Genomic DNA, 57,409 nt, shown 5'->3' on the forward strand with positions numbered 1-57,409 from the left:
ACAAGTCGCGCAGTCGATAGGCTTCACGCTGGAAGAGATAACCGAAGAGTTATCGACACTGCCGATGAACCATACCGCGACTAAGCGAGATTGGGAGCGCGTTGCTAAGAAGTGGCAGGGGCAACTCGACAGTAAAATGGCGCAGATTAAATCGCTACAAGAGAACTTAACCGGCTGTATCGGTTGCGGGTGTTTGAGTATGCAGAAATGCCACTTGTTGAACCCTGAAGATATTTTGCATGATCAAGGGCAGGGCGCACAACGGATCGTTGAGTAGCCCTGACTTAAGGTTCCCTATTTGAGATCTTCGAATCCAATGCACTCAATCTGATGCTCAGCCAACCACTGTTTTAGCTCTGGGCTAGTGAGAAGTTGATGCTCTTCGACGCGTTTATCACTATAGCTTGATAGGGACTTAAGCTGTTCACTTGCCACTGATGAAGGGTGGCACATTAACTCAAGCACACCGTCAGGCATCATAGCTTGGTAGCTCAGTAATAAATCTTGCAGGCCATTAAGCGATACGCCTTCGTCAAAGAAACGCATATCAAAAGCGTCCGGTGTAGGCACCAACAGTGAACCTTGCCCACTCACAATGTTGTCGATGCGTCTTACTGGCAAGCCAATAGTATTTGCTGTTTTAGTAAACGCCGTTTTGAGAGGTTTGAATACGCCACCAAAATGATGGCTGTCGATATGATTGATCTTTAAACCGGCATTGATGGCAGCTTGATACTGCGCGTTAAGCTCCAGCACAACCTCATCTTCGACTACACCAGCTTTGTTAAATAAAACCGCTTTATCTAAGAAGTTACCTTGGTCATCGACCAAACTTGGTACTAACTCTGGTGCACTAAGAGGTTTCCCTGAAGTAACCGTAAAGTGCAAGCCAACTTCTGGAACCAAACCTTGATGGTAAAGATCGATGGCGTGTTGTGTGCCCGGTTGGTTCATCATGATGGTGGTCGACTTCACCACGCCTGCTTTGAAGCACTCAACAATGCCATGGTTTACCGTTTCAGTGAGACCGAAATCGTCGGCGTTTAGTATTAGTTTCATCGTGACCTCTGGTGACTAAAATGGAATGTGAACGACTTGGATTAACCTAATTTCGATTGGGCTAATGTACATAAAGTTACTGTTCATTTTGTGCCAATCGATGAGCAAACGCAGGCATGAAGTCTAGGTTCTCTCGAATCGTTTCTTGTAATGCTTCATCGATATGAGAACCACTATCGACTATAGGGTTCAGAATCAAAGCACGCTTTGCTAACACAATATCGCCGGTCATGGCCGCTTTAACGGTTAAGGTTTCAAACTCTTTCATTTGTTGTATGAGACGAAGTGTATCGCTATCAAAGGGTTCGACGTTCAGTGGCAGGATTGCACTACTGGTGATAACAGAGCTTACTTCTACCGCACAGTCATCGGGTAATCCTTGAATCGCACCATTGTTGCGGGTATTGACATGCATGATAGAACGCTTGTTGTTGTGAATACTGCTCATCAGTTCACAAGCTGCTTCAGAATAATGGGCACCACCTCGTTCTTCTAATAATTTCGGTTTGGTATCCAGCATCGGATCTCTGTAGATTTCGAGCAATTGTTGTTCAACTTTTGCAACCAAGTCAGCACGATTTTCGCTCTTTTCAGACGCCGAAAACTCTTTGTCTAGAATATCTCGTGACTGATAGTAGTAACGTAGGTAAGCACACGGCACCAGATTCAATGATCGAATTAACTCGGAATCCCATTCAAATAGTGGGATGTTCTTGGGCATCATTTGATCATTGCCTCCGAGGAGTTGCTCAATCACTTCTTGAAGTTTGTCTTCGCCGTTATGAAGCACTTTTCGAGCCCACACTAGGTGATTTAATCCGGCAATTTGCATCGTGATATCTTTACGTTCTGCGTCGAGCATTTTCGCCGCGCCTAGCTCCATGTTGACGGGAACGTTACATAGACCAACGGTTTTAATGGTTGAGTGCTTAATCAGTGCTTCCGTTACCATGCCTGATGGGTTGGTGAAGTTGAGTAACCACGCATTCGGACACAGTTGTTCCATCTCTTTCGCTATATCGAGTGCAATCGGAATGGTTCGGCACGCATTAGAGAAGCCACCCAAGCCATTGGTCTCTTGGCCGATCATGCGATACTTCAGAGCAATCCTTTCGTCACGTAATCTGGCTTCCATTCTTCCGGCGCGAAATTGTGAGCAGACAAAATTAGCGTCTTTCAGGGCTGATTTTCGATCTGTGGTGAGGTGAACATTAATCTCACAGCCTGCTTTGTTTATCATTCGCTTGGTGAGCGCCGCGATTATCTCTGCTTTTTCCATGCCTTGTTCGATATCGACCAACCACAGATCAGAGATAGGTAATTCGTGATGGCGCTTGAGCAGTCCTTCAATGAGCTCTGGGGTGTAGCTTGAGCCACCACCAATCACGGTTACTTTGATTTTTTGTTTCTGTTGCATGCTGTTCACCATTTTATGTTGTAGATTACTTGGTTTAATTTATATGATGGTTACATACACCGACAAACCAGTTATGACGACTTATGAATTAGTGGGGTTAATGCATGGGGCTATTCGAAAATCGCCAACAAACATTGTCACTGCTGCACACCTTTAGTGTTGCGGCTAAACATTTAAGTTTTACATTTGCCGCCGATGAGCTCTTCTTAACTCAGGGAGGGGTCAGCCATCGGATCAAAAAACTCGAACAACAATTGAAGTTCAACCTGTTTGTGCGCAAGACAAGAAAGCTCGAACTGACGCCAGAAGGTCAGCGTGTATTATCCATGTTGAACGTCTCGTTTGAGTCTATCTTTTCCGAACTCATGGATATTCAAACGGGTGAGCTAAGCGGGGAGTTATATATCGCGACATCGCCTTATTTCGCTTCCTCGTGGTTAATGCCGCGTTTGCCAGAATTCAGACGCTTGTATCCGAATCTAAGCATCAAACTGCAAACCAAACAGAGCCAGGCAGACTTCCAGTTTGAACCTTATGACGTGGCAATTTTCTATAGCGAAGGTTACTATCCGAATCATTACAGTGAGCGGCTATTTACAGGCGCGAGAACGCCGGTTTGTAGCCCTGAATATGCTGAAAAATTCAATCTAGAAAAGGGAATGCAGCATTTAGAGTGCATTCAATTCATCCACAGTGGGGATGTTACGGCATGGCAACGTTGGTTACATGACGCCCAAAGTGATGTGGATTGTACTTTGCAATGTGATTATTACAGCGATAACCGCTTGGCGATGGATGCTGCAATACTATCAATGGGAGTGGCACTAGGGCGTCTAGAATTTATGAAGCCGCAGATTGACCAAGGTTTGTTAATTACCCCATTTATGAGTATGGAATCTGGCAAAGGGTATGACCTAGTGTGTCCTAAAGGAATGGATCAACGTACTAAGTTTCAAGTGTTTGCTCAATGGGTTAAGCAACAGTTGTGACCGAATAGCATGCCTAGACAAACGCGACTTATAAGTCTAGTTTAAATGGTTCTTTCAATAGCAGAAGAGGTTAGTTATGTTCAGCCATGTTTTTCTCGGTACTGAAAATATTGAACGCGCAAAGTCTTTCTATGATTCGATTATGACGGTACTGGGCTACGGTGAAGGTTCTGTGGATCCTAAAGGACGTTGTATCTATGTGAGTAAAACGGGTGTTTTGGGTTTGACCAAGCCAATTGATGGTCAGCCAGCAACACACGGTAATGGAATGACGGTGGGTTTTCTCGCGTCTTCACCTGAAGCCGTCGATGAATGGCATCGCATCGGTGTTGAGAACGGTGGTACTAGCATTGAAGGTGGGCCGGGTATGAGAGGGACAGACGAACGTCGACTCTACATGGCTTATTTACGAGACCCTGATGGAAACAAGATCTGCGCCACTCACTTTATGCAATAGTTTACGTTATGCCACCGTTCATCTTATGCCATGGTGGCGTATAATTAAGTCATATTGATAGTTCAGGGTTAGTTTATAGCTACTCTGAACTAACCTGTTATTTAAAGGCTGACTATTGCAAAGGACTTGCTAGATGAAACCGAATGAACTGTTTTATGAAAGCTTTGAGCGTTGCAGGATTGACCAAGAGTTCTTGGAGACTTTTCTGGCGGATTTTTGTGAGCACAATCCAAGGTTTTCAGAACGTTTTGAAAACATAGGGTTAGAGCAACAAACGAAAATGCTTAAAGCCTCAATCATCCTGATTTATAACTCTTCTGGCCTGCCAAGTGTGCGAAACTCGGTGAAAAGGCTGGGTAAGCAACACAAAGACTTAGGGATGGATATCTCTGAACAAGAGCTCAATGAGTGGTTCAATTCATTGCTTAATACAGTTAAAAAGTACGACCCGCATTATAACGAGCAAGTTGAGCAAGCGTGGACAGAAACGCTTGATACTGGCCTTAAGATCATGAAGCAAGAGTGTGTTGTACCACATCCTGTGAATCAATAGGTAGGTCATCAACCGCTCTTTAGAAAGTGGACTTCGTAAAAAGGTAAGCCATGAACCAGGCTTACCTCAATTTTAAATCTATTGATTCCTAATCAAAAGTGAGCCGCCCAACCGATCAGTAAACCTTGTGAGGCTGTATCGTATTCGAAAGTACCTTTGTTTTCGTAATCAACCCAAGTGGATTTGTACGCGAGGTTCAGATCTGACCAACTGTTTATTTGATAACGTGCCCCAGTTAACAAGGACGAAGTAAAGTCAGTGTCGCTACCCATCCCTATGTCGATACTCGTATGCACTGTCCAATCTTTGTTAAGTTTTTTTGTCCAACGAACACCGATAAGGTAATCAATCCAGTCTTCCTCTAAAGATCTAGAACTCAGGGGTGTCCCATTGCTTGTATAGAGTTTTGAATCAATGTCGTTATCCCACCAACGTATCCCAACCATGTAGTCAATATTACCAATATCGTATTGATAGCGCTTGAACCCTTTAGCCTCCAGAACGCCTTGTCTGATCTCTAATTTGCCATTAAGAATTCCGGCATTGCCGATGACCGAATCGGACTTACCACTAAGCTTCATGTAGCTGTAATCGATGTAGTAACCCCATTGATTGTCATAAATCCCTTCTAAACGAACCATCGCCGTCATATCGATATGATCCATGATGAACGAGGGATCGATATCAACGTCTGTAGAAAGGTTACCTATGGTGCTGTCACCGCGGATGTTGAGCGCGAGAGCGTAAATTTCAAAGCTGTGTTGCCACTGCTCCGTGCTTGCTGGTTGAGTTGCTTGTTGAGCATTTACTGTCGAGCTAACCACCAACGCTGATGCAATTAGGTAATGCCATTTAGCCATATTGATATCCCTATCCCAAGTTTGTAAAACACACCATAAATGTATGTATTAATTATCCATTTTCTTTATATGCAACTTGTACATTTTTGATTGTAGACTATGTTTTTTATTAAAGAGGCAAATTTAAAGAGTGAGGGCATGAAACAACAGAGTGCTTTCTTATTAGTCGCCGTTTTGGGCTTAACGCCGATTGCTTTGTCTTATGGTTATGCTCCGGTTATTTCACTGGATTACCTATTTGGTATCGATGCTAGTCCTATCAACGTGACTCATATATTTCGTGCAGTAATGGGGCTGTACTTGGCACTGGCTTTATTTTGGATTAGTGGTGCATTGATCAAGAAATATCGGCTGCCAGCGCTTTATAGCTTGGTGGTTTTTATGTTGGGTTTAGCTGCAGGTCGAGTCACCAGTTTAGTGTTGGATGGTATGCCTCACTGGTTACTTTTCGTCTATTTACTATTGGAGCTTGGCTTTGGCTTGGTAGGAATAAAAATGATTCACAATGAACAATCTGAAACAGTATAAGGACATTATATGAAAAGGATTTCCCATCTTCTTACTCTGAGTTTGTTGAGTGGCTTTTCACTATCAGCATGGTCAGCCCAAGAGCAACCCAATATTTTTGTTATCTTTACCGATGATATTGGTATCTCAAATCTGAGCGCTTATCACAATGGTGTGATGAGCAGTGAAACACCAAACATTGACAGTATTGCTGAGAAGGGAATGCTACTCACTGATTACTATGCTCAACCATCTTGTACGGCGGGTCGCTCCGCATTCCTAACTGGTCAGCTTCCTGTTCGAACCGGAATGCACTCGGTTGGTTTACCTGGTGGTCCAGTTGGTTTAAGTGCGGATACGCCAACACTTCCTGAAATGCTTAAAACGATGGGTTACATGACTGGGCAGTTTGGTAAGAACCACCTCGGTGATAGAGATGAATTTCTTCCAACAATGCACGGTTTTGATGAATACTGGGGTTGGTTGTATCACTTGAATGCGATGGAATACACCGAAGATCCAGATTGGCCAAAAGATGGATCTTTGGATGCCTTTGCACCTCGTAATGTCATATACGCAAGATCAGATGGCAAAGGCGGTCAAACGATCGAAGATGATGGTGCATTGTCGATTGAGCGTATGCGTACACTGGACGACGAAGTTAATAAACACGCGATCAACTTCATCGAAAGGGCGGTTGAAGCGGATAAGCCATTCTTTACTTGGTACTGTCCATCACGTGGTCACGTTTGGACGCACCTGTCACCTGAATACGAAGCCATGCTTGGCCAAAACGGTTGGGGACTTCAAGAAGTTGTCATGAAAGATCTTGATGACCATGTTGGTGAAATGATGGCCAAAATGGAAGAACTCGGTATTGCCGATAACACCATCATCATTTTCACTGCCGATAACGGCCCTGAGATCATGACGTGGCCAGATGGTGGTATGACACCATTTCGCGGTGAGAAGGGTACAACTTGGGAAGGCGGTGTAAGAGCGCCTGCGTTGGTAAGTTGGCCGGGTAAAATTCCTGCGGGTAGTGTAGGAAATGGTACCTTTGATGGTATGGATTGGCTACCAACCTTGATTGCAGCTGCAGGTGGGCCTACAGATCTAAAAGAGAAAATGCTGAAAGGTCATGATGGCTTTAAAGCGCACCTTGATGGTTACAACCAAGTCGATATGCTGACCGAAAAAGGTGAGTCGAATCGTAAAGAGATTTACTACTACGAACGAGACAAGCTACAAGCAGTCCGAGTAGGTGATTGGAAAGCACACTTCGTGGTTCAGAATCATGGTTGGAGTGGTCCGAAAGAAGAACTTAATGCACCGTTACTGTTCAATTTACGTCGTGACCCATACGAGCGAGCAGCTGAAGAGTCAGGTATGTACTTGAAGTGGATGGGACAGAAAATGTGGGCGTTTGGTCCTGCTCAAGCAGCGATTCAACAACATTTAGCCACATTTAAAGAGTGGCCTCCTGTTACGCCTGAGAGCTCCGCTCAAAACAGTGGTGGTGTCGGAAACTAAGTAGCTTTTGATTTAAAGTAATATAGGAAATACAGCCTCTTATAAAAACAAGTTGCTTAGAAAATAAAAAATCCCGTTACGCTGTCGCTAGAGTAACGGGATTTTTATATCTGGTTGTTTGCTAGTTAACTTTCAGCGTGGTGTTGCGCTCTACAAATTGAACAGGAACCATTAGCTTTACTAAGCTAGTGTCTTGCTCTTGAATTTGGCTAACCACAATTTTTACTGATTCGCGAGCTAGGCGACGGAAATCCTGCTTAAACGTCGTCAGTTGGTAGTTGAGCCATTGAGTTTGTGGAATGTCATCAAACCCAATCACTTGTAGATCTTCTGGGATACGGAGCCCGAACTCTAAACGAGCCACGTCCATCACTGCCATAGCGAGATTGTCCGTCGCACAAAATATGGCTTCAGGATGAGAAGCTTCTTTGAACATGGCTCTGATGATCTCGAGTGAATCAAGGTAATCGTAGTCAGCTTCAATCACGCGAGCTTGTTTGCCCGTTAGGTCTTCAAATTCTGTGCAGAAACCCACTTGGCGCTCGCCATTGGTAAATGTCGGGACGTTACCTGTGAGGTAAGTGGCTGACTTGATAGCAAGTTTATGAAAGTGTTGAGCAGCAAATTGACCTGCAGCGTAGTTGTCGCTTACCACATGGCTACTCTTAGTCCCCTCAACAACCCGCGCAAACTGAACGATAGGGATGTCGAACTCTTCACACTCTTCATAAAGCGACTTATTAAAGGTCGCAGAAGCGGCAATCACGCCATCAACACGGTATTGGAAGATATTAGGGATAGAGTGGTTATCGTTTCCATCAACTTGCCAAGGAATCAATACCGCAGAGTACCCCTGTTTTTGTAGCTCAGTAGAGATAAGCTGCAGTGTTTTCATGTGAATAGGGTAGTCGGCATCTGGGAAAACTAAGCCAATCAATTTGGATTCATTTGTCGTTAGACTGCGGGCAAAGGCATTGGGACGATAATTCAACGATTTTGCTGCATCGAACACTTTTTGTTTAGTCTTTTCAGACACCGAACTGCCCGGCACAAATACGCGAGATACAGTTGATTGAGAAACGCCAGCAAGCTTAGCGACATCTTTTGAAGTGATGGTTTGTTTTGATGAAGTGGAGTGTTTTGGAGAGTTCATAGACCATACTTTGGAACCAAATTGACTGCGCACAGAATACCATAATTAGGTACGTATTCATAAAGCCTTAGTAAGGAATGATATGAAAAATAAGGAATATTGATTATTCTTAATCAAGCATTGGGTATAACCCATTACCTGTGTTGGCTAAAAAGTATAGTTATAGAAAATGATTATTAAAAAGCTCTGCACAAGAGCAGAGCTTTAGATTACGAATTTACTTATAAAATGAGTGACATACCGCTAAGTCATTAGACTGTTAAGCCAAAAGCCAAAAGCCAAAAGCCAAAAGCTATTAACTATTAGAAGTAGTAACGGATGCCCGCAGCGAATTGGTCGTCACTGTTTTCGTAATGGTTACCGACTGACTTGTCGTTACCGTTATCGAATTGGTATTCCGTCCACACTAAGAATTTGTTTTTCTTAAAGTGGTACTCAAGGCCAGGGATAATAAGCTGACGATCGTAACCGTTAGCGTTGTCGTCTGTGTCTGTTAAGTAGTTAACGTTAAAGGTTGGACGCAGACCGTTTTCAAAGTGGTAGTAAGTGAAGAATTCAGCACCACGGTGGTCGTAGAATTCTGCTTTGCTGGTGGTTTCCCAGTTTGAACCTTGGCTATAGGTGAAGCCAACAAATAGACCGTTGTTGGTGTAGTTCACACCTAACAAACCGATGCGCTGCGTATCACCATCTTTGATGTTTTTAACGCCAGCATCAACATCATCGAATTCATTCTGATGGTAAGCCAAACCAATTGTTAGGCCATCCATGACAGTGTAAAGCGTTGATGCACCCATACCGTTTTTCAGGGTTGCTGTTAAACCATCCGCAAGGCCAACATCTTCACGAGTTGTCTGATAAGTGAAGCCGTATTTCCAGTTATCGCTAATGTTGTTACGGTAAGTGATTGAGTTTTCTGCACGACCTGTACCTGAAGCAATACCCCAGTCAGACAGGTTGTAGTAGCCTGAGCCACGTGAACCAAATACACGGCCCATATCGGTAAACCAAGCTACGTCGTAGAAGGTTGACCATTGCTTAGTACCCGCCGCAATCTTGCCGTATTTCTCGTGCTCTACACCAGCGTATAGAAGTCGGTCGTAAATATTGTCGCCGTTAGCACCCGAGTTATAACCCCATTCGGCATGGCCAAAGCCAGTCCAATCGTTGTCTAAGCCCATTTGACCTTTAAGGCCGAAACGAGAACTGCCGCTGTTCCATTCGCCGTTATGGTCGCCACCTTTGTCTTGGTAACGAACATCGAAACGGCCATCTAAAGTAAGGCTATCGCCCGCGTCATTGGTAAAAGTGTGTGCAGCAAAAGCTGAACCTGACGTAAGTGCCGTTAGGATCACTGCAGAAAGTATCGACTTGTTCATTATTATTCTCTTTATTCAGGCCGTAGAAAGCCGCCGTGCTTTCAAGCCCGTTATGTAGGTAATGGTTTGGCAGGGTGTGCCCATCCGTGAGGCACAAGTTGGTTATCTTGGGTGGAGCAAGTTGCCGAGGGCGAGAAGGAGCCCTCGGCTGTCATGTCTGCCTAGCGTAGGTAAGGACTAGGTAAACAATAGGACATGGTTACAGAGTTGGGTTCAAGATAGATGCAGTGCGTTCGAATACATCGACACCTTGCTGTTGTAGCCAGTAAGGAAGGTCGATAAGAACCCAGTTCTCAGACAGTTTGTCACCGTCGCGGTAGTAAACGTCAACCACTTGCATGTTGGCACGAACTTCACCGCCAGTCATACCTAGGAAACCGCCCGTAGGTGTGTTTGATAGGTTTGGCCAACCGAAGAAACAAGAGAAGTTACCTTCAGCGAAACGACAAACGTGGCCGTTGAACTTCTTGTCTTTTAGGTTGTTACGGAAAGGAAGTTGGTGCTGTTGTTGGTAGCGAGGAATCGTGTAAGACGCGCCAATACCACATGGGCCGTACCAAATCATATCTTTTGACCAGCTCTTCGCTAGTACTTCTGGTGGGCAACCCATTGCGCCGCTGTCGTTAAGAGCAGACAGGTCATCAACCATTTTGTTGACTAGAGCCAGCGTTGCAACGCCTTCTTCGGGAGCCGCGTCTTCGAATAGCAGACCATCGTGGTTACGTGGGCCAGGGTATACGAAGTGCTTACCAGTTGATGGTGGAAGTGGGTAGCAACCCGCTTGATCCATCATGCCTAGAAGGTCTAGGAACAGGCCGGTCTTAGTGATTTTGCCATCAACAACACAGTTAAACTCTGCGTAGCGAACGTTCATGATCTTGCCAGTAGGGCGCATGCCTAGGTATTCAGCGTCGAACAGACCCATGAAGTGACCCATGCTCATTACCCAAATTTCATCTGGGTTAACTTCGTTGTTACCACCGATGAAGATATCTTGACGACGCTGCATGCGTGTCATTGATTTCATCATTGGAGCCCAGAACACGTCAGCCGCTGCTTGTGCGCCTTCTTGCTCGCGGAATGGGTAAACACCGCGCCACAAGTAATCTTCAGACGTGTGCGCTTTTAAAACTTCAGCCACGTTCTCGTGAGTTGCGTTTTCGATAGCGTCAAAGTAATCGCGAACAATGCGTTTAGCTTCTTGATATTTAGACATAGTAAATTCTCTTTTTTGTTGTCGAGCCAACATTCGGAACAGGACTCGATTTGGATTTTGTTACCGGCTGACTTCTCAGCCGGATTGATGTTTATTTCGTGTCTTTAGAGGTCTTCAACTTCTAGAGGTTTTCAACTTTTAGAAGTCTTCAACTAAAGGGGATTAAGCTTTTGCTGTTTCCGCTTTTTTGCTCTTGTCGAAAATGCCGCCTTTCAATGTTTCTGGTAGAGATAGCCACAGTAGACCAGCTAGAATCCATACGATTGGCGAGCCCCACATTGCCGTTGCAAGGTCGCTGCGCTCTTGGATGAATACCAACACCATTGGTGCCCACATGCCGATGATACGACCACCGTGGAACAGAGCTGCACCGAAGCTACGTAGGTGAGCAGGGAACAACTCAGAGAAGTAACCACCCCATACCGCAGAAGCAGACAGACCGAAGTTGTAGATAAGGCCTAGGATAGCCAGCATGTTTAGGCTGCCGATCATCACGTCGCTTGGTGCTACGAAGAATACTGAAGCCATGACACCCGCAAGGATGAAACCAAACGCGTTCACTTTACGGCCGTATTTGTCGGCGATTGCACCCCATACCCAAGCACCGAATAGAGAACCGAATGCTGAGATAGAGAAGATGATACCGATAGTTGAACCGTCAAATTGGCGAACTTCTTTCAGGTACGTTGTCACGAAGCCTGAGAAGAATTGGTAGCCATAGAAGTTAAGGCCAGCCAGTAGTAGACAAGTGATGGTTAACTTGCGGTAAGGCGCGCTTAGCATTTCACCCCAAGAACCTTTCTTCGCTGGTTTATTCGATGCTTCAGCTGCGGCTTGATCTTCTTCACCGTAAGCGATCACTTTCTTGTCGCTAGGTAGGATGAAGATCATCAGTGCTGCAGCAACTAGAGGAGGAATACCACCCACCCACATTAGGCTCTGCCAAGGTGCATCAACGCTAGAAATGAATGCTGCGTACGCGCCCATTGCCATTAGAGCAACCGAGAACATAGAAGAAGCGAATGCCGTTAATTTACCGCGAACTGATGGCGTGAATAGACCGATCATCAAGCTCACAGCGACTGTGAAGTAACCACCTAAAGAAATACCGATGATGAAACGCATTGCTGCCCACATCGCGTAGTCAGTAAACATCATGTTGATGATGGTTGCGCCACCGTTCAGTGCAGTGATGACAATAAGAGTCGATTTCTTACCAAAGTTTGATGCCACCCATGCACAGCTTAAGGCACCAATAAGTGCGCCAACCGACTGCCATGTATAGAACTGAGCGGTATCCGCTAAGTTAATACCATCATACGCATCAACGATGTATGGGCGTACGTAGTCAATAATTACAAAGTTATAACAATAGAAAAAGTAGCCAACTAGAATTGCAAGATAAGCGGCTACCCTTTGAATCATAGGAACTTCGCTCATGTGTTTTTTAGTAGTCATGACCGATAAACCTTTATTTTTTATAGGGTGTTTATAGTTTTGATTATTGTGCAGTGGTTATTTATGTTCACCACACCATCTTCATTTCGGGAGAGATAATAGAATTTTTGTGGTTATTAGATCCGTGATCAAAGTCAATTTTAAAATGAGTGCGTACCCACTTTGTCTGTTTTAGTGATCTTGATCTCATTAGATCGTGGTTTTCGGCGTTTTCACGTGTTTAGAGCGTTTAATCATCTATCTTAGTGACAATACTCACACTTATTGTGGGTTTTTGAGGGAAAATATCTATTTTTGAGTACTATTGGCGGCGAATGAATTGCGAAATATAATAAACGGAATCTAAAAATGGTTACGTACTCAAGTTTTGTGGTTATTGCTTTATATGTACTAACTACTTTATTTATCAGTTACTTAGTAAATAAGCGTTATAGCGTTGGTGGCGATTTTTCGACTGGTGGAAAACAGTTTGGTTGGTTTACGGCAGGTGTGTCGATTCTTGCAACCTACATCAGTGCGATGACGTTCGTGGGTATGCCGGGCTGGGTTTATAGCTCAGGCATGGAAGCAATGAGCGTCCATTTGAATTACCCAATAGTGATCTTTTTCGCTGTGGTTTTCTTTGTCCCGGTGTTTTACAAACTCGGCCTGACTTCGATTTATGAATACCTAGAGCACCGCTTTGGCGTTGTTGCTCGCACGATTAACTCAATCGTGTTTATTGTGGTTCAGTGTATTTCGGCTGGGGTAATTTTGTATGCAGTTGCACTGATCTTGGTGCAAGTGTTGCCGGTGAGTATCTCCGAGGCGATCATCTACATCAGCTTATTTACGGCTTTGTATACCTATGCGGGCGGGATTTCGACCGTCATATGGACAGACATGCTGCAGTCGGCGGTGCTGATCATTGGCAGCATTGCGATCTTTGTCTTATTGCTGATGAAGATTGACGCGGGCGAGGTGTTGTCTCCTGAACATCTGAATATCATCAATCTCGATTTCGACTTGGGAGTTGATACTACACTGTGGGCGGGTGTGGTTGCCGTGAGTTTCTTGCATCTGAGTGTGTATGGCACTAATCAACTGATTATTCAAAGAACATTAGCAACAAAAAACGTTGCGACGGCACAGAAATCGATGCTGCTTTGTGGTTACGGCGCCTTCTTTATCTACCTGTTTTTCTCTGTAATGGGCGTTCTTCTGAGTGTCTTTTATCAAGACCAAAGCTTTGAAAACAGCAATGAAGTGATTCTCGATTTTGTATTCAATCATACCAACCCAATCATTGTTGGACTGGTGATTTCAGCTCTGTCGGCAGCGGCAATGTCGACCTTGGATTCAACCTATAACTCAATGGCAACGGTCGCAACGTTCGATTTCTACAAGCGCTTTTTCCGTAAGAAAGCTTCCGATGCACATTATGAATCGGTGGCAAGAAAGATGAGCTTGGTTGCTGCGGCTTCAGTTGTCGTACCGGCTTTGATGGCGGTTTCTAACGAATCTGTGCTTAAGACGATTGCCAGCCTGACGTCCATTTTTGTTGGTATTCGCCTTGGCTCTTTCATCCTTGGTTTGTTCTTTAAAAAGGCGAATGAGAAAGGGGTGATTGCAGGCAGTATTGGCAGTGTGGTTGTGGTGTTTATTGCAAAATACTATGGTATCTCTTGGCCTTGGTTCGCCTTAATCGGCACTGTGGTTTTCTTAGTGCTAGGTGTTGTCGTTAGCCATTTCTATGGGCAAGTAACTGAACAACAAAACGAATTTATCGCCAAGCAGAAGCACTTATTCGCCAAGCCTACCGCGAGTCATTACGGCTTGTTGGTGTTCGCTGTTGTGACAATCGCTGCTTGTACTGTTATCCCTGATTGGCTTTATGCCGCTCTTTCTTAATTGACCGATTCTTTACTGGTATATCTATGTTATCGATCTTTGATATCTACAAAATTGGTGTGGGGCCATCGAGCTCACACACTAACGGCCCAATGATTGCAGGTTTCCATTTCACTCAATTAGTCGCGGATAAAATCACGGAAGTGGTTCGTGTTCAGGTCGATCTTTATGGTTCGTTATCGTTAACCGGAATTGGGCACCATACCGACAGAGCAACCATCTTGGGTTTGCTTGGCAATAAGCCAGACTCGATTAAGATCACCAGCGCTAATGAAGTGATGCGTCTTGCTATCGATAGTGGTGAAATGCCGTTGAGTGGCCATCACACCATTGGCTTCAATTATCAAACCGACATGCTATTCCACGAAGACAATCTGCCTTTGCATGAAAACGGCATGATGATTACCGCGTTCGATCAAAGTGGTAATGCGATTATCGATGAAACCTATTACTCCATTGGTGGTGGCTTTATTGCAACCGCGGACGAGCTGCAAAACGGCACTAAAACCCAAGCAGTAGAAGTCCCTTTCCCATTCAAAAATGCCGATGAGATGCTGCAAAAAGCCGAAAGTAGCGGCATGAGCTTGGGTGGCATGATTTTGAAAAATGAAGCGGCTTTCCAAGGCGATGATGTTATCTCAGAAAAGGCCGATCAAATCTGGCGAGTAATGACTCGTTGTATGGAACGTGGCTTTGAAACTGAAGGCATTCTTGATGGTGGCTTGAACGTCACTCGTCGTGCTCCAAACTTGTTGAAGAAGCTCGAAGCGAATGCGGCCGTTGAAAACGATCCAATGGAAATCATGGATTGGATTAACTTATTCGCCTTTGCGGTGAGTGAAGAAAATGCGGCTGGTGGCCAAGTCGTGACATCACCAACTAATGGTGCCGCGGGCGTGATTCCAGCCGTATTGATGTATTACCATCGCTTCATTAAAGAGTTGGATACTAAGCAGTTAAAAGACTTCTTAGCCGTATCGGGCGCGATTGGTATTTTGTACAAAACCAACGCTTCTATTTCTGGTGCCGAAGTGGGCTGCCAAGGTGAAGTGGGCGTTTCGTCTTCTATGGCGGCGGCGGGTTTAACCGCTTTACGCGGTGGCAGTAATGAGCAGATTTGCATTGCGGCCGAAATTGCGATGGAGCATTCATTGGGTATGACATGTGACCCGATTGGTGGCTTGGTACAAGTGCCATGTATTGAACGAAATGCGATGGGTTCCATGAAGGCGATTAATGCTTCACGAATGGCACTCAAACGTAACAGTAAAAGCCTGATTTCATTGGATAAGGTTATCGCTACTATGTATCAGACGGGTAAAGACATGAATAAGAAGTATCGTGAAACGTCTCTAGGTGGTTTGGCGCTGATTCATTTAGCTCACCCTTGTGAATAGCAAGCGTAAATAAACGATATCTGTTTCAAAATAACAAAGCCCAGCCCCTAAGTTTTAGAAATCTAGGGAGCTGGGCTTTTATTTTGCTTAAAGAAAAGGGCTGTCAGGAGAAGTGAACTAGTCCCCAAGAGGCAACTTATAGCTGTTTTTCAACTCTTTAACCGAGATATTCGACTGAATCGCACTCACGCCTTTGACTCGTCTGATCGAGCTAATACGCTCAAAGTACTCTTCTAAATCTTTCGCTAGCACTTGAATCATATAGTCGGCACCACCTGCAATGCAGTGACACATAGGAATCCAATCGGTTACTTCGACAAACTCTTCAAACGGTTCCGTGTTTTCGACCTCGTGGTTGCCCAGTGTCACTAGCGTAAAGCCTGCAACATGAAAGCCTAATTTCTTGCGATTCAGCTTAGCGGCGTAACCATCGATATAGCCCGTCTCTTCCATGCGTTTCCAACGGCGCCAGCACGGGGTTTCGCTGAGGTTGACCTTCTCTGCGAGCTTACTGTTGCTCATGCGTCCGTCTTGTTGGATATGTTCTAAGATGGCGATATCTGTGTCATCTAACACTTCTTTGGTGGATTCTTTCTGTTTCATGGTGTTTTTAGAAAAGTCTTGCTCAAATTTGGATTAATATTAGCCTATATAGCAATTTAATTCCTAGTCGAATCTGTAAACTCTCTCCGTATAAATACTTTACTTATTAGGAGTGAGAGGAAATGAGCTCTCAATTAATGCTGGCGTTCTTGCTATTTTCAACATCAATTGCAATTACACCTGGGGCAGGCAATATCGCATTACTTGGGATTTCAAGTCGTTATGGGTTTGCTGCGACTTTACCTTTTATCTCTGGGAACGCTGTTGGCATCATCATCGTGCTGGCGGGTTCCAGTGTCGGTTTGGTGAGCCTATTTACCCTTTACCCAGAGCTATACAACATTTTGAAATACGCGGGTGCGGCTTATTTGCTGTTCATGGCGTGGTCGATTGCTAACATGCAAATCGAAGAAAGCACCACAGATAAACGTTCAGGTTTTATGTCAGGTGTGTTGGTGCAGGTGTTAAACCCTAAAGGTTGGATAGCTTCATTAACCGTGTTTTCGCAATTCATTACTCCGAATGCAGATTACTTGATTCAAGTAGTGACCATTATCGCGGGTATGGTTATTACCGGTGTGCCGTGCATGTTGGTGTGGGCGTATTGCGGCACCATGCTGAAAAAATTACTGCAATCACCAAAACAGATGATGTTTGTGAACCGTTGCTTGGGTGGAAGCTTAGCGATGGTGGTTGCCTTTATGCTTTATCAACCTGCATAAATCACAAAGAAAAAAACCACTCCTAAATCCATAGGAGTGGTGTCTAAATGTCGACTAAGTCGTTAACAGTAAAGAATTAAGTTAACAAATATTTAAGGAACTTGAGTTAAAAGCTTTTAAGCCTAGAAGCTTTTAAGTGTAAAGATTAAGCGGTTTCAGCCTCTTTAACTGGAGCTGAGTTACGGATTAGGTGGTCAAATGCACCTAAGCTTGCTTTTGCACCTTCACCCATCGCAATGATGATCTGTTTGTAAGGTACGGTTGTTACGTCACCCGCTGCGAACACACCTTTCATTGATGTAGCGCCATGAGCGTTGATTTCAATTTCACCGCGTGGTGAAAGCTCAACTTTCGAACCCTTCAACCATTCGCTGTTTGGCATTAGGCCGATTTGAACAAAGATACCCGCGAGTTCGATCTGTTTAAGTTCATCCGTATTGCGGTCTTTGTATTCCAGACCGGTTACACGGTTGCCATCACCAATCACTTGTGTGGTTTGAGCCATCTTGATGATTTCGATGTTTGGTGTTGCATTTGCTTTGTCGATAAGCACTTGGTCGGCACGCAATGTGTCTGCAAATTCAAGTACGGTTACGTGTTCAACGATACCCGCTAAATCAATTGCCGCTTCAATGCCTGAGTTACCACCACCAATAACCGCTGTTTTCTTTCCTTTGAATAAAGGGCCGTCACAGTGTGGGCAGTAAGCGACGCCTTTGTTGCGGTAGTCTTGCTCACCCGGAACGTTCATTTCACGCCAGCGAGCACCGGTACTGGTGATGACCGTACGAGATCGTAATGTTGCGCCGCTCTCTAGCTCAACGTGGATGTAGCCGTCTTCTGTGTCTTCGGCTGCGATGATGTTCGCAGCGCGCTGCTCAGTCATTATCTCAACACCGTACTCTTTTACGTGCTCTTCAAGGCTAGCTACTAGCTTAGGACCTGTCGTCGCTTTCACGGAGATAAAGTTCTCAATCGCCATGGTGTCCATCACTTGGCCACCGAATCGGTCAGCAACCACACCAGTGCGAATGCCTTTACGTGCAGCATAGATAGCGGCTGAAGAACCTGCTGGGCCACCGCCGACAACCAATACATCAAACGGTGCTTGTTCGTTTAGGTTAGCTGCTTTCTTTTCTGCAGCGCCTGAATCAACTTTGTTGAGAATTTCAGCCAGTGACATACGTCCTTGACCAAATAGCTCACCGTTAATAAACACGCTTGGAACTGCCATGATGTCGCGAGACTTCACTTCGTCTTGGAATGCTGCGCCATCAATCATCGTTGTCTTAACTAACGGGTTAATCGCCGACATCATGTTGAATGCCTGAACCACTTCTGGGCAGTTTTGGCATGAGAGCGAGATGAAAACCTCTACATTAAGTTCTTGATCGAGTTCTTTAATTTGTTCAATTACGTCAGCTGCAAGCTTGATAGGGTGACCACCACTATGAAGCAGTGCTAGAACCAGTGACGTAAATTCGTGACCCATTGGCAAACCGGCAAAACCGATCGCGGTGCCTTTCTCTTGGTTCACGACCTGCATGATAGGACTGCGAGTGCTTGCGCTGTCATCGCGAGTAACTTCAATTTTGTCAGTCAAAGACGCGATGTCATTCGCCAGATCTTGAAGTTTGTTCGCGGTATCGCTGCTATCAAGGCTCAGCACTAACTGAACATTGGTTTTTAGGTTTTCTAGGTATGCTTTTAGCTGCTGCTTCATTGCTTGATCTAACATAATCGTGCCTGCTCTTAAATTCTGTGTCTTGGTATTGACCAATACCTTCTTGCTGAAAAAGGAAAATAAAAAGGGGGCGCAAGTCGGCAAATATTGTGGTGTTGATTTTTTGAAAGGGTGGCGCGCGACTGCCCTTTAGGAGGGGGGCCGAAGCGCGCCTGTAGAACCGTTTAACTGTTCTGTTTTACTTGTTCTTTCTTAGCTGTTCTTGTTTGAACTAGGCTTAGATTAAATCTTGCCTACTAGGTCTAGAGATGGCGCTAGAGTCTCTTCGCCTTCTTTCCATTTAGCTGGGCAAACTTCACCTGGGTGAGCGGCTACGTATTGCGCTGCTTTAACCTTGCGTAGTAGGTCTTCAGCGTCACGGCCGATGCCTTCAGCTGTGATTTCCATTGCTTGGATAACACCTTCAGGGTCGATTAGGAACGTTGCACGGTCTGCAAGGCCCTGACCTTCACGCATAACGTTGAAGTTGTTTGTGATGTTGCCTGTTTGGTCGCCTACCATGAAGTATTCGATAGTGCCGATTTTGTCAGAAGTATCGTGCCATGCTTTGTGAGAGAAGTGCGTGTCAGTTGATACTGAGTAAACTTCTACGCCGCGAGATTGAAGCTCTGCGTATTTGTCTTGTAGGTCAACTAGCTCAGTTGGACATACAAACGTGAAGTCTGCTGGGTAGAAGAAGAATACAGCCCACTTGCCTTTAACGTCTTGCTCAGTGATTTCTACGAATTCGCCGTTTTTGAATGCTGTTGCGTTGAATGGTTTGATTTCTGTGTTGATCATGATTCGACTCTCTTTCTAATTTGTAGTGTTTAACGCTATCCCGCGTCGATGGAGCTATATTGCATTCGCACCGAAAATTAGTGAAATCGGACATTTCTATAGATTCAATAGGCAAATCCTATCTTGGAAAGGAAAGGACTACCGGTAAAAGCTATCAACAAAAACGATTAACAAAAGCCATCAAACATCAGCCCCCCCAATTTGAGTAGCTATGCTTTTTAGGTTGTTCTCTATTTAGGCAAGCAGTATTTGGTTCAGTATCTATGTAGGTAAGGGGAAGTACGGTTTCTTTACGCGAGTTGAGTTGTTATACCAACCTTTAAATAACAAAAAATTATCATTAATATAATTTATGATAATTTCAGTTAATCGTCACATCTCCATATACTCTCTCCATCGAAACGAAACATCGAAGCCAGTCTTCGAAACGCACAGAATTAAAAACGAATTTGGAGCAAGTTATGAAAATGAATCACGTAGGCATCATGGTTGGCGACATGGACAAAGCAGTCGAGTTTTACACTAAGGCTCTGGGTCTAAGAATCGTAATGAACAACACCAAAGTAATGGAAGAGCGCGAATCAGCAATCGGCCGTATGTGTATCGCAGTATTTGGCGAAGGCTTCAAAGGCTTCAACATTGCTCACCTAGTCACATCTGATGGCATCGGTGTTGAGCTGTTCGAAATGAAAGATCGCCAAGAGCGTCACGAAGTTGATTTCTCTCGCCTAGGTATCTTCCACTTCTGTCTGCAACTTCCAAAAGAGCAGTTTCATTCAGCTATTAAGCGTGTTGAAGAGTATGGCGGTAAGGTTCGTATGGACATCATGCGTTACCACCCAGAAGACGAACTAAAACAAGCACAAATGGTTTACCTAGAAGACCCGTTTGGCAACCTATTCGAATTTTACTCGCACACATACGAAGACACCTACGCGACTGATTACGAGTAATCGCGTTACCTACCTGTCATAAGGTAGAAAACCGAAACACCCCCTAAAGAGGATTGGTAGCGATACCAATCCTTTTTTTGTGTCTGTAGGGCTTAATTTAGGAACATCGGATAAACTATCGGTTGCACTAAAACAAGCCGACATTGTTGATCTATAGTGCAGCATTGGCTTGAGCGAAAACTTAACTGATTGATAAATATGATGCTAAACCATTGGCATATATGTTGCACTATTGCCTTTATGTAAATTGTATACAATAAAAAATACATAAAGGAAGTCACATGGAACAGAACAGTGAATTGATCTACGGATTAGACGATCGACCATCAGTTAAAGCAGCCAGTTACGCGGCGCTGCAGCATGTATTAGCCAGCTTTGTTGGCATTATCACACCAACGCTCATTATTGGCGGTGTTTTAGGGTTGGGTGAACACATCCCTTATTTGATCAGCATGGCACTGATGGTGTCTGGGGTTGGCACTTTTATACAAGCTAGGAAAATAGGGCCAGTTGGCGCAGGGATGATCTGTGTCCAAGGGACCAGCTTTGCGTTCTTAGGTTCTGTCTTAGGTGCGGGTTTTCTTGTTAAAGCAAATGGAGGTGGGCCGGATGAAATGCTCGCCACCATTTTTGGTGTCTGCTTCTTTGGTGCATTTGTCGAAATCGTCCTATCGCGCTTTATCGAAAAACTCAAAGTAGTGATCACGCCCGTTGTGACCGGCATCGTTATCACGACGATTGGTGTCTCTTTGATTAAAGTCGGCGTCACTGATATCGCTGGTGGTGTTGGCGCAGAAGATTTTGGTTCTGGAAGCAATTTGATGTTGGGTGCGATTGTGCTCGGAACCATAGTGGCACTTAACCTAAGCAACAACACCATGGTAAGGCTGTCGTCGATTTTAGTCGGATTGGTTGTAGGGTGGGGCGTTGCTATTCTGATGGGCAAGGCGCCAATGGTTTCTTTTGCATCTCAACCGCTATTGAGTATCCCTGTCCCATTTAAATATGGCTTCGCTTTTGATTGGCAAGCCTTCCTGCCGATTGCTTTTATCTACTTGATTACCGTTATTGAAACAACCGGTGACCTGACTGCCAACAGCATGTTCTCAGGACAGCCAGTTAAGGGGCCAAAATACATCAATCGACTCAAGGCGGGCGTGCTAGGTGACGGCGTAAACTCGCTTATTGCAGCAGTATTCAACACTTTTCCAAACACGACTTTCAGCCAGAACAATGGTGTGATCCATTTTACGGGGATTGCGAGTCGCTACATTGGCTACTTCATTGCGGCGATTCTTTTTCTATTAGGCCTATTTCCCATCTTAGGCGCGGTATTAATGACGATTCCAAAGCCAGTATTAGGCGGAGCGACATTGGTGATGTTTGGTACGGTTGCTGCGGCGGGCATCAAGATTATCGCTAGCGAGAAGCTTGATCGTCGCAGAATCATGACGATTGCCATCTCATTAGGTTTAGGACTGGGGGTAATGCTGGTACCGGATTTATTGAAAGAAGCACCCAAGCTAGTGCAAAGCATATTTGGCTCACCAGTAACGATGTCGGGTGTTGCTGCTCTTGTTATTACCGGGTTGATGTCTTTGGTTCCAGAAAACAAAACCAAGCCTGTGGCAAGTTCGGTACAAACCAGTAAAGCGTAACTTATACAGCCGAGAAGAAGCGTAGGTGACTGATTACGGACAATTGCGCTTAAGACAGAAAAGTCGAAACACCTCTTAAAGAGGATTGGTATAGATACCAATCTTCTTTTTTGGGTTGGTTATGATAGACATGGTTCGACTTATACATCGTCATCAGCTAAATACCTTCTGCTGACGTACGAGATACAAAAACTAAAGAGTAGTTCCGAAATGCTCAGTGAGGAAATCCAAAAACACTCGAACCTTGCTCGGAACTAGCTGGCGGTTTTGATAGATTGCGTATGTGCTGGTTTCATAGTTACATGGGCTAAACGTAAACTCAGGAAGCAATTGTACCAATTTACCTATTTTAAGTTCTTCTTCAATAGCCCATTGTGGGAGCAGGGCAATACCACCACCGTTCGATATCAATTGCTTTTGCCCGTTCACAGAGTCGACTTCCATGTAATAAGAGATGTCGATTTTTTGCGGTTTTTTATCCAATACAAACCAATCATGCCACCCCTTGTAGCCATAAACTAAGCAGTCATGTTTTGCTAGATCTTCAACATGTTGAGGGGCTTTGTTTCTTCTTACATAGTCAGGACTGGCGCATAGAATAAAGTTGTTTTGGACGAGCTTCTTAGCGATCAAATTAGAATCAGGCAGTCGGCCACTGCGAATCGCGATATCCACATTTTCTTCGATCAGATCGACCACTCTTTCTGTGATTTCAATTTCAATATCGACCTCGGGAAAGGCAGCCCTAAAGATAGGAACAAGGGGCAAGATTTTGCTCTCTCCAAACGCAACGGTGGTGCTTATCTTGAGGCTTCCTCTTGGTGAGTGATGCAATGCGCTGACGGCTCGTTTTGCTTCATCAAATTCGCCTGTAATGCGCTTGGAATATTGATAGAACAATTGACCTGCTTCAGTGACGCCTACGTTGCGTGTCGAACGCTCTAATAGTCGCACATTGAGTTCTTCTTCCAGTGCAGAGAGCTGTCTGGAAATAGAAGAAGGCTGAATATCAAATATCCGACTGGCTTTGGAGATGCTGCCTTGTTCAACCACACAGTTGAAATAGGCAAGACGATTGAACAGGCTCATGTGCATTACTCATTAAACGATGGTTTCGATTCTTCCCAAGCGGAGCTTTCTGATGAATCCAGTTTATGCCCGAAGTGGAAGTGATATTGATGTCTTTATGGTCCTTCAATGTTAGCTTAATTGCCTTTAAAGCAAAACTGAATTGCCTCTCGGCAGATTCAAACCTCTGGTTGTTGTCTCTATGATTCTCCACATCATCACTAACAACGAGCAATAACCATGAATACAATTAGAACAGCCACTATCGCAGCTTGCTTTTCGGTAACAGCCCAACACCTGATTGAAAAGCTTATTACGAGCGGAACCCGTGTTGTCGCTTTTGGACGCATCGGCGATGAAGCAAGAGCAAAAAGCCTAGAAGATAAGTATTCAGGCCATCTGACCGTGTTACTTGGAGATCTTACGGATGAAGAGCAAAGCCAAGCGCTTGCTGCCGAGGCATCTGAAATCTTAGGTCATATCGATGCTCATTTTCATTGCTCTGGTATTTATACCTGGAGTCATTGGACTGACGTGGAAGTGAGTAAAATGTCTGACTTGTGGAATGCGAACTTTATGACGGCGTTTGTCTTCGGAAGAGAAGTTTTCAAGTTAATGGAGTCGCAGGGAAGTGGTTCACTGATGTTTGTTTCTGCCCGTGATACAGCGCGTAATATCCCCGCAGGTTTTGGCCCTTATATGGCGTCTAAAATGGCATTGAATGCTTTGGTCGAAAGCTTGGCTGCAGAGGGCGCATCATCCAATGTTCAAGTGAATGCGGTATTGCCGACCATTGTTGATACTGAAGTCAATCGACAAGCACTTCCTGATGCTGACCACTCTACATGGGTAGATCCAGCTGACTTGGCGGAGTTAATGATGGAGTTGGTTCAGCCTAATAAAACCTATCTGAGTGGCTCGCTAATTACCGTCAACAATAAGATGCATTAACAGTAGATTTGGATAGCTGCAATAAGCTAGAAAACGAAACACCCCTAAAGAGGATTGGTAGAGATGCCAATCCTTTTCTGGTTTGGATGTTTTTGGCTGAATGTTTTGGTTGGGTGGCTATATCTACATGAGGTGATTGAGAAATATACAATTTTAAGGCTTTGTTAAAGTTGACGTTTTGACGATAAAACCTTTCATGAATATGACGGAAGAAAGTGTCGTTCATGAAAACATTCCGTCATCATAGCGAATGGTAGCCTTGGCTGAGCAGTGACTATACTCAGCATTATATTGCTAACCAACAACAACGAAAATAGAGAAATATGCAGAGATTAGCGCACCCAAATCACATGAAAAAATCACATATTATCTTTACCGCTCTTATTCTTATGATATTATCCGGATGCACCTCAACGTCGGCTGTCGGCAGTTCTAAAACAAAGGAATATGCCAAGTCACATGCTCTTGCTGGTAAAGCTTCTTGGTATGGCGATAAATTCCATGGAAGGCTCACAGCAAGTGGTGAGACGTATAATATGAATGCGAATACTGCGGCTCATAAAACCTTGCCATTCGGCACTATCGTGAGAGTGACCAATACAGACAATAACAAGTCTGTTGATGTGAAAATTAACGACCGAGGCCCCTACGTAAAAGGCCGAGTGATCGACCTTTCGCACAAGGCATTTGCAAAAATCGGCAATGTTAAGCAAGGCACCGTGCCTGTCAAAATCGAGATTGTTGATGACAGCAATACCTTTAGGTACAAACACTAGAACCGACTCTTAGCCTCCCTTTTTTGGGGAGGCTAAGTGACTGGAAGTCGTACAACTATTTATCAATCAACGCATGATTTATTCATGGGTTAAAAGACATAAGTCATGAATAAAACCTTTCAGCCATTAGTCACAATTATTACTAATAAAGCACTCTCGAATAAACCGATTCCGTATGCGCTATGTGCCAACAAACTTAAGGATCTTGCTTTCCAAGGTTTAGGGGTTTTACTTGCTGCTATCCCGAAGCCAAGGCAAGGTTGAATAACAAAAAATGGAAAGACCAAAGTTACAATACCAGTCAGTAAAGCCGGAATTAACCTTGGTTCTGCTAGCCATTCTTCTCCCCAAATAAAGATGAGAACCAGCGCAAAAACGATACCTATCAAGTAATGCAATATCCATCCTAATACCTTCTCTCCTTTCACTTCTGGTGTCGCCATTATAGGGGTATGAAAAAATTGCCCTTTGGATATTAAAACGAACCAACGAGCGACCAGTGCGTAATCAAGTGATGGAATCCCCAACAACTTCTTTTGAATCCAAGCCCACATATCCATAGCCAAAGTGCCACCAATACCAATCAATATGGCTTGTAAGTAAACTGAAGTGTCCATTTGAAATTACTCCTATATTTTGTACTTTATTTAAACATTGTTATATTCACAGGCACGTTACCACTTGAAGTCGACTTTAAGTCAAGGATGCATTTTATGGATATTGCAGAAGTCTCTAGGGAGTCTGGACTAGCTCCTTCAACGTTAAGATATTATGAGAAAATAGGTCTTATTCGTTCTAATGGAAGAAAAGGGTTAAGGAGGCAGTACTCACCAAAGGTATTAAATAAATTAAATGTTATTTCCCTTGGGCGTATTGCTGGATTGTCACTAAATGAAATATCAACGATGTTTGATACATCAGATGAATTGGCAATTGACCGCGCGTTATTGATGCAGAAGGCCGAAGACGTTGATATTCAAATCAAACGCCTGAAAGTAGTACGTGACAGCCTTAAACATGTAGCGACTTGTCCACAACCATCTCATTTAGACTGTTTATCATTTCAGAAATTGATGAAATCAGTTAAACGCTATTTCGCTTAAAATTTGTAAGAATGGAGCTTCAGTGAATACATTTTTTTGGCAAAGCACGTTAGCTCGGAACTCAAAGAGAGGGAAATTACATTTCCTTACCAACTGAAGTAAATCTGAAACATCGCTGACACGGTTATGAAATTTTTGATGGCTAGCTTATGGGGTTCTAAAACGAATCCAAATAAGGAAATACCCGTGAAGCTAACACCTGTCGTTGCCGCCGTAATCATGTCTTTCAGTTCAGCAAGTTTTGCTTTTAGCTTGCAACAATCTGCCAATAAAAACAGTGAAGATCTCGTATGGACGGGGCACCTTAGCCCAGACAGCGACACGGTAATGTCTGCGATACTCGCGGCTCATATCTATGGTGGAACGGCGACAGTGCCTGAGCCTATCAATCCTGAATCGACGTTTGTCTTGAACTACTGTAATGCTGAATCACCTCGTGTAGAGACAGATTACTCTTCATACCGAGTGGGGCTGGTGGATTTCAACCAAGTGACTCAATTAGCGCCAACCGTTGACCAAGCATCTATTGTGGCTGTCGTCGATCATCACGCGATTGGTGGCTCACCGATTAACACCCCACAGATTGTCGAGATGGATATTCGAGGTTGGGGATCGGCTGCAACTATTCTGGCTGACAACGCTGAAAAGCTGGATGTGACCCTACCTAAGCACCTTGCTTGTGTAGGCTTAGGCGCAATCCTTTCTGACACTGTGGTATTCCAATCATCAACCACTACTGATCATGATCGTGAATACGCTGAAAAGCTGGCAAAAGTTGCAGGTATTTCAGATATCGAAGATTTTGGTCAACAGATGATGATTGCTAAATCGGATCTCAGCCACCTTTCATCTGAAACCATTCTGACGCTGGATTACAAAAACTTTAAATACGGTGGCAAACAGGTGGGTATTGGTGTGGCTGAAACGCTAACGGCTCAACAACTGATTGACCGCAAAGACGAGCTTTTGGCGGCGATGAAGTCTTACAAAGAAGAGAGCGGGCTAGACCATCTGTTCTTCTCCATCACAGACACTAAGAACAAAGAAGCTAACCTATTGTGGGTGGACGAAAGCGACTATCAAGTTATCAAATCAGCTTTCAACGCTGAACCAACAAGTGACATGTTAACTCTGGAGGGCGTCACTTCTCGTAAGCGCCAGATTGGCCCTGCAGTTCAAAAGGCAATTGAGAGCTTGTAAGTATTAAGAGAGTTTGGGAGAGGGATTGGTAGAGATACCAATCCCTTTTTTGTTCTTGGGCGTCTAAATTGAATTTGGACAAAAATGAGTTAGGTCTGTTGCTTTAAAACACTGCTCTCAGATTAGGAAAAATATGTTTAACACTTAAACGATAATTGCCTGTATGAGAAAGATGGTTATGCTCTTAAATTAGATGCTCAGAGACGGTGTAATGTGGGATCAGAATAGCGTCAGCAAATTAACTATTGACGCCATGGTCTTTTGTTAAGCTACGATATCCGCATAAGCTTTAGAAGCCATTACAGGAATAAATTCAGTGATTGAATAAGTTACAGCCCCACTTTTAACGAATGGGTCTGAGTTTAAAACTTGTTCAAGCTCTCGCTCACTCGCATGTTGTGAAACAAGGATGCCCCCAGTTCTAGGTACTTTTCTTCCGCCAAACATCAGCTTGTTTAATCTATATTCTTGTTCAAGATAATTCTTATGTTTATCAGTTAGTTCTGGCGTTATTTTTTCCATGTCAGTAAAAGTTATGTCTACTAGATACATATAATTCTCGCTTTTCAAATAGATTAATATAAAATCGCTACTTATTTCGTAGCGGACTATACTGCTACTTTTTTAGAAGCGCAACATTTATGACAACACCATTACCTAAAAAATTAGTAAGAGGATCGAGTTCGGGTGTAGCAATCATGGCTTTATTCGATCTGTTAGGCCGAAAGTGGAATATGAGGATCATGTGGGAACTTAACTCTGGTCCTTTGAGTTTCAGAGGATTACAAGAACGATGTGACGGCATGTCTCCTTCTGTTTTAAACACTAGGATTAAGCAATTGACTGAAGCTAAATTGGTTTTTACAACATCAGAAGGCTATAAACTAACAGAATTAGGATTGTCCCTAATGAAGACACTCAACCCTTTGAGAGATTGGGCTGCTGGTTGGGAAGATAAAATATCAAAGTAGCCTAACATTCTTAATAACAGGCCGGCTCGTTTTATCGCCAGCCTAACTTTCAATTAACCTACCATAACTCATTAAAAAGTTGAGTATATTACCTTGTTTTTTATTTCACCATCACATCAAAGCGAGCTATCAGTTCCAACAAAACCTGCCACATTTAAACCTAATTGACTGTGTATACACAGAAGAAAGAAAGTAAAGATGGTAAGCAAGTTGATGAACGAAATCCGACGATAAATGAGAATGCGAGGCTAAAGTCTCAAATCAGAAAAAGCATTGAGCAGTACTTCAGCCATACACTTGATATTAGAAAAAATAAGTCAAATTGTGGTTCAGTTAACTGAGTCGTAGGTCAGCTGAAACAAACTTTGGGGCAAATCCGTGTTAGCTCATAATTAGATCCCCTCCTAACCTCCCCTTAATTTGCATCTTCGATTCATCGTGGTTCGTGGAAAGGGGAGGAACAGAATGCCAATCGTTACATGCACAGTTACATATTCAGCGGTAAAGAAGGTTCTCCCCTTAGGTCGCCAATCTACAGGGATGATGAACGCAACTTGAGGGGGAGGGTGTTTCAAAACAGGCGAACACACGTCAGCTCATCAGCTATTGAAAAGTATTGTGATTGAGCCTGATATGAATGGAACGCACGTCCGTTCCAATTGAAAGATTTAGCGTTCTAAAGCTCACAACGTATAAGCGTTATTCGATGCCAACCACTCTTTTACCGCTCGGTTAAAAGTGACCAACTTCTGCGGTGTGACCCTTCTTTGAGCATAGATAAGGCTTAGCTTTTGGGCTTTTATCGACCATTCTGGGAACACGTGAATAAGTTCACCTTGTTTGAGCTGCTCTTCAACTTGATAGAACGGCAGGCTGGCGACACCTATCCCTTGCATCGCTAACTCTAAAATTGAACTGTAAGTATTTGAGCTAACGCTTCCAGTTACTTCAACATGGTAGGTTTGTGCGCCATTGATTAACTCCAGCTGATTCCATCGTTCATTTTGACTGTTAAGAATGAAGCTGCATTTGTGGATGTCTTTGGTGGTGGAGAGTGGATTAGTCGATGCGTAATCGGCATTGCAAACTAGGACATTGCGGATGTGCCCGAGATCGTTGGCAATCACATCATTAGGCAGTTCATCGTAGGCTCGGAAAGCAATGTCAAAGTCGCCAGATTCTATCTTCTTTTTCATCGGCCCAAAGTCGAGAATCAAATCCACTTTTGGGTACTCTTGCTTGAAAGTAGGGATGATATGACGACAAAGCGCACGCCCAAACTCTATCGGCGCGGTAATTTTTAAATCGCCTGCTACTTCCTGCGTCATGTCTAATACGCGCATTTCAGCTTCGGTTGCCAACAGTTGAATTTGCTTCGCTTTTGAATACAACTCTTCGCCCACTTCCGTGAGGCTGATAGAACGAGTCGTTCTGTGAAACAGCTTAGAATTCAAGGTTTCTTCGAGTCGTTGTACATGCCGAGACACCAAACCTTTCGATACATCCAACACTTCAGCGGCCTTGGTGAAACTTTGCTCTTCGGCGACAGTCAAGAAGGTCTGCATATAAGTCAAATTCATCATTAACACCATTTAGTAAACAGTGAAGTCATTTTGTACTGTTTTTCTTGCTCCTTCAAGAAACTAAGATTCAAAACGTAAACAAAAAGGAGAAGTACAATGAACAAATTACTACTTATTACTGCTGCAATGACTGCCTCTATGAATGTTTCAGCTGCCTCTGTTGTAGAAAGCACCCCAACACTGGTTGGAGACTCATTTGGCTTTGTTGAAGGCCCAACATGGGATGTGAAACATCAACGTTTCTTGTTTAGCGATATTCCAAATAACACAACCTATTCTTACGGTCTTGACGGCAATTTAAGCGTTTTTGATGACAACTCTGGCTATGCCAATGGTCTTGATATTGATGCCAAAGGCAATCTTTGGGCTGCTCGCCATGATAGAAAGCTGTCGTACCGTCAGGGCAACGGAGAGAAAGTGATTGTCGCTGCTACTTATAACGGCAAGCTGCTTAATAGTCCGAACGATTTAACCGTTAATAGCGATGGTAGCGTGTGGTTTACCGATCCTCCGTTTGGTATCCAAGGTTACGGCCCAGCAAAGGCAGAACCAGAGCAACCGGTTAACGGTGTTTATCGCTACCTAGATGGTGATCTAAAGCTGATCACGGGAGAGTTCAAGCTACCAAACGGCATCGCTTTTTCTTCTGATGAATCTTCGGTATACGTTGCCGACACGTCTGATGGCTGGGTATACCGATTTGATGTTGATGGACTGTCACTCAGCAATAAGACTCAGTTTGCCCAAGTGAAAGCGGAGTCTGGCTCTGAACCTATGGTTGATGGTGTTGCTGTTGATGCTGATGACAACCTATTTGTTGCAGCGCATGGTGGTGTGGGTGTGTTCGATAAAGACGGTAAGCAAATAGACTTCATTGCTATCGATGCGGGCCATATCAGCAACCTAGAAATTGGCGGGAAACAACAAGACTTACTGATGGTGACGGCATACAACAAAGTGTTGCTGTTCAAGCTTAAGTAACAAATTACACCATTCGTAAACGCATTTCAGGATGGGATAATTGAAAAGAAAAAGGGATTGGTCGATGTGCCAGTCCCTTTTTGTGTTGTAAGGCTTGCGCAGTTTATTTCTCTTGCTCTGCTCTTAACCAAAAATCAGACATATCTTCAAACAGGTCATCGTTGTTCAAAATGCTTAAATGGTTTTCGTTATAACCGCGAATTTGGTCGGCGCTCAATTGAGCGGGGCGTGATAATTGGCTCGAAAGGTTGATTACTCCATCGTTACTGCTGGTATTAAATAGCTCGCCCGAGTTATAACCAAAGGCCAAAAAGTGGGGTATGTGAATCTCACCGCTATCAATGAATAAGTCAGCGATAAATTTTCCGTCTGGATTTAAATCAACCCATGCAGGCATTACCACGGGGGAGTACTCCATTCCTTGTTTAGCAGACTCAACACCACCAAACGGCGAAGAGATGGTGGTTACGCTGCTTACAAAGTCGCATAGCTGTCCGATTCGGCATTGACGAATACTGTTGGTTACGATCAAGCCGCCCATGCTGTGGGCAACAACATGTAATTGTTGGATCTTATATTCAGTCACCACCGTGTGTAACAGGTTATTTAAGCCTCTCGAGTTCAAAGATAGAGATAAACCTGAAGGGTAGTTAAACACCCATATTTGGTATTTAGATTGATCTATTTTTCCAATGAGAGGGGAGAAATCTAAAGCCGTTGCATTGATCCCATGCACAAATACGATCGGGATTTTAGCTGGGTCATATTCAGATAAAAAATAGAGACCTGCATTACCTTCGACCAAAAATGTCAGCGGTTGCCACATACCGAGCTTTGCGTTCCCTTTCTCAAAAGGAGGATCGGTTAAATTTGCCACGGTGCCTATATCAACGAGGTCTAATTCTATTTTCAATAGCGAAGATAACGAACGATCAACAAACGCACTTGGGGCTTCATTTTCATTAACGGATAATGAGACTTCTATTGTTGATTTGTCTTTATAAGAACGAAGTTTTACCACACTGAAAGCTTCATTGGCTTGTAGGGTAAGATCTTGATTTTTATCTTCAAAGATAAGTAGGTAGTGGACGTTATTTGATACGTGCAAGTGAATGCTGTCACTGTCTATGATGCCATCGTAGCCATCCACTTCGCTTTTATTGATGTCTTTCACTTGTTCAATCACCACGGCAGAGCCGGAGGCAGGTTGACTTAAGGTAACCATGTATTGATTGGTTATGGAGTCGATAGCTTCTATCTCATTAGACAGGTTTCTAAAGTTACTGCACCCTGATAACACTGAACTGAGTAACAATGCTGAACTGAAAAATAGTGCAGTAAGTAATCGCCTCATTCTAATTTCATCCTTAAATCAACCCGATTCATCCATAAATCAAAAACCTGTGTTTAATAGTAGCAATAAAGCAGAGAGTCATCTTATCCATTATGTTTGAGCGTATCTTGTCTTGAAGCCCCGCCGATTTCGGCTGTTGGAAAATTTGATATCGTTGCTTTGTTGCTCCTACTCAGAAGCGAAACATTGTTGGTTGGGGTTGCGTAGCTTGATGATGGTATTGTTTGGGTCTACTCGATTCAACGCGTCATCATTGAGATTAGCGTGACTGAAATCGATACGGAATAGATCCGCACGATGCAAATCGACGTTGAGCATTTGTGCGTGGCTCATGTCTGCGTTTCGTAAATCGGCATCGCGGAACGTCGCATTGTTCAGGTTTGCGTGGCTGAAATTGGCGTAAGTAATGTCAGCCTCATTCATATTTGTGCCTGATAAATCGGCGCCACTAAAGTTGGCTCGGATTAGGTTGGCACAACGCAGGTCTAGGCTTTTGAGTGCTAAGTGGCTTAGGTCGGCATTACGTAATTGCGCTCTTTCGCCGCCTTGGTTTTCTAGCCACAGTTTGTGTTGTTCAAGAATAGAATCAAGCTCTTGCTGAGTGTAGGTATTCATACTTCACACCATCATTTTATTGAGCCCGCTGTTCTAGTCACCAGTGGGCTCTCATTAACTGAAAGCTTTGTTTAGTCGTTAGCCTTATTTAATAGACAGTTCTACTAAATCGGAAGTTCAATGTCACCCGATTGCTCCGCCCAAGCAGCAAAGCCACCTGCGAGGTTTTTAACAGGTTTTAACCCCATCTCCGCGGCCATCTTGGCAGCGTAAAGAGAACGCAAACCGTGGGCACAATAGAACACGTAGGTTTTGTCTTGGTTGAACACCTTATTGTGAACGGGACATTCAGGGTCAATCAAGAATTCCAACATGCCTCTTGGGCAAGTGAATGCGCCGGGAATAATGCCAAGCTTGTTTCTTTCTTCGGCTTCCCTCACATCGACAAACACGTAGTCATCAAGTGTGTTTTGTTTGTCGTCGCTGCCGTTGAATAGCGCTATTGCTTCTTCTACCGACATATCTTCAACGACTTGGTAGGCTTCTTCTTTTAGGGCTTTAATGCCTTTGGTAATGGTTTGTGCCATGGTTTTCTCTCTTATTAAAATAGGATGACGGTTCTGTGTTTTGTGTTGCGGTGTCACTTAGTTATTTCATTCGTTATCTAGTTTGGTTACTTCAAGGCAGCTATTTCGTCTGGTTATTTTGAGACTGTTATTTCGCAACATTGCCCGCCACATTCAGCGCGTCCCATGTTCGTGCAAAAGGAGGAGCGTAGCTGAAATCAAGGTAACCCAATTGCTGAGTCGTTATGCCTGCGGTAATCGCAACGCTTAATGCATTTAAACGAGCGACAGCGCCTTTCTTACCGACAATTTCGCCGCCTAAAAGGCGTTTAGATTCAGGGTCGTAAGCAAGTTTTATCTTGATGTCTTCTTGGCCGGGATAATAATCCGTTTGGTTCTTGTCTTTAATGACAGAGGTACTGGTTGGCACTGCGTATTGGTTTGCCATCCAATGAGAAATGCCCGTGCTAGCAAGCTCGTAATCAAGTACTTTCAAAGACGATGAACCTAAGAAACCATCAAGGAAGGTCTCTTTGCCTGCCAATTTGTCGGCCATCATTCGAGCCTGTTTATTAGCTGTGGTGGCGAGTGACAAATACACGGGTTCATCAAGCGTTAAATGATGAACCGTCGCGCAGTCGCCCACCGCGTAAATATTCGGTACTGACGTTGCACCAAACTTATCGACTAATAACGCACCGTTGCCCATTTTTGGCAGGTCAAACAACTCGGTGTTAGGTTTGAAACCAAGCGCCAGAATCACAATGTCGGCTTGAATCGTGGTGTATTCAGGTTCTGCTGAATGACTAGTGGCTTCGTTAGTGTTATTGGTCGCGGATTGAGTTTTGCTCACCGTAAGCAGATAACTCGTTTTCTCACTATTTCCTTCGCCGCTGTCTTTTGAAGCAAAACGTTCAATGTGTTCGACTTGGGTATTGGTCAGCAGGCTGGTTCCTGTGTCACGAATGGCATCTTCGACGTCGGAGATCATCTCTGGGCTGAATTGGCGGCTCATGATGTGCGCTTCGCGCTCAATAATGGTGACGTCTTTTCCTAAGTCATGCGCCGCATCGAACATCTCTAATCCAATAAAACCTGCACCAATGATTGCAACGCGAGGTTTATCTACTGTGAGCATGGCTTGTTTCACGGCAACGCCATCTTCCATGCTAGTGAGTGTGTAAACATGCTCGGTGTTATTGGAATCAGCAATATCAGTATCAGTATTGTCAACACGTTCAGTATTTCCAACACGGAAAGATGTCGCCAAGTCTGGAATTAAAGGGCGCGCACCTGTCGCGATGATTAACTTATCAAATGAAATATCTTGTGGTTCGCCTTGCGTGTTGACTGTGATGATTTGCTCAGTAGCGTTCACGGCGACAACCTCAGTATTGATACGAACATCGAGTCCGGAATCGATGGCTTGTTGCGGCGTGCGAGAGATCATGCGATCTGTATTTGGGAACTTGTCGCCAACAAAGTAGGGTAAGCCGCAGGCACCAAACGAAAGGTAGCTGCGTTTTTCAATGACAATAACGTCATCTGTGGGTTGGTTTCTTTTGTATTTGGCAGCAAAGCTCATACCAGCAGCACTGCCACCTAAAATTACGATTTTCATAGTGGTACTTCTTCTTATAAGGACGCGGCATTCGCGCCCTGTGTTTATTGGGATGATTCTGAGTGACTTGAAACGACTGACGTTAAGTTAAAAACTTAAGCTGGAATCTCGCCATTGGTCGTATTCGACAGGGCTTGCGCTTTGTACTGTTCTGTATTCAATGAGCCGTTAGTCTTAGCAGTAAGAACACCAGACAACATCGACCCAGAGATATTGAGAGCGGTGCGTGCCATATCAATCAAGGCTTCAATAGATACCAGTATCGCGACAATTGTGATGTCTAGTCCCATGATGGTTAGCACGGCAACCGCTGCGAAGGTTGCGCCGCCACCGACGCCTGCAATACCGAATGAAGCAATAGCAATCACGGCGATAAGTTGCAGGACAAAGCTCAGGTCAATTGGGATACCCATTACTTGCGCTGCCATGATGGCGAGCATTGCTGGGTAAATACCGGCACAACCGTTTTGGCCAATACTGGTACCGAATGTCGCCGACATATTGGCTGTTTCTTCATCCACACCAAGGCGCTGAGTTTGGGTTTCTACGTTTAGTGGAATGGCGGCCATGCTTGAGCGAGAACCGAAGCCGAAGACCAATACAGGCCAAGATTTTTTCGCGAATATCTTCGGAGACAAACCAAATAAGCTTACAAGCACAAGGTGAACCACAAACATCACCGCGATTGCTGCGTAGCTTGCGATAACGAATCGTCCCATTTCTGAGAGTGCGAATAAATCGTTGTTCATCATGAATTTGGTCATCAAAGCGAACACGCCATAAGGGGTAAGCTTTAATATTTCTCGCACCATCGATAGCACGACTTCTTTTGCTGCATTGATGAAATCAACAAAGCTTTGCACTTTCTCTGGCTTACGCTTTTTCACTTGGAGAATGCTAAAACCAAGGAACATACCGAATAGAACCGTCGATAGTGTTGAGGTTCTTTCTGCGCCAGTCAGCATTTCAAAAATATTGGTCGGGATGATAGACAACACCAAGCTTGTGAAGGTGTTGTTCGACATCAGCTCTTGAGTCGATAGCAGGCTATCGCTGCGCGCTTCAATGGCAGTGCTAGTTCCCATTGCATTGACTAAGCTGTTCGCGTCGATGTTGAACAAGTAGATACTCGCAATTCCGATTACTGCGGAAATAGCCACGGTGAAAATCAACACGCCAATCACTTTAGGTGCGATTTTCGAGAGTGCACTGGTGCCTTCTACATTCATGATGGAAGCTGTCATGGCAACAAACACTAACGGTATTACTATCATCTGGAGTAGCTTGACGTAGCCATTACCGAACAAAGAGATAAGCTCTGAGAACTGCAAGCCAGCCGCGCTGTCGGTGCCCAGTACTACTTGGATAATGCCACCAAACAGAAGGCCGCCAACCAGTGCGCTAAGAACGCGGAAGTTGAAGCTTTTTTTCTGTTTTTTAAAGCGAGATAACACGACGTAAAAGCCGAGAAAAATGGCACTCAGTGCCAGTAACGTAAAGCTCATTTTAAGCTCCTATATCTACATCAAATAAAATCACTGGAGTGGGGCACATAACGTGTGTGAGGCGTCGTTTACCAAAGGCGCACCAGGATTGAAGCATTGTCCAGTGAAGGAATACCTGTAAGACGAAGCTTGATAAAAAAAGACGGTAAAAAATCTCAATTAATTTTCAAATAAGAAAACGGTGCTATGACGAATCCGCCATAGCACCGTTGTTTGTTCTGATCTTTAGGTTGTTTACTTTAATATTTAGGCTCTTAACTAAAGGCTGTTTTTATATACCTTGCCGTCTTTCATGATCAGCTTTTGTGTCTCTGTATTTGCCACACATGCCACGCCTTCAAGTGGGTTACCGTCGATAATCAATAGGTCGGCATACGCACCTTCAACAATCTGACCTAGCTTGCCTTCTTGGTAAGGGTGTGGGTAAGTCGACATCTCGAACAAGCGTCCGCAGTTTGATGTCGCCATGCGAAGTGCAGTGATGGTATCGAACACTTGCTCAATTGCACCAAGCTCATTCAGCTGAGTTGCATGCACATTGGTTTCGCCAACACAGTCGGTACCAAAAGCGATGTTCTGGATGTCGTATTTTTTAATTAGCTCTGCCGACTTGAACATGGCTTTACCTACACGTTCTGTCTTGCGATAGGTTTCTTCGTTTGGCAGTGGGATCTTGCGTTCTGCAATCAGTGAAGAGGTAAAGTAAGACGGAATCACCCAAATGCCTTTCTCTTTGATGATCTCGGCAATGTCGTCATCCATAATTGTTGCGTGTTCGAAAGACATCACGCCCGCTTCGGCTGCTCGACGCATGGCATCGGAGGTGTGGATGTGCGCGGCAACATAAGTACCGTAATCCGAAGCAGCCTCAACGGCGGCTTTCATCTCGTCTGATGTGAATTGGAGTGTGTCTAGCGGATCGAAGGTCGATGATGCACCGCCGCCAGCCATGATTTTGATTTGTGAAGCACCCATGAATAACTGCTCACGTACGGCTTTCAAGACTTCTGAGCGACCATCTGCCACTTTCATTGCGCCTTGCTTCATCATTGGCGAGTCTTCGTGTCCATTGGCTAATCGTTCTTGCGCTTGGTTTTGACGGTAATCGGAGTGACCACAGGTTTGAGATATCGCCGCCATTGAAGGAAGAATACGAGGGCCGGTTGCGTAGCCGTTATCGATACTTTTCTTAAGGCCAAGCGTGTTGCCCGCCACATCACGAATGGTGGTAAAGCCGCGCATCAACATCTCTTCTGAAATCTTTGCTGAGCGAATCGCCACTTCTTCACGAGTCATTGTATCAATGACATTAAAAGAGGCAGATAGCGTGATATGAACGTGCGCATCAATCAGGCCTGGCATGACCGTACCGCCTTGAGCATCAATCGTTTCATCGGCAATCGTTGGGTCAACCTCTCCAATCTGAGTGATCAAGTTATCTTCGATGAGGATTGATACGTTCTCGATTAAGTTGTTATCAACACCGTTAAATATGTTCGCGTTAGTGATTAGCTTTTTCATAGTCTGCACCTTTTGGAAATGAGTGTGTGTCGCTGATGGAGTAATAATATGGGGTGCAGCATTTGAAGAATGGCCATTTGGTGACAAGCAATGACGAGACTTATCTTTTGGTGCTTTTCTATATTTCTAAGTTTTTCCTATTCGACCGTTAAGGTGTATTTCAAATCGTCGTCACCTTGTGTTGAGAGTCAATTTACCGAACTGTAACTGGCTCTGAAACGGAAGGCTTAAGGAAAATACTGAATGAGTTCATTGGCTTATAAATTGAACGTTAAATTGACAGTATCTTATAAAATGTAAAATCGGTGTCAGTATTTGGGGGCTCTGACATTGGTCTGAAATTTAAGTTCGTTCTATGAGGCAACATCCTTACATCAAGAAAAATATATGGTTAAGGATTAACTCATGAAAAAACAAAATATCTCGGCAGTCGCCCTTTTAGCACTGATTATTACAGGTTGTGGCGGAGAAAGTTCATCAGGGGGTGACAGCACAACGTCTAACAACGCTAATGCTCCAAGTAATCCAAGTAATCCAAGTAATACCGGCTCATCATCTACCTCTCAGCAGCCTGACATTAAAGCTCTTAGCAACAATATGATTTTTGCTATCGAAGGCTTTATCGAAAAAACGGGTCCAATCAGAAATTTCTCATCTATTGCCGTCAAAAATGAGCTGCCTGCGTTCAAGAGTGGAGATACTCAGAAGGTTGATGTGACTATCGCAGTACCCACAATCGTTATCGATAATGGCAGTAACTTTGTTAACGATTGGCACTGTTATGAAACTGTAGGGTTAAGCACGCAAAGAAAAAATCATCAGTTAATTGTGGACGGTATAATTTCTGAATATCGATATGATATGCAAAGTAACTCTTGTTCTAGTGAGCACTTGGGATCGTATGTGTTTAACGATGCGGTGTTCGACAGTTCGTTGGAATTTGAAACCGTTGGCAGCGTAGTTTCTAAAGATGGGAGCGGGATAGAGTCTAATTTACCTACTTACGATTTTATCGCTCAAGCTTATGGAGAGCAGTCAAAAGATCGGTTTGGTGATTCTTGGGAATTATTACAGCGCGACAAAATTAACGTAGCAGCCAAGGCGGTTGGAGCTTCGATCTTTGAGTTGAACACTTCATCTGGAAAGATCGATTTGGATCTAAGTCAGCTTAATAGCGACACTCTCATCGATTTCGCTTCACTAGATACAAATCAATTATTGAATGGTGCGATTTGGGGGATGCCCGGTCAAGGCATTGCCGATGAAAAATGGTGCCGAATTGTGAATATTCCAGAAGATCTTAGCCAGAACAGTCTCAAGTACCAATCTGTTATCTCGACAAATTGTGCGAGGTCGACACAACGTTATTGTGATGCCTTTGGTTCATCGTTTTCGAGTGGTAACTACCCACCTGTAGCTCCTATCGCTTGGGACAATAACACGGCGACTAACGCCCAGTTGAACTCAGATGAGCAATACCTAAGAGATGCTCAAGGTCACTTTGTTGTGAACAGTTCTGGTCAGAATGCGTTTGTCCTCTCATCCAATTCGGTTGTGATTCCTATTTTTGGTTACACCAGTCCGCGAAGTGATGGGCAAGTTAACAATGCTGGTCTTAATAGTTGGGTTGGTCACGAAGGTCACTGCCAAAACGTGATGAATAGCCGACACACAAAGATGGGGATTGGATACAAAGCCAGTAAGTCAGATGCATCAAAGGTGTCTTATTGGACGCAAGATTTCAACTAACACACTCATTGCTTAAATACGGGTCATCCATTTAGCGTCTCTATTCTTTCTTTAGTTGGTAGTGGAAGGTACTTGGTAGTAGAAAATTACTCGAGAGTGGAACTTTACTCGACAGTGGCACTTTGCTCCATAGTGCCATTTTACTCTACAGTGATACGTGGGCGATCAGGATTACTGACGGTGGAGGCGCGAAGACACTATGACGATTCATTTGTGTGGTGAATGATTTTGAGTGGTGTCATGAAATGGTAAGTTTTGCTTCGATTCGAACGCTAAGATGTATTTCAAATCAAGGCTACTTATCAAATTAGAGAGAGACAGAATGACTAAATCAGACAAAGTTTACGGGTTCAACACACCACAACGCCTATTTGTAGGTTACACGTTAGCCGTGCTGGTGGACTTAGTCGTGCTTAACTTTTTCGATGAGTACTGGGACTTCGTCAACATTGAATCTTTCACTATTTCTTTGATAGCAGCGTTGTTACTGCAGTTATTGTTGAAGCTCTCTATTGGCTTAGAGCACAAGGTAGCGGATTACTTTAAACAGAAATCTGGAACGGCGCCTAAGGTGTACCGAGCACTGTCGACATACATTATTCTTGTTGGCTCAAAATTCGTCATGCTAGAAGCGATAAACCTTATGTTCGGTGACAAGGTGAGCTTCACAGGCCCTTGGGGCGGTGTGGTAGCGTTCTTCGCCGTGGTATTTACGATTCTTATTGCTGAAGTGGTTGTATCGAAGATTTACTTTGCTCTGGATGATAAACAAGATTCAAATGTGAAAGCACTAAAAGAGACCAACGTGTAACAGAACTAAAATACAGATGTGAATAACAGACGAGCCAGCTGACTAAGCTGGCTCGTTTTCGTTTATGTGGCGATAACCAATTCGATGCGCTGTTGGCTCTATTTTTCGTAAACCACATCTCCTCGCAACACCGTCATCAACACCTGAGTCTTGGCTATTTGTCTTGCTGACACTGTGGTGATGTCTCGGTCGAGAATCGCGAAGTCTGCTGATTTGCCAACCTCAATAGAACCCGTGACGTCTTCTATTCCAAGACTTTTGGCTGCATTGAGCGTATAAGCGTCGATGGCTGTGTAGATATCGGTTAGGCCTGTTTTTCCCATGATTAAGCTGTTCGCGATGCCGACCAATGGGTTGATGTCGTGTACGTTCCAGTCACTGCTCAGGGTGATATTGGCGTCGGTCTTGAGTATCGCGTCTAGGTTCATCATGGCTTTGGCGCGGCGAGCACCAAGGAAGGCTTCGGCCCATTGGTGTTGATGCTTGGCTACGTAATCAGACCCAACTTGGAAATCCGCCGAGACATTGAGCTGTTTGAAGCGGGGAACGTCTTCATTATTGATTAATTCAACATGGGTTAGGGTGTAGGGTTTTTGCGAACCTTGTTTTCGGATACTTTCGATTGCATCAAGGGATTCACGAACGGCGCCATCACCAATAGCATGAATGTGAGCGCTAAAGCCGATTTTATCGAGCGCGGTGAGCCACTCTTTCATCTGTGCTGGTGGAATATAGTTTAGGCCATTGGGAGATTGTGGCAGATAGGTATCTAAATAGGGCGCGAGTGTTTTTGCTGTACCGTTAATGAAGATGCCATCGCTGTACATTTTTACCTGATCGACGAGCAACAGACGGCTTTTATCATCTGAATACATCTTCTCGAAGACTTCTAATTGAGAGGGTATCGCCATTGATGGGTAAACCCAAGGGCGTAATGAAACGCGAGCCGTCAAATCTTGGTTTTGCTCCGCTTCTAGCCAAACGTCATACCAGCCTCGTTTCCAATACATCCGGCCGTCACCTATGGTGGTAATGCCGTGCGCAGCGGCTTCCTCAAGTCCGAATATTAACCCTTGGTAGCTTTGCTCAAACAGTTCGCTTTGGCTGTTCCAAGCCATCTCCATCACTTGATCGCCAGCATTGTCTAATAAGATGCCATTGAGCTTTCCGCTGTCTTGGTCTTTTAAATAAGCGCCACCTTGTGGGTCAGGCGATTGTTGGCTGATTCGGGCAATTTTCAGTGCTTTAGAGTTGACCCACATTGAGTGTGAAGTTTGCTCCATGATCACCACTGGGCGATCCGGGAAGATACTGTCGATGATCTCTAGTGGTGCATATTCAGAGTCGCTATCGAGGGTCGACTCAAGAGAAAACCCATAACCCATTAGCCAACCTCTGCCATCGGTATCAGCATTGATCTTACACGCTTCTAAGTAGGGGATTTGCTCTTCTAATGTTGCTTCAGAGTCGAGTTCACAATTGCCACCCAGCTCTGAGGCGGCTTCAAACACATGGTTATGGTTGTCAATGAACCCGGGAAGGACAAAGGCATTGTCTAGATCAATGACATCGGTATTCTGCCCTTGAAAAGCTTTCGCTTGCAAGTGGCCACCGATGAAGATGATCTTGCCGTTATGGGTAGCGATCGAGTCCGACTCACGATGCCCGTATATATCAGCATTGGTAAAGATTTGGTCTGCACTTTGGTCTTGAACTGCTGTTTGTGTTTGAACAACAGTGTTGGCTTGTGCAAGAACGGGCGCTACGGCGGTAAAGCTTGCGAGTAATGCTATCCATGCAGTGCGTGGCAGAGTGAGCTTGTTGTTCATTATTATGTCTTCCATGTTCCACTGTTTAGTAAGTATAGAAAGCGAGTGGCAAGTGTGAAACTCTACATGAATGACAAATAAAAACCGCTATTAATCAATAAATTGTGGTTTGAATAAGCCTTTCATCACGACTCTTGTCTTAGGCTCTTACGCAGATCTTTCTTATATTCGTCATAAGAGTTATAGCCATAGAATTTCCAGGAGTAGTCACCTTTAATATTGTGGTTGTAGGTGATCTCGCCGATCCATTGTTGACGTGTGGCAAGAATCATATCGCGAATTTTTAAGAATAAAGTGTCCATAGTTGCTCTCCTGATTAAGTTCACTTGCAGTATATTTATCGGAGACGAAGAGAAGAGTACCGTCAGCGCAATGTTCAATACTTTTCAGTCAATGTGCTGATTTGGGTGCTTTGTTACGTATACTTTCAATATTAAAAGGTCATTGAGTATCGTAATGAAAGGTTACTTGGAAAAAGTGCCACAACGAGTTGGCATGTCTTGGCGCTATAAGAAAATTGTCGAGAACAGTAAAAGCTATGGTTGGCACCGACATGAAGAGTACGAAATAGCGATTCATCGTCACTTTACTGGCCATAGCTTTATTGGGCATCACCAAAGCGATGTGTTTCACAACCATATGATCTTGGTTGGGCCAGATTTACCTCATGCCATCTATTCGGACGAGAGCACTGATGATTCGCGAATATGTGAAACGCACGTAGTTTGGTTTCGCAAAGATTGGATAGAGCAATTGATAGCGTGCTGTCGAGAGCTCGAACCGCTACGTGTATTGCTAGAAGAATCAAAGAAAGGGCTCCAGTTTTCACTCGCTACTGCAGAGAAAGCGACGGAATTGTTGAATAAGGTGATGAACCAGTCGCCACATCAACAACTGCTTACCTTGTTCTCTTTGTTTGCACTTTTGCTTGAGGATCAAGAGATCGTGCAGTTGATTAACCCTGTCTTCAACTCGGATGATGAAGATGAAGTCAGCGATAAATTGGACAAGGTTGAAGCTTTCTTGGTGAACAATTTTAATCACGACATCTCGGTTAATGACTTAGCCAAGCATCTCTACATCAGTGAGAGTAGTGTTAGGCGCTTGTTTCAAAAACATTATAAAGAGAGCTTCAGTCAACGGCTTAAAAAGATCAGGTTGAATGTCGCGTGCGACTTGCTGATTAATACGTCATTGCCTGTCAGTTTGATCTTGGAGAAAGTGGGATACGATAACCAAGCCAACTTCAATCGTCAGTTTAAATCCTATAAACAGGTGACACCGACTCAATATCGAATAGCAATGAAACGCCATTGATTCATTCGCAGACTAAACGATTCACATAAGATTCTGAATAAATTACAGTTAAGTGAACTATAAAAATGGATTTAACGTATTACCAAGGATGTAAGTTTATGTTTTCAAGAGACTTACTCGCATTACTAATAAAAACAAGTCGAGGTTAGGATGAAAAAAATATTATTGCTGCTTAGCGTGATCTTATTGGGTGGTTGTGTCGGCATGCCCGAAACGGTTAAGCCCGTTCAACAGTTCGAGTTGGATAGATACTTAGGGAAATGGTACGAAGTGGCTCGTTTGGATCACTCGTTTGAGCGTGGTTTAGACAACATCAGCGCTGAGTACAGCTTGCGTGATGATGGCGGTGTGAAGGTGATTAACCATGGCTATTCGGACGAAGATGGCGAATGGAACGAAGCGGAAGGCAAAGCGTATTTTGTCGAAGGCAGCGAACAAGGCTATTTGAAAGTGTCTTTCTTTGGTCCTTTCTACGGCGCTTATGTGGTATTTGAGTTGGATAAAGAGGGTTACCAATACGCATTTGTTTCTGGCCCAGACACCGATTACTTATGGCTGCTTTCAAGAACACCTGAGGTTGCACCAGAGGTCATGGAGAAATTCAAAGCGATGTCAAAAGAGCGCGGTTTCAATACTGACGAGTTGATTTTTGTGGAGCATGACAATAAGCCTAGTTCTTGATAACAGTTCTAATGCTTAGCTCTTGAGAACAGCTACATTTGATTAAGAAAGGCACCGATGAGCAATTCAACGGTGCCTTTTTTGGTTTGGCTTTGTTTTTTGTGTTTGCTAGCTCGTTAAGTAAGTAACTAACGTTGTCGACGAACCTGCAAAACACTGAGTACCGATAGTGAAATGAAGAATGCAGGGTCGCTCCAGCCAAAGCCAACAAAGATTCCTGTAAACGCTGCATACAGTGTGATGATCGCGCCAAGCATATTCGTAACCACCAAACCTTGGATGAGCTTTTTAGCTGATACGCCGGGTTCAATGTCTCTAAGCAACCAGCTTATCGCGGCAATACCACCCAAAAAGATACTGGCGTGTTGAGAGAGAAAGTAAGCGTACTTATCATTAATTTCCACGCCGTACATGGGCCACATTACCGTTGGGATAAAAAACAGTGCGATGGCAAACCCTGCGTAAATAATGCCGTGTAGGCTAAGAAAAGTTTTGTTATTCATTACGTATCTCTCTATTTATTACTTAGCGACTTAGCGACTTAGCGACTTAGCGACTTAGCTATTCAATATCTTTGTTGTCATTCAGCGAATGAACAAGTTTGATTAACCGTTGATTGGGCCTTTATTAATGGTAGTTAATGGCTGATTGACGTCAAAAATCACCCCACGCACTTCCGCTACGCCCATCTCTTTTAAGCGAGCAGCGTGCATCGCCAGATAGGTTTCAGCACTCAGCTGATCTTCAAATAAGTAGACGCCGCCACCCAGCTTTTCTGCTTCGTTCTCTGTCCAGATTTTCCAGGTCATGCCCGGTTCGTTGTTAATAGACTTTGCTAGGTCAACGAGTGCGTTTGACATCTCTTCACCAAATGGGCCGCTAAATTCAAAATCGACTTGTAATAATTTCATGGTTATTTCTCCAAACAGTTACTTGGTATTGCGCTGAGACTCATGGTCATTTCGCAAAACATAGGAGGCTTGATTGCCTGTTGAAATAGATATTACCTGTAAAAAACAGACAGAAAAGTTCATAATATAGTTATTAACTGTCAGGATTTTAGACCAATGAGATTGAAAACCACCCTCGACCAATGGCAAACGCTTTACGAAATTGACCGTGCAGGCAGCATTCAGGCTGCGGCACTACAATTGAACAAGAGTCACACCACGCTGATCTATGCGCTGAGAAAATTGGAGGACCAATTAGGCGTGACTTTAGTGCAGGTTGAAGGTCGTAGGGCGGTCTTGTCGGAGGATGGGAAATCACTGTTGCGCCGTGCGAGCAGTATGTTGGAACAAGCTCGCGAGCTAGAGTTGATCAGTGAACAGCTAGCGAAAGGTGTTGAGTCTGAAATTGTGGTTGCTGTTGATCACTTGTGCTGCCTTGAACGTCTTTATCAACCGATGGCTGCATTTTTGACGGAGAACAACACCACATCGATACAAGTGATAGAAACGTCTCTGTCTAAAACAACCGAAATGGTGACTCAAGAACTGGCTGATGTGGCTATCATCAACTTGCCTATTACTAATTACTCAGCCGAAGCCTTTGGTTTTACGATGATGGAGCCAGTAGTTGCTAGCTCACATCCGTTAGCAAGTGCCGTTTCAGTGTCGTTGAATCAACTGTCGTCTTTGCCACAAATTGTGGTGAGGGATTTAGGTACACGATCTAATCAAGGCACTAAAAGCCAAGGCAACAAACAGGATGTGGGCTGGTTGAAGTCGAGTCAGCGCATTACGGTGGATAATTTCGACCATGCCTTTGGCGCGGTGGAGCAGGGAGTTGGGTATTGTCGACTACCAAAGCACATTGTGGAAAGTCGAGGAAGTGACAAGCTAATGGTGTTGAATGTCGAAAATGGCAGTGGGTATCACGTTCCGCTGCACCTGACTTTACCAAAAGGAGCCAAGACAGGCCCTGCTGCTAAACGTTTCTATGAGTTACTTCTTGAGTCAGCTGCTCCTGCTAACTAACCCTCATTCAGTTGGGCTCAAACTAGCGAGGCTGATTGCCGTTTAAGAACAGCGCGACACATTCGCGAGTGTAGTGAAGTCTTTCTTCTTCAGATTCTCCGCTATCGTGTCCGAAGAATCCCCAATACGCCGATTTGCCGTGAAACATCAGCAACAGTTGGCGTGCTGCAATGACTGGTGAGCTTGATGTCGACAGTGTGAGATCACCAGAGTCTATTTTCGACTGCAAATAATCAGCAAGTAATTTGGTGGTTTTCTGAGGCCCAGTTTCTAAATAGATAGAGGCGATCTCTGGATGCGTATTCGCTTGGCTAATGGCATTTTGAAAGGTTTGTCTAGATTGTTCATCAAGTAATAAATCCTGAAACTTCACACCAAACTTCACCAACTCATCACCCACCGCAGCATCCATATCAAAGGCTGCAGGACTGAGTTCTCGCTCCGCACACTTGGTTTGCATGCAGGTTTCGAAAAGTTCGTCTTTGTTTTTAAAGTGAGAGTAGACCGTTTGCTTAGAAACGTTCGCTGCTTTGGCTATCTGATCCATATTGATCTTGAAGCCATGTTCAGAGAAAAGTTGGCTGGCTGCGGTTAAGATCTGCGATCTCTTCTGTTCACTCTTGATGATTTTAGTCACGTGCTTGCTTCTCGTTACCTAGTTTGTCTCGTTGCTTAGCGCCTGTTGGTGCTCAGTTCTATGTGTCTCGTTTTACGCTAAGCATTATGCTTTTTGTGATGGTTTTATCAATCATTAACGATGAAACTTATTTTTAACATAATCAAACTAGACAGTCTAGTTTGATTTGGTTAGTCTAAAAAAAGAACATAATTGAGTACCTCATAGGAACAGTACGTATGTATAAATTGATGAAGGGAAGCGCAGTGGCAGTGGCGTTGTCGGCTTTTCTTGTTGGATGTGGCGAAAAGGAACAAGCCCAAGAGTCGGTTGATTCAACCGCTGAAACGGCATCGAGCGTCCAAACCATTTTAACGGTGGAAACGATGGCCTTGGCGCTGTCTCCTTCTTATGCAGTACAACGCGAATATGTCGGTGTGGTTAAGGCGGGTCAACAGGCCAATTTAGGTTTCGAGTTGGCCGGAAAAGTAAACGAGATTCTGGTGGATGTCGGTGACACAGTCACAACGGGTCAGCCGTTGATCAGACTGGATACCCAACTTTTGGAAACCGAGTCTAGTCAACTGAAAGCGCAGGCTGAAGAAGTCAAAGCTCAATTGAGTTTGGTGGCAGCGAACCTTAAACGTCAACGTTCATTGAAAGCGAAAGGCTTCAGTGCCGAAGCTGAGATTGATTCGTTAACCAGTGAGCAACGCGTATTGCAGGCGAACTTGCTGCGTATTGATGCCTCGGTAAAAGGCAATCAATTGAAGCTGGTGAAATCGACAGTTCGTGCGCCATATTCAGGGACCATCGCAACACGCTTTGTCTCGCTTGGAGATGTAGTGAATGTAGGTAATCCAACTCTTACACTGCTTGCCTCTGAAGGGAAAGAAGCCTTTATCGGTATTCCTGCCCATCAAATGGAAAAGGTTACTTCACTTTCCGCACCAAGTATTCGCGTCGGGCGAGATGAATTCGCTGTGAGCCTGTTGAATCCGGGCGCAATGGTTGACACACAGTCTCGCAGTGTCGGTTTGCGTTATCTGTTTCCTGAACAATCAGCGGTATTAGAAGGACAACTTGCCTATCTGAAATTTGACGAACAGATTGACGACCAAGGCTACTGGGTGCCATTAACGGGTTTGATTGATGGATTGCGCGGTGTGTGGAACATCTTTGTGATTGGTGAAGACAACAAAGTTGAGCGCCGAAGTGTTCAGGTGTTGTTTGCCAACAATCAACAAGCGTACGTGAGTGGGGCGATTGAAGACGGTGAACAAGTGATTGCCAGTGGTTTACATCGTTTAGTTCCGGGACAAACCGTGAAGCCAGCAAGCGTTACTGCTGAATAGGAAATAGCATGAAAATCATAGAGACTATTTCTAACACTCGATTGCTTATCTTAATGACCGCACTGCTGATGGTGAGTGGTATTTCTGCGTTCATGACGTTGCCACGTGCAGAAGACCCAGTAATCATCAACCGTTACGCGAACATTACTACCAGTTTCCCCGGAGCCAGTGCCGAGCGTGTTGAAACCTTGGTAACAGAAGTTATCGAGAACAAGCTGCGTGAGCTGAGTGAAGTTAAACTCGTGAGCTCAACCTCAAGACCGGGCGTGTCTATTGTCACCTTAGAATTGAATGACACCATCACCGAGCCTGAGCCGGTTTGGTCTCAAGCTCGTGACAAACTATCTGACATCGAATCCATTTTACCTGCGGGTTCTCATTCTCCCGATCTCGACAGTGACCATACCTATGCTTTCACAACCATCGCATCTCTAACCTGGTCTGGTGCAGGCGAGCCTGACAGGTTAACGCTGGGTCGTTATGCCAAAGAACTCGCTAAGCGACTAAGAACTTTGTCGGGTACCGAGTTCGTTGATGAATATGGGATGCCACAAGAAGAGATTCAAATCAGTTTGCGTACTGCCGATGCAGCGGCGTTAGGGCGCTCAAGTGCCAATATTGCTGAGTCGCTCGAAGGGGCAGACGCCAAGAACTCCGCCGGTGAATTGGTCAGTGCTTATTCTCGCTTTGGCTTAGAAATTAAATCTGAACTCGATTCTATTGAACGCATTAAGCAAGTGCCAATAGCCACTGATAGCAATGGTCACATCATCCGTATGGAAGACATTGCTTCGGTGAAACGTGGTGAGAAAACCCCACAAGACCAGATTGCCATTATTGATGGTGAGCCGGGTGTGATTGTCGCGGCAAGAATGCACCCTGATCTGCGAGTCGATAACTGGACGTCGCGAGCCAACGCTCTAATTGGGAAGTTTGAGCAAGAGTTACCGAGTAACGTTAAGGTGACGGTACTCTTTAATCAGCAAGGCTATACCGAAACACGCTTGGACGATTTGGGCAAAAGTTTGATGATCGGTTTCGTGCTGATCTTGATTGTGTTGTTTGTCACTTTAGGCGTGCGTGCCGCGATCTTAGTGGCGATTTCTCTGCCGTTAACCTCATTACTGACCCTGTCGATCATGAAAATGACCGGTGTGCCGATTAACCAAATGTCGGTGACAGGCCTAATTGTGGCGCTCGGGATCATGGTGGATAACGCGGTGGTGATGGTTGATACCATTCAGGCGTATCGTTTGAAAGGGCAACAACGAGCAGAAGCGACCATGAATGCGTTGAAGCATTTATGGGTGCCGTTGTTAGGTTCCACTTTGACTACCGTTTTGGCGTTTGCACCAATCATTTTGATGCCGGGCGCATCGGGTGAATTCGTTGGCGGTATTGCGATTACGGTGTCTTTCTCGTTGATCGGCTCTTACATTATTTCACATACCTTGATTGCTGGCTTGGCGACCAAGTTATTACCGAAACAACTCAGCGATGTTGATAAGAAGGGGCAGCATCATTGGTACATGACGGGCTTAAGAATTCCTGCACTAACACGTTGGTTCTCGTCTTCTGTTCGCTTTGGTGTAACGCATCCAATCATCACTATTGCTTTGGTGTTGTTGGTTCCGTTTACGGGTTACTGGAGTATGTCCCAATTAACGGAGCAGTTCTTTCCGCCATCAGACCGAGACATGTTTGAGATTCAGGTTTACATGCCGCCGCAAGCGAGTATTTACGCCACCAAAAAAACCTCTGAAAAAATCGACGATATCATTCATCGTTACCCTGAAGTGGAACGCATTGATTGGCTCGTGGGCGCGAACTTCCCATCGTTCTATTACAATCTGCAAGCAAGGCAAAACAACGCGCCTTACTTCTCGCAAGCGATGGTGAAAACAGAGAACTTTGACCAAGCCAATGCGCTGATTCCTGAGTTGCAAAAGGTGTTGGATGAAGAGGTGCCTGAAGCTCAAATCTTGGTACGAAAGCTTAACCAAGGGCCTCCATTTACTGCGCCAGTAGAGTTGCGTGTGTATGGTGAAAACCTCGATACGTTGAAAGCGATTGGTGAGGATGTGCGATTGATTTTGGCGGGTGTTCCTCATGTGACGCACACAAGGGAAACGCTGCAACCGGGTACTCCGAAGGTGTGGTTGAAGGTCGATGAAGACACCGCAAAGCTGAACGGTATTTCATTGAACCAGTTCGCAGGTATGCTGCAAACTACGCTGACAGGTCGTGAAAGTGGCTCTGTGATTGAAGGCAGTGAGTCGGTACCAATCCGTGTTCGTGTAGCAGATGAGGCGCGTGAGAACTTAGCGCATTTAAGCAATATCCGTTTGCCGATAAGCTCAGATGTCTACTCGACAGGTATTAACGTATCGACACTGGCTGAACTTGAATTGACGACTAGTCGTGGTGCGATTACTCGTCGTAACGGGCAGCGTGTGAATACCATTGAGGGTTACATTGAAGCGGGTGTTTTGCCTCAAACGGTACTCAATGAATTCCAAAAACGCTTAGCAAGCTATGAGATGCCATCGGGTTACACGATTGGTTTTGGTGGTGAATCCGCGGAGCGAGACAATTCAGTCAACAGTCTTATCTCGAATGTCGCCGTTGTGGTGGTATTGATGGTGTTGGTGGTGGTGATGTCGTTCAACTCGTTCCGAATGAGCAGCATCATCTTCATGGTAGCAGGATTGGCTGGTGGACTAGGGCTGTTGTCGGTGTGGATCTTCGGTTATCCGTTTGGCTTTACGGTGATCATCGCCATGCTCGGGATTGCAGGTTTGGCGATCAACGCGGCCATTGTCATTCTGACCGAATTGAAACTCGATAAAGAGGCTTCCTCTGGGAATGTTGATGCGGTCGTTGAAGCCGTGATGTCGTGTACTCGACATATCAGTTCAACCACGATTACAACCGTGGGAGGCTTTATGCCATTGATCATCGCTGGCGGTGGTTTCTGGCCTCCGTTTGCGGTCGCTATTGTGGGCGGTACAGTATTAACCACCCTTATCTCGTTCTACTTTGTACCTGTGGTTTATCACTTGATGACTCGAAATCAGCGAAAATCCATGACTACTCAAGCGGCATAACTGTTTTTCAATTTAACTACTCTTCAATTGCCCATAATCGAGCCGTATCTGGCTCGATTATGGTGTTGTTATTCTCGATAAATTCATCCTAATTCCTACCTTTTTGTTGTGCTTTTCACCGTTATTACGCCCTCAATTAGTCAAATTCTCCTTTCTGTTAGCCACAATATTCTTTCTGTTAGTCATTATATTCTTTCAATTCGTCACATTAGTGCATCGATGAATGCTTGATTATCTTTTTGGTGAATGGGTGTGGGTTTTGAATAATCTAACCAGTGAATACCTTGTAAATGGTATGTGAATTCACAATTTTGACGGGCGTCACACTTCTATTTATTCGCTCTTTCTAATGTACCTTGAACTTGCCCTGAGCTTTAGTGGTGAGTGAGTGTTTATCTACTTTTTCTAAATCCCTTGTCAGTACTGGCTCTATCCGTGTGGCACGCAATTGATGTGTGTCTTAATCGCTTACTGCTTCTTAGTTTTCGTCTTCATAAATGGAAGGTTAGTTTCCAAGTTTGTTTGGTGAGCTTTCAATTTCAACTCTTCATAATGCGCCAAATGTAACAATGTATTTCAAAGTGTAACAATTAAGTCATGTTTTCTGTGTGGTTTTAACCCAGTAGTAACGAGCCTTATTGCATTGCTTTTTGAGATGCGGCGTTTCACATGCTCAACACATAAATATTCTAATGACCATGACAACCAGTACTCGGGCGTTCGTTCTGAGGCTGGATAACCATCGAGAAAGTTAATGGAAGCTTCAAGATATAAACGCATTTTATCGAGAGCAAATCTGTCGAGGATTGGTTTGGTGGGAACCGTCCTGATGCTCGAAGGATGTAACTCCGCATTGCTCGACCCAAAAGGTAGCGTTGGCGTTCAGGAAAAGGAGCTGATTATTACGGCTCTGTTGCTGATGCTGATCGTCGTCATCCCCGTGATTCTGATGACCATCTACTTTGCCTATAGATACCGCGAAAGTAATACCACAGAAGAGTATGCACCTGACTGGGCGCACTCAACCAAGATCGAAGTGGTGGTATGGACGATTCCAATCATCATCATCGCGATTCTAGCCACCATCACTTGGCGAACAACACACGAATTAGAGCCATCAAAGCCTCTGGTGAGTGACGTTAAGCCTATGGTGATCGAAGTGGTCTCTCTGGACTGGAAGTGGCTGTTCATCTATCCGGAGCAAAACATTGCGACGGTTAACTATGTTGCGTTCCCGAAAGATGTACCGGTGACGTTTAAGCTAACTTCAGACAACATCATGAACGCGTTCTTTATCCCGCGTCTTGGTTCGCAGATCTACGCGATGCCAGGAATGGTGACTAAGCTGAATTTGATCGCGAACCACGAAGGTGACTTCAAGGGTTTTGCATCGAACTACAGTGGTAAAGGGTTCTCTCAAATGAAATTCACCGCATCAGCCATGCCTGATCAAGTGGCGTTTTTAAACTGGGTGGAGAAAGTGAAAGCAAGTCCTGATCGTATTGAAGATTGGGAGCAGTTCCGTTCATTGGCCGCGCCAAGTGTGGCTGAACCTGTGACTCTGTTTTCTAGTATCCCACCATTTTTATTCACTGATGTCGTGACCCAGCACCCTGGTTCAATGAACTGTTTGCCGGAAACCCAAGGATAATCGTCATGTTTGGAAGATTAACTCTAGACTCAATTCCCTACCACGAACCCATTATTTTGATCACCTTAACCATGATCGCTTTAGTGGGTAGTTTAGTGGTGTATGCGGTAACAAAAGCCGGTAAGTGGCAATACCTATGGAATGAATGGTTTACGTCTGTAGACCACAAAAAACTAGGCTTCATGTACATTGCGGTCGCGATGGTGATGTTAGTTCGTGGCTTCGCCGATGCGGTCATGATGCGCAGTCAGCAATTGCTTTCTGCAGCTGGTGAGACTGGCTATTTACCGCCACATCACTACGACCAAATCTTCACGGCTCACGGCGTGATCATGATTTTCTTTGTCGCGATGCCTCTGGTTATCGGCTTGATGAACATCATCGTGCCGCTGCAAATTGGCGCTCGTGATGTTGCATTCCCTTATCTGAATAACTTGAGCTTCTGGCTATTTGTGGTGGGTATTATCCTAACCAACATGTCGCTTGGCTTGGGTGAGTTTGGCCGTACGGGTTGGTTGGCGTATCCGCCGTTGTCTGGCATTGAGGCGAGCCCGGGAGTCGGGGTCGATTATTGGATATGGGCACTGCAAATATCCGGTGTGGGTACCACGTTAACGGGTGTGAACTTCTTCGCGACTATTTTGCGCATGCGTACTCCATCTATGCCAATGATGAAGATGCCAGTGTTCACTTGGGCATCTCTGTGTGCCAACATCCTGATCATCATCTCTTTCCCAATCCTAACGGTCACCATCGCGTTACTGACTTTGGATAGATACATCGGCACGCACTTCTTCACCAATGACCTTGGTGGCAACGTGATGATGTATGTGAACTTGATTTGGGCATGGGGACACCCTGAGGTGTACATCCTAATTTTGCCTATCTTCGGTGTGTTCTCTGAAGTAACTGCAACCTTCTCTCGTAAAAAACTGTTTGGTTATACCTCGCTGGTATGGGCGACGGTGGCTATCACTATTTTAGCGTTTGTGGTTTGGCTGCATCACTTCTTCACCATGGGGTCTGGCGCCAATGTGAATGCCTTCTTCGGCATCGCGACCATGATTATCTCTATCCCAACCGGGGTTAAGATCTTCAACTGGTTATTCACCATGTACAAAGGTCGTATCCGCTTCACCACGCCAATGATGTGGACAGTGGGCTTCCTAATCACCTTCACCGTTGGTGGTATGACGGGCGTATTGATGGCGGTTCCGGGTGCGGATTTCATTCTGCATAACTCGGTATTCCTGATTGCGCACTTCCACAACGTAATCATCGGTGGCGTGGTCTTCGGCTGTTTTGCTGCAATTGGTTACTGGTTCCCGAAAGCGACCGGATTCACTCTGAACGAGCTTTGGGGAAAACGCGCATTCTACTGCTGGATCATCGGTTTCTTGATGGCGTTCTTGCCGCTTTACGCTCTTGGTTTTATGGGCATGACGCGTCGTTTGAGCCAAGACATTAACCCTGAGTTCTTCCCACTACTGGCGGTTGCGGCTGCAGGTACGGGCGTGATTGCGATGGGTGTGGTGTGTCAGTTCGTTCAGATTTACGTGAGTGTTCGTGACCGAGACCAAAACCGAGATCTAACCGGTGACCCGTGGGGCGGACGTACCTTTGAATGGGCAACGTCTTCACCACCGCCGTTCTATAACTTTGCAAAACTGCCTAAGGGCGATGAGATCGATTCGTTCTGGTATCAAAAGCAAAGTGGCGAGTTTGATCCAACTCAGGAAGAAGAATACGAACGTATTCACATGCCGAAGAACACACCAACAGGCATTTATGTGTCTGCATGGGCGTTGGCATTTGGCTTCGCAATGATCTGGTACATCTGGTGGCTAGCGGCTGCAAGCTTAGTGGGCATCGTGGTGACGTGTATTCAACACAGCTACAACGACGATGTGGACTACTACGTAGAAGTTGAAGAGATCAAAGCGATTGAAGCGGCTCGACGTGCGCAGCTTGCAGAAGCGAAAAAACAGTCAGTGAAAGGCGATCATTCTGGTCGTGGTAACAGCGCTGACAGTGGTAATAACGACAATAAAGATGACTTGGAGACGACGTATGCAAGCTAATACTCCGTCACACACTTATGATCTTGCACATTCGCATGATCATCACCACGAAGCTGCGGGCAACAAGTTGTTTGGCTTCTGGGTTTACTTGATGAGTGACTGTGTCCTGTTTGCCACGCTTTTCGCGACTTATGCCGTGCTTGAGAGTGGATCAATTGCAGGGCCGACAGGTAAAGACATCTTTGAACTGCCGTTCGTGTTTGTCGAAACCATGATGCTGCTGTTCAGTAGTATCACATTCGGTTTTGGCATGATTGCGATGAAGCGCAAAGACGTGACCGGACTGAAGCGCTGGATCAAAGTGACTTTCGTATTGGGCTTAGCCTTTATCTGTATGGAAGTGTATGAGTTCCATCATTTGATTGCAGAAGGTTATGGCCCTCAAGAAAGTGCATTCCTTTCTGCGTTCTTTACCTTGGTTGGCACACACGGTTTGCACGTAACGTTTGGCCTGATTTGGATGGCGGTGGCGTACCACCAACTTTCAACCAAAGGCTTGAACGACAACATGTCGATGCGCTTCCAGTGCTTGAGCTTGTTCTGGCACTTCCTTGATATCGTTTGGATTTGTGTATTTACCATCGTGTACTTAATGGGGGTGATGTAATGGAACAGCATCTAGACAGTGGTGCAACGGATTATGTGAAAGGCTTTATTGCGTCACTGATTCTGACCATTATTCCGTTCTACATCGTGTGGGCGCATGTGTTACCAAGCACAGAGACTTACGTGATCTTGTTCGGCTGCGCGTTGGTGCAAATCTTTGTGCACTTCAAGTACTTCCTACATATGGAAGCGAAATCTTCCGATGGGCGTTGGAACTTGGTGTCACTGATGTTTACCGCCATTGTTGTATTGATTCTTATCGCTGGCTCGGTATGGATTATCTACAACATGAACGTCAACATGAAGTTGTAGGCTAAGGTATGCTGAAAAGATATCTGTCTATCACCAAACCGGGCATCATTTTCGGTAACCTGATTTCTGTTGCGGCGGGGTTCTTCCTCGCCGCAAAAACAGAACCAGCCAGTGCGATGTTGTTACTGACGACATTAGCGGGTGTAGGGCTTGTGATTGCATCAGGTTGCGTTGTGAACAACATCTTTGACCGAGACATCGACCAGAAGATGAAGCGCACACAAAACCGAGAATTGGTTCAGGGCAACATCAATACAGATGTCGCGTTCGTCTATGCTTTGGTTTTACTGCTAGCAGGCACAGCGCTGCTGTTTCAGTTCGCTAATCCGATCTCTGCGGTCATGGTGTTGCTTGGCTATGTGTTTTACGTCTTTTTCTACACCATGTGGTACAAGCGTACATCGGTTTACGGCACTTTAGTCGGCAGTATTTCTGGCGCGGTTCCGCCGTTAGTGGGCTACTTGGCGGTGACGAATTACATCAGTCTGGAAGCGGTTTTGTTGTTTGCGATGTTCTGTTTATGGCAAATGCCACATTCGTATGCGATCGCGATGTTTCGTATTCAAGACTATCGCGATGCGGGTATTCCCGTGTTACCGGTGAAAGAAGGCGTCGACAAAGCACATCAGCACATGAAAGCGTATGTGGTGGCGTTTGGCGCTGTTGCACTGGCGTTGTTCTTACTCGGAGAAGCGGGTTATGAATACCTAGCGGTGTCGGCGGCAGTTTGCTTTATGTGGACTAAAGTGACATTCCGTAAGGTCGATTGCCTCAACTACATTCAGTGGTCAAAGACAGTGTTTAAGGTGTCCTTGTTAGTGGTGATGAGCATCAGTGGTGTGCTAGGGCTGGAGTTGATTCCATTGCCTGCAATTTTTTGATTTAAGTTTGTCGTTGAACCCTCAATGTTTGAAGTCCGAGGGTTTGACGACTTTTTATTGTTTGTTTTTGTCGTCTGTCTTATTTTTCTTTGCTGCTCCCCCTTTAACTATTCAGCCTTGAATTACTTAGGTTTTCACTATTACCCCTCAAAAATATCATTGAACCAAGCTTCTAATTGCTCGCGTTTATCTTGCGGTCCGTTGATGACGACTAAACGTTGTAAGTTTGCTTGATCCCAAGAAATTGTGCCGTTTGCCAGCGCATCGAACACATCTAACTCTGTGATCAGAAGTAAATCTTCCTCGGTTGGCAATGTATCTCTTCCTGAAACTTTGACACCTTTAGCAAAG

55 protein-coding genes (2 of these 55 only partly in view) are annotated in these 57,409 nt (G+C 44.6%); 29 read left to right on the forward strand and 26 right to left on the reverse strand.

The features are described 5' to 3' along the window. Positions 1-277 carry the 3' portion of a redox-sensitive transcriptional activator SoxR gene (gene soxR, locus M4S28_RS06020; RefSeq protein ID WP_004736387.1) on the forward strand. It extends 164 nt beyond the left edge of the window, so 277 of the gene's 441 nt are visible here — the last part of the coding sequence; its start codon lies beyond the left edge, outside the window; its stop codon occupies positions 275-277. A gap of 17 nt (positions 278-294) precedes the next feature. On the opposite strand, the gene M4S28_RS06025 is transcribed toward soxR, so the two are convergent. Both M4S28_RS06025 and M4S28_RS06030 read right to left on the reverse strand, forming a co-directional pair. After that, positions 295-1,059 carry a carbohydrate deacetylase gene (locus M4S28_RS06025; protein WP_249632485.1) on the reverse strand — a complete coding sequence of 255 codons (765 nt, stop codon included), beginning with the start codon at positions 1,057-1,059 and terminating at the stop codon, positions 295-297. Between the two features lie 76 nt (positions 1,060-1,135). Next, positions 1,136-2,476 (reverse strand): 6-phospho-beta-glucosidase, encoded by a 1,341-nt coding sequence (locus M4S28_RS06030; RefSeq protein ID WP_249632486.1) that lies wholly within the window; start codon positions 2,474-2,476, stop codon positions 1,136-1,138. A 104-nt stretch (positions 2,477-2,580) separates the two neighbouring features. Here M4S28_RS06030 and M4S28_RS06035 point away from each other — a divergent pair, with 104 nt between their 5' ends. The 3 genes from M4S28_RS06035 to M4S28_RS06045 all read left to right on the forward strand — a co-directional run bounded on the left by M4S28_RS06035 (position 2,581) and on the right by M4S28_RS06045 (position 4,475). Continuing rightward, complete coding sequence (locus tag M4S28_RS06035; protein ID WP_249632487.1) at positions 2,581-3,465, forward strand: LysR substrate-binding domain-containing protein; 885 nt, start codon at positions 2,581-2,583, stop codon at positions 3,463-3,465. Between the two features lie 76 nt (positions 3,466-3,541). Further along, the gene (locus M4S28_RS06040) at positions 3,542-3,922 is read left to right on the forward strand and encodes a VOC family protein (protein WP_102544429.1); all 381 of its coding nucleotides are present in this window, start codon (positions 3,542-3,544) and stop codon (positions 3,920-3,922) included. A 133-nt stretch (positions 3,923-4,055) separates the two neighbouring features. After that, positions 4,056-4,475: a globin gene (locus M4S28_RS06045; RefSeq protein WP_249632488.1), complete on the forward strand. Its 420-nt coding sequence runs from the start codon at positions 4,056-4,058 to the stop codon at positions 4,473-4,475. Between the two features lie 92 nt (positions 4,476-4,567). Here M4S28_RS06045 and M4S28_RS06050 read toward each other — a convergent pair whose 3' ends face one another. Next, positions 4,568-5,335 (reverse strand): hypothetical protein, encoded by a 768-nt coding sequence (locus M4S28_RS06050; protein WP_249632489.1) that lies wholly within the window; start codon positions 5,333-5,335, stop codon positions 4,568-4,570. A gap of 138 nt (positions 5,336-5,473) precedes the next feature. Here M4S28_RS06050 and M4S28_RS06055 point away from each other — a divergent pair, with 138 nt between their 5' ends. Together M4S28_RS06055 and M4S28_RS06060 are read left to right on the forward strand one after the other, a co-directional pair. Then, complete coding sequence (locus M4S28_RS06055) at positions 5,474-5,863, forward strand: DUF4345 domain-containing protein (RefSeq protein WP_249632490.1); 390 nt, start codon at positions 5,474-5,476, stop codon at positions 5,861-5,863. 9 nt (positions 5,864-5,872) lie between these two features. Further along, complete coding sequence (locus M4S28_RS06060; RefSeq protein ID WP_249632491.1) at positions 5,873-7,375, forward strand: arylsulfatase; 1,503 nt, start codon at positions 5,873-5,875, stop codon at positions 7,373-7,375. A 121-nt stretch (positions 7,376-7,496) separates the two neighbouring features. Here the strand turns inward: M4S28_RS06060 and M4S28_RS06065 are convergent, their stop codons facing one another. The 4 genes from M4S28_RS06065 to M4S28_RS06080 all read right to left on the reverse strand — a co-directional run bounded on the left by M4S28_RS06065 (position 7,497) and on the right by M4S28_RS06080 (position 12,581). After that, the gene (locus M4S28_RS06065; protein WP_249632492.1) at positions 7,497-8,528 is read right to left on the reverse strand and encodes a LacI family DNA-binding transcriptional regulator; all 1,032 of its coding nucleotides are present in this window, start codon (positions 8,526-8,528) and stop codon (positions 7,497-7,499) included. A 302-nt stretch (positions 8,529-8,830) separates the two neighbouring features. Further along, positions 8,831-9,907 (reverse strand): porin, encoded by a 1,077-nt coding sequence (locus M4S28_RS06070; protein ID WP_249632493.1) that lies wholly within the window; start codon positions 9,905-9,907, stop codon positions 8,831-8,833. 199 nt (positions 9,908-10,106) lie between these two features. After that, the gene (locus M4S28_RS06075; protein WP_249632494.1) at positions 10,107-11,123 is read right to left on the reverse strand and encodes a nuclear transport factor 2 family protein; all 1,017 of its coding nucleotides are present in this window, start codon (positions 11,121-11,123) and stop codon (positions 10,107-10,109) included. A 162-nt stretch (positions 11,124-11,285) separates the two neighbouring features. Continuing rightward, on the reverse strand, positions 11,286-12,581 hold the full coding sequence (locus tag M4S28_RS06080) for an MFS transporter (RefSeq protein WP_017092550.1): 1,296 nt from the start codon (positions 12,579-12,581) through the stop codon (positions 11,286-11,288). Positions 12,582-12,929: 348 nt separating this feature from the next. Here M4S28_RS06080 and M4S28_RS06085 point away from each other — a divergent pair, with 348 nt between their 5' ends. Next, the gene (locus tag M4S28_RS06085; protein ID WP_249632495.1) at positions 12,930-14,471 is read left to right on the forward strand and encodes a sodium:solute symporter family transporter; all 1,542 of its coding nucleotides are present in this window, start codon (positions 12,930-12,932) and stop codon (positions 14,469-14,471) included. A gap of 26 nt (positions 14,472-14,497) precedes the next feature. Then, positions 14,498-15,868 carry an L-serine ammonia-lyase gene (locus M4S28_RS06090; protein WP_249632496.1) on the forward strand — a complete coding sequence of 457 codons (1,371 nt, stop codon included), beginning with the start codon at positions 14,498-14,500 and terminating at the stop codon, positions 15,866-15,868. Positions 15,869-15,985: 117 nt separating this feature from the next. Here the strand turns inward: M4S28_RS06090 and M4S28_RS06095 are convergent, their stop codons facing one another. Next, the gene (locus M4S28_RS06095; protein ID WP_004736367.1) at positions 15,986-16,471 is read right to left on the reverse strand and encodes an Lrp/AsnC family transcriptional regulator; all 486 of its coding nucleotides are present in this window, start codon (positions 16,469-16,471) and stop codon (positions 15,986-15,988) included. 122 nt (positions 16,472-16,593) lie between these two features. On the opposite strand from M4S28_RS06095, the gene M4S28_RS06100 reads away from it, so the two are divergent. Next, positions 16,594-17,193: a LysE family translocator gene (locus M4S28_RS06100; RefSeq protein ID WP_004736366.1), complete on the forward strand. Its 600-nt coding sequence runs from the start codon at positions 16,594-16,596 to the stop codon at positions 17,191-17,193. A 145-nt stretch (positions 17,194-17,338) separates the two neighbouring features. On the opposite strand, the gene ahpF is transcribed toward M4S28_RS06100, so the two are convergent. Further along, the gene (ahpF, locus tag M4S28_RS06105; protein ID WP_249632497.1) at positions 17,339-18,931 is read right to left on the reverse strand and encodes an alkyl hydroperoxide reductase subunit F; all 1,593 of its coding nucleotides are present in this window, start codon (positions 18,929-18,931) and stop codon (positions 17,339-17,341) included. Positions 18,932-19,159: 228 nt separating this feature from the next. Beyond that, positions 19,160-19,717, reverse strand: a complete 558-nt coding sequence (gene ahpC, locus M4S28_RS06110; RefSeq protein WP_017078889.1) for an alkyl hydroperoxide reductase subunit C — start codon at positions 19,715-19,717, stop codon at positions 19,160-19,162. A gap of 461 nt (positions 19,718-20,178) precedes the next feature. Between ahpC and M4S28_RS06115 the strand changes: the two genes are divergently transcribed. After that, entirely contained in the window at positions 20,179-20,670 is a 492-nt protein-coding gene (locus M4S28_RS06115; protein ID WP_029406249.1) for a VOC family protein, read from the forward strand. A 281-nt stretch (positions 20,671-20,951) separates the two neighbouring features. Continuing rightward, on the forward strand, positions 20,952-22,328 hold the full coding sequence (locus tag M4S28_RS06120; RefSeq protein ID WP_102488149.1) for a uracil-xanthine permease family protein: 1,377 nt from the start codon (positions 20,952-20,954) through the stop codon (positions 22,326-22,328). 192 nt (positions 22,329-22,520) lie between these two features. Here M4S28_RS06120 and M4S28_RS06125 read toward each other — a convergent pair whose 3' ends face one another. After that, positions 22,521-23,417: a LysR family transcriptional regulator gene (locus M4S28_RS06125; protein ID WP_249632498.1), complete on the reverse strand. Its 897-nt coding sequence runs from the start codon at positions 23,415-23,417 to the stop codon at positions 22,521-22,523. 219 nt (positions 23,418-23,636) lie between these two features. On the opposite strand from M4S28_RS06125, the gene M4S28_RS06130 reads away from it, so the two are divergent. Continuing rightward, positions 23,637-24,347: an SDR family oxidoreductase gene (locus M4S28_RS06130; protein ID WP_249632499.1), complete on the forward strand. Its 711-nt coding sequence runs from the start codon at positions 23,637-23,639 to the stop codon at positions 24,345-24,347. A 323-nt stretch (positions 24,348-24,670) separates the two neighbouring features. Next, a complete protein-coding gene (locus tag M4S28_RS06135; protein ID WP_249632500.1) occupies positions 24,671-25,123 on the forward strand; it encodes a septal ring lytic transglycosylase RlpA family protein in 453 nt (150 codons plus the stop codon). A gap of 119 nt (positions 25,124-25,242) precedes the next feature. Here M4S28_RS06135 and M4S28_RS06140 read toward each other — a convergent pair whose 3' ends face one another. Next, a complete protein-coding gene (locus tag M4S28_RS06140; protein ID WP_249632501.1) occupies positions 25,243-25,740 on the reverse strand; it encodes a DUF2938 domain-containing protein in 498 nt (165 codons plus the stop codon). Between the two features lie 96 nt (positions 25,741-25,836). Here M4S28_RS06140 and M4S28_RS06145 point away from each other — a divergent pair, with 96 nt between their 5' ends. Then, positions 25,837-26,226 (forward strand): helix-turn-helix domain-containing protein, encoded by a 390-nt coding sequence (locus M4S28_RS06145; RefSeq protein ID WP_102533585.1) that lies wholly within the window; start codon positions 25,837-25,839, stop codon positions 26,224-26,226. A gap of 186 nt (positions 26,227-26,412) precedes the next feature. Next, entirely contained in the window at positions 26,413-27,426 is a 1,014-nt protein-coding gene (locus M4S28_RS06150; protein ID WP_249632502.1) for a manganese-dependent inorganic pyrophosphatase, read from the forward strand. Positions 27,427-27,690: 264 nt separating this feature from the next. Here the strand turns inward: M4S28_RS06150 and M4S28_RS06155 are convergent, their stop codons facing one another. Then, positions 27,691-27,978 carry a YciI family protein gene (locus M4S28_RS06155; protein WP_249632503.1) on the reverse strand — a complete coding sequence of 96 codons (288 nt, stop codon included), beginning with the start codon at positions 27,976-27,978 and terminating at the stop codon, positions 27,691-27,693. Positions 27,979-28,067: 89 nt separating this feature from the next. Between M4S28_RS06155 and M4S28_RS06160 the strand changes: the two genes are divergently transcribed. After that, a complete protein-coding gene (locus M4S28_RS06160; protein WP_029225959.1) occupies positions 28,068-28,397 on the forward strand; it encodes a winged helix-turn-helix transcriptional regulator in 330 nt (109 codons plus the stop codon). A 683-nt stretch (positions 28,398-29,080) separates the two neighbouring features. On the opposite strand, the gene M4S28_RS06165 is transcribed toward M4S28_RS06160, so the two are convergent. After that, on the reverse strand, positions 29,081-29,977 hold the full coding sequence (locus M4S28_RS06165) for a LysR family transcriptional regulator (RefSeq protein ID WP_339385606.1): 897 nt from the start codon (positions 29,975-29,977) through the stop codon (positions 29,081-29,083). 99 nt (positions 29,978-30,076) lie between these two features. Here M4S28_RS06165 and M4S28_RS06170 point away from each other — a divergent pair, with 99 nt between their 5' ends. Next, positions 30,077-30,961 carry an SMP-30/gluconolactonase/LRE family protein gene (locus tag M4S28_RS06170; RefSeq protein ID WP_249632505.1) on the forward strand — a complete coding sequence of 295 codons (885 nt, stop codon included), beginning with the start codon at positions 30,077-30,079 and terminating at the stop codon, positions 30,959-30,961. 103 nt (positions 30,962-31,064) lie between these two features. Here M4S28_RS06170 and M4S28_RS06175 read toward each other — a convergent pair whose 3' ends face one another. The 6 genes from M4S28_RS06175 to M4S28_RS06200 all read right to left on the reverse strand — a co-directional run bounded on the left by M4S28_RS06175 (position 31,065) and on the right by M4S28_RS06200 (position 38,083). After that, complete coding sequence (locus M4S28_RS06175) at positions 31,065-32,315, reverse strand: esterase/lipase family protein (protein ID WP_249632506.1); 1,251 nt, start codon at positions 32,313-32,315, stop codon at positions 31,065-31,067. A 168-nt stretch (positions 32,316-32,483) separates the two neighbouring features. Then, positions 32,484-32,930 (reverse strand): pentapeptide repeat-containing protein, encoded by a 447-nt coding sequence (locus tag M4S28_RS06180; RefSeq protein WP_249632507.1) that lies wholly within the window; start codon positions 32,928-32,930, stop codon positions 32,484-32,486. A 104-nt stretch (positions 32,931-33,034) separates the two neighbouring features. After that, the gene (locus M4S28_RS06185) at positions 33,035-33,457 is read right to left on the reverse strand and encodes a rhodanese-like domain-containing protein (protein WP_065205599.1); all 423 of its coding nucleotides are present in this window, start codon (positions 33,455-33,457) and stop codon (positions 33,035-33,037) included. 127 nt (positions 33,458-33,584) lie between these two features. After that, complete coding sequence (locus tag M4S28_RS06190; protein ID WP_249632508.1) at positions 33,585-35,057, reverse strand: FAD-dependent oxidoreductase; 1,473 nt, start codon at positions 35,055-35,057, stop codon at positions 33,585-33,587. 95 nt (positions 35,058-35,152) lie between these two features. Next, complete coding sequence (locus M4S28_RS06195) at positions 35,153-36,562, reverse strand: cation:dicarboxylate symporter family transporter (protein ID WP_249632509.1); 1,410 nt, start codon at positions 36,560-36,562, stop codon at positions 35,153-35,155. A 258-nt stretch (positions 36,563-36,820) separates the two neighbouring features. Then, the gene (locus tag M4S28_RS06200) at positions 36,821-38,083 is read right to left on the reverse strand and encodes a metal-dependent hydrolase family protein (protein ID WP_249632510.1); all 1,263 of its coding nucleotides are present in this window, start codon (positions 38,081-38,083) and stop codon (positions 36,821-36,823) included. Positions 38,084-38,488: 405 nt separating this feature from the next. Between M4S28_RS06200 and M4S28_RS06205 the strand changes: the two genes are divergently transcribed. Together M4S28_RS06205 and M4S28_RS06210 are read left to right on the forward strand one after the other, a co-directional pair. After that, positions 38,489-39,832: a CAP domain-containing protein gene (locus M4S28_RS06205; protein ID WP_249632511.1), complete on the forward strand. Its 1,344-nt coding sequence runs from the start codon at positions 38,489-38,491 to the stop codon at positions 39,830-39,832. A gap of 322 nt (positions 39,833-40,154) precedes the next feature. Beyond that, positions 40,155-40,643, forward strand: a complete 489-nt coding sequence (locus M4S28_RS06210) for a hypothetical protein (protein WP_249632512.1) — start codon at positions 40,155-40,157, stop codon at positions 40,641-40,643. Positions 40,644-40,741: 98 nt separating this feature from the next. Here the strand turns inward: M4S28_RS06210 and M4S28_RS06215 are convergent, their stop codons facing one another. Next, positions 40,742-42,472 (reverse strand): amidohydrolase, encoded by a 1,731-nt coding sequence (locus tag M4S28_RS06215; RefSeq protein ID WP_249632513.1) that lies wholly within the window; start codon positions 42,470-42,472, stop codon positions 40,742-40,744. 125 nt (positions 42,473-42,597) lie between these two features. Beyond that, entirely contained in the window at positions 42,598-42,774 is a 177-nt protein-coding gene (locus M4S28_RS06220) for a hypothetical protein (RefSeq protein WP_249632514.1), read from the reverse strand. A gap of 154 nt (positions 42,775-42,928) precedes the next feature. Here M4S28_RS06220 and M4S28_RS06225 point away from each other — a divergent pair, with 154 nt between their 5' ends. Together M4S28_RS06225 and M4S28_RS06230 are read left to right on the forward strand one after the other, a co-directional pair. Beyond that, positions 42,929-43,789, forward strand: a complete 861-nt coding sequence (locus tag M4S28_RS06225; RefSeq protein WP_249632515.1) for a helix-turn-helix transcriptional regulator — start codon at positions 42,929-42,931, stop codon at positions 43,787-43,789. A gap of 150 nt (positions 43,790-43,939) precedes the next feature. After that, the gene (locus M4S28_RS06230; protein ID WP_249632516.1) at positions 43,940-44,470 is read left to right on the forward strand and encodes a lipocalin family protein; all 531 of its coding nucleotides are present in this window, start codon (positions 43,940-43,942) and stop codon (positions 44,468-44,470) included. A gap of 128 nt (positions 44,471-44,598) precedes the next feature. Here the strand turns inward: M4S28_RS06230 and M4S28_RS06235 are convergent, their stop codons facing one another. Then, entirely contained in the window at positions 44,599-44,973 is a 375-nt protein-coding gene (locus tag M4S28_RS06235) for a hypothetical protein (RefSeq protein ID WP_249632517.1), read from the reverse strand. A 102-nt stretch (positions 44,974-45,075) separates the two neighbouring features. Continuing rightward, positions 45,076-45,381, reverse strand: coding sequence for a monooxygenase (locus M4S28_RS06240; RefSeq protein WP_249632518.1), 306 nt, complete (start codon positions 45,379-45,381; stop codon positions 45,076-45,078). Between the two features lie 156 nt (positions 45,382-45,537). Between M4S28_RS06240 and M4S28_RS06245 the strand changes: the two genes are divergently transcribed. Next, positions 45,538-46,449 (forward strand): LysR family transcriptional regulator, encoded by a 912-nt coding sequence (locus tag M4S28_RS06245; RefSeq protein ID WP_102488167.1) that lies wholly within the window; start codon positions 45,538-45,540, stop codon positions 46,447-46,449. A 22-nt stretch (positions 46,450-46,471) separates the two neighbouring features. Here M4S28_RS06245 and M4S28_RS06250 read toward each other — a convergent pair whose 3' ends face one another. Next, positions 46,472-47,086 carry a TetR/AcrR family transcriptional regulator gene (locus tag M4S28_RS06250; RefSeq protein WP_004736309.1) on the reverse strand — a complete coding sequence of 205 codons (615 nt, stop codon included), beginning with the start codon at positions 47,084-47,086 and terminating at the stop codon, positions 46,472-46,474. Between the two features lie 218 nt (positions 47,087-47,304). Here M4S28_RS06250 and M4S28_RS06255 point away from each other — a divergent pair, with 218 nt between their 5' ends. The 7 genes from M4S28_RS06255 (at position 47,305) to cyoE (ending at position 57,058) form a co-directional block, all read left to right on the forward strand. Beyond that, the gene (locus M4S28_RS06255) at positions 47,305-48,420 is read left to right on the forward strand and encodes an efflux RND transporter periplasmic adaptor subunit (RefSeq protein ID WP_249632519.1); all 1,116 of its coding nucleotides are present in this window, start codon (positions 47,305-47,307) and stop codon (positions 48,418-48,420) included. An 8-nt stretch (positions 48,421-48,428) separates the two neighbouring features. Continuing rightward, complete coding sequence (locus tag M4S28_RS06260) at positions 48,429-51,527, forward strand: efflux RND transporter permease subunit (protein ID WP_249632520.1); 3,099 nt, start codon at positions 48,429-48,431, stop codon at positions 51,525-51,527. Positions 51,528-52,281: 754 nt separating this feature from the next. Beyond that, on the forward strand, positions 52,282-53,178 hold the full coding sequence (gene cyoA, locus M4S28_RS06265) for a ubiquinol oxidase subunit II (RefSeq protein WP_081324494.1): 897 nt from the start codon (positions 52,282-52,284) through the stop codon (positions 53,176-53,178). A gap of 5 nt (positions 53,179-53,183) precedes the next feature. Then, positions 53,184-55,259 carry a cytochrome o ubiquinol oxidase subunit I gene (gene cyoB / locus M4S28_RS06270; RefSeq protein WP_017095211.1) on the forward strand — a complete coding sequence of 692 codons (2,076 nt, stop codon included), beginning with the start codon at positions 53,184-53,186 and terminating at the stop codon, positions 55,257-55,259. Beyond that, positions 55,231-55,866 (forward strand): cytochrome o ubiquinol oxidase subunit III, encoded by a 636-nt coding sequence (cyoC, locus tag M4S28_RS06275; RefSeq protein WP_080967339.1) that lies wholly within the window; start codon positions 55,231-55,233, stop codon positions 55,864-55,866. Before cyoB ends, cyoC begins: the two co-directional genes overlap by 29 nt. After that, positions 55,866-56,177, forward strand: coding sequence for a cytochrome o ubiquinol oxidase subunit IV (gene cyoD / locus M4S28_RS06280; protein ID WP_004736302.1), 312 nt, complete (start codon positions 55,866-55,868; stop codon positions 56,175-56,177). Before cyoC ends, cyoD begins: the two co-directional genes overlap by 1 nt. A gap of 8 nt (positions 56,178-56,185) precedes the next feature. Beyond that, positions 56,186-57,058 carry a heme o synthase gene (cyoE, locus tag M4S28_RS06285; protein WP_249632521.1) on the forward strand — a complete coding sequence of 291 codons (873 nt, stop codon included), beginning with the start codon at positions 56,186-56,188 and terminating at the stop codon, positions 57,056-57,058. A gap of 140 nt (positions 57,059-57,198) precedes the next feature. Here cyoE and M4S28_RS06290 read toward each other — a convergent pair whose 3' ends face one another. After that, positions 57,199-57,409 carry the final stretch of a hypothetical protein gene (locus M4S28_RS06290; RefSeq protein ID WP_249632522.1) on the reverse strand. The gene runs 278 nt beyond the window's last position, so the window shows 211 of its 489 coding nt (coding positions 279-489); its start codon lies off the right edge, out of view; it ends in the stop codon at positions 57,199-57,201.

The sequence above is a fragment of the Vibrio sp. J383 genome (genome assembly GCF_023503985.1).
GTDB lineage: Bacteria > Pseudomonadota > Gammaproteobacteria > Enterobacterales > Vibrionaceae > Vibrio > Vibrio splendidus.

What these genes read in the sequence shown, in the direction of transcription:
- M4S28_RS06240 (WP_249632518.1), bottom strand. Translation starts at nt 45,381, where the DNA reads ATGAAATTATTACAAGTCGATTTTGAATTTAGCGGCCCATTTGGTGAA.
- M4S28_RS06230 (WP_249632516.1), top strand. Translation starts at nt 43,940, where the DNA reads ATGAAAAAAATATTATTGCTGCTTAGCGTGATCTTATTGGGTGGTTGT.
- M4S28_RS06075 (WP_249632494.1), bottom strand. Translation starts at nt 11,123, where the DNA reads ATGTCTAAATATCAAGAAGCTAAACGCATTGTTCGCGATTACTTTGAC.
- M4S28_RS06255 (WP_249632519.1), top strand. Translation starts at nt 47,305, where the DNA reads ATGTATAAATTGATGAAGGGAAGCGCAGTGGCAGTGGCGTTGTCGGCT.
- M4S28_RS06045 (WP_249632488.1), top strand. Translation starts at nt 4,056, where the DNA reads ATGAAACCGAATGAACTGTTTTATGAAAGCTTTGAGCGTTGCAGGATT.
- M4S28_RS06225 (WP_249632515.1), top strand. Translation starts at nt 42,929, where the DNA reads ATGAAAGGTTACTTGGAAAAAGTGCCACAACGAGTTGGCATGTCTTGG.
- M4S28_RS06090 (WP_249632496.1), top strand. Translation starts at nt 14,498, where the DNA reads ATGTTATCGATCTTTGATATCTACAAAATTGGTGTGGGGCCATCGAGC.
- M4S28_RS06055 (WP_249632490.1), top strand. Translation starts at nt 5,474, where the DNA reads ATGAAACAACAGAGTGCTTTCTTATTAGTCGCCGTTTTGGGCTTAACG.
- cyoB (WP_017095211.1), top strand. Translation starts at nt 53,184, where the DNA reads ATGTTTGGAAGATTAACTCTAGACTCAATTCCCTACCACGAACCCATT.
- ahpF (WP_249632497.1), bottom strand. Translation starts at nt 18,931, where the DNA reads ATGTTAGATCAAGCAATGAAGCAGCAGCTAAAAGCATACCTAGAAAAC.
- M4S28_RS06170 (WP_249632505.1), top strand. Translation starts at nt 30,077, where the DNA reads ATGAACAAATTACTACTTATTACTGCTGCAATGACTGCCTCTATGAAT.
- M4S28_RS06155 (WP_249632503.1), bottom strand. Translation starts at nt 27,978, where the DNA reads ATGTATCTAGTAGACATAACTTTTACTGACATGGAAAAAATAACGCCA.
- M4S28_RS06115 (WP_029406249.1), top strand. Translation starts at nt 20,179, where the DNA reads ATGAAAATGAATCACGTAGGCATCATGGTTGGCGACATGGACAAAGCA.
- M4S28_RS06180 (WP_249632507.1), bottom strand. Translation starts at nt 32,930, where the DNA reads ATGAATACCTACACTCAGCAAGAGCTTGATTCTATTCTTGAACAACAC.
- M4S28_RS06235 (WP_249632517.1), bottom strand. Translation starts at nt 44,973, where the DNA reads ATGAATAACAAAACTTTTCTTAGCCTACACGGCATTATTTACGCAGGG.
- M4S28_RS06140 (WP_249632501.1), bottom strand. Translation starts at nt 25,740, where the DNA reads ATGGACACTTCAGTTTACTTACAAGCCATATTGATTGGTATTGGTGGC.
- ahpC (WP_017078889.1), bottom strand. Translation starts at nt 19,717, where the DNA reads ATGATCAACACAGAAATCAAACCATTCAACGCAACAGCATTCAAAAAC.
- M4S28_RS06125 (WP_249632498.1), bottom strand. Translation starts at nt 23,417, where the DNA reads ATGAGCCTGTTCAATCGTCTTGCCTATTTCAACTGTGTGGTTGAACAA.
- M4S28_RS06070 (WP_249632493.1), bottom strand. Translation starts at nt 9,907, where the DNA reads ATGAACAAGTCGATACTTTCTGCAGTGATCCTAACGGCACTTACGTCA.
- M4S28_RS06085 (WP_249632495.1), top strand. Translation starts at nt 12,930, where the DNA reads ATGGTTACGTACTCAAGTTTTGTGGTTATTGCTTTATATGTACTAACT.
- M4S28_RS06080 (WP_017092550.1), bottom strand. Translation starts at nt 12,581, where the DNA reads ATGACTACTAAAAAACACATGAGCGAAGTTCCTATGATTCAAAGGGTA.
- cyoC (WP_080967339.1), top strand. Translation starts at nt 55,231, where the DNA reads ATGACTTGGAGACGACGTATGCAAGCTAATACTCCGTCACACACTTAT.
- cyoD (WP_004736302.1), top strand. Translation starts at nt 55,866, where the DNA reads ATGGAACAGCATCTAGACAGTGGTGCAACGGATTATGTGAAAGGCTTT.
- M4S28_RS06220 (WP_249632514.1), bottom strand. Translation starts at nt 42,774, where the DNA reads ATGGACACTTTATTCTTAAAAATTCGCGATATGATTCTTGCCACACGT.
- M4S28_RS06135 (WP_249632500.1), top strand. Translation starts at nt 24,671, where the DNA reads ATGCAGAGATTAGCGCACCCAAATCACATGAAAAAATCACATATTATC.
- M4S28_RS06245 (WP_102488167.1), top strand. Translation starts at nt 45,538, where the DNA reads ATGAGATTGAAAACCACCCTCGACCAATGGCAAACGCTTTACGAAATT.
- M4S28_RS06030 (WP_249632486.1), bottom strand. Translation starts at nt 2,476, where the DNA reads ATGCAACAGAAACAAAAAATCAAAGTAACCGTGATTGGTGGTGGCTCA.
- M4S28_RS06145 (WP_102533585.1), top strand. Translation starts at nt 25,837, where the DNA reads ATGGATATTGCAGAAGTCTCTAGGGAGTCTGGACTAGCTCCTTCAACG.
- M4S28_RS06025 (WP_249632485.1), bottom strand. Translation starts at nt 1,059, where the DNA reads ATGAAACTAATACTAAACGCCGACGATTTCGGTCTCACTGAAACGGTA.
- M4S28_RS06210 (WP_249632512.1), top strand. Translation starts at nt 40,155, where the DNA reads ATGACTAAATCAGACAAAGTTTACGGGTTCAACACACCACAACGCCTA.
- M4S28_RS06060 (WP_249632491.1), top strand. Translation starts at nt 5,873, where the DNA reads ATGAAAAGGATTTCCCATCTTCTTACTCTGAGTTTGTTGAGTGGCTTT.
- M4S28_RS06120 (WP_102488149.1), top strand. Translation starts at nt 20,952, where the DNA reads ATGGAACAGAACAGTGAATTGATCTACGGATTAGACGATCGACCATCA.
- M4S28_RS06185 (WP_065205599.1), bottom strand. Translation starts at nt 33,457, where the DNA reads ATGGCACAAACCATTACCAAAGGCATTAAAGCCCTAAAAGAAGAAGCC.
- M4S28_RS06035 (WP_249632487.1), top strand. Translation starts at nt 2,581, where the DNA reads ATGGGGCTATTCGAAAATCGCCAACAAACATTGTCACTGCTGCACACC.
- M4S28_RS06095 (WP_004736367.1), bottom strand. Translation starts at nt 16,471, where the DNA reads ATGAAACAGAAAGAATCCACCAAAGAAGTGTTAGATGACACAGATATC.
- M4S28_RS06130 (WP_249632499.1), top strand. Translation starts at nt 23,637, where the DNA reads ATGAATACAATTAGAACAGCCACTATCGCAGCTTGCTTTTCGGTAACA.
- M4S28_RS06165 (WP_339385606.1), bottom strand. Translation starts at nt 29,977, where the DNA reads ATGAATTTGACTTATATGCAGACCTTCTTGACTGTCGCCGAAGAGCAA.
- M4S28_RS06205 (WP_249632511.1), top strand. Translation starts at nt 38,489, where the DNA reads ATGAAAAAACAAAATATCTCGGCAGTCGCCCTTTTAGCACTGATTATT.
- M4S28_RS06050 (WP_249632489.1), bottom strand. Translation starts at nt 5,335, where the DNA reads ATGGCTAAATGGCATTACCTAATTGCATCAGCGTTGGTGGTTAGCTCG.
- cyoE (WP_249632521.1), top strand. Translation starts at nt 56,186, where the DNA reads ATGCTGAAAAGATATCTGTCTATCACCAAACCGGGCATCATTTTCGGT.
- M4S28_RS06040 (WP_102544429.1), top strand. Translation starts at nt 3,542, where the DNA reads ATGTTCAGCCATGTTTTTCTCGGTACTGAAAATATTGAACGCGCAAAG.
- M4S28_RS06100 (WP_004736366.1), top strand. Translation starts at nt 16,594, where the DNA reads ATGAGCTCTCAATTAATGCTGGCGTTCTTGCTATTTTCAACATCAATT.
- M4S28_RS06260 (WP_249632520.1), top strand. Translation starts at nt 48,429, where the DNA reads ATGAAAATCATAGAGACTATTTCTAACACTCGATTGCTTATCTTAATG.
- cyoA (WP_081324494.1), top strand. Translation starts at nt 52,282, where the DNA reads ATGGAAGCTTCAAGATATAAACGCATTTTATCGAGAGCAAATCTGTCG.
- M4S28_RS06065 (WP_249632492.1), bottom strand. Translation starts at nt 8,528, where the DNA reads ATGAACTCTCCAAAACACTCCACTTCATCAAAACAAACCATCACTTCA.
- M4S28_RS06215 (WP_249632513.1), bottom strand. Translation starts at nt 42,472, where the DNA reads ATGAACAACAAGCTCACTCTGCCACGCACTGCATGGATAGCATTACTC.
- M4S28_RS06200 (WP_249632510.1), bottom strand. Translation starts at nt 38,083, where the DNA reads ATGAAAAAGCTAATCACTAACGCGAACATATTTAACGGTGTTGATAAC.
- M4S28_RS06190 (WP_249632508.1), bottom strand. Translation starts at nt 35,057, where the DNA reads ATGAAAATCGTAATTTTAGGTGGCAGTGCTGCTGGTATGAGCTTTGCT.
- M4S28_RS06195 (WP_249632509.1), bottom strand. Translation starts at nt 36,562, where the DNA reads ATGAGCTTTACGTTACTGGCACTGAGTGCCATTTTTCTCGGCTTTTAC.
- M4S28_RS06160 (WP_029225959.1), top strand. Translation starts at nt 28,068, where the DNA reads ATGACAACACCATTACCTAAAAAATTAGTAAGAGGATCGAGTTCGGGT.
- M4S28_RS06175 (WP_249632506.1), bottom strand. Translation starts at nt 32,315, where the DNA reads ATGAGGCGATTACTTACTGCACTATTTTTCAGTTCAGCATTGTTACTC.